This is a genomic window from Chryseobacterium camelliae, assembly GCF_030818575.1.
GTDB lineage: Bacteria > Bacteroidota > Bacteroidia > Flavobacteriales > Weeksellaceae > Chryseobacterium > Chryseobacterium camelliae_A.
This window is the reverse complement of sequence record NZ_JAUTAL010000001.1, coordinates 1-57,671: the sequence shown is the minus strand read 5'-3', so window position 1 is coordinate 57,671 and position 57,671 is coordinate 1. Positions and strand designations below refer to the sequence as shown.

The following is a 57,671-nucleotide window of genomic DNA, read 5'->3' as shown; positions in this document are numbered from 1 at the left end:
AAAGACGGACTGATCTCCCAGATTGCCAGAAACAAGAGCATCCTGGAAGAAAAATCGTATTTCGTTGAAGAAGATTCCCCGGAAGACTTTATTGCCGTGAAGCTTGATGAGGTGCTGACAAAACAGAGGTTCGACGAAATCCATGTGATTTCTGCCCTGAATCATTTCACGCTGATGCCGGAAGGGTTTACGGATCACGAAAGCGGCTTTGACCTGATTGCCTATAATGCTCCGGCAGACAGCCAGCAGGAAGAGCTGATGCTCTCCATCAACAGGAAGTTCAAGGTTCAGTTCTATTATACATTCCCGAAAAATTTTTACAGGAAAATCAAGGAGGTGGGCATTCCGGTACACTTCAATTTTTCCGGAGAGAAATTCCTGAACTCCGTGAATAATAAAAACGGCAAGGAAATCCATATCAACCTGTATCACAATCAGTGCGAGTTTTTCGCTGTCGACCATAAGCAAGTGATCCTGTATAACAACCTGGATGTTAACTCAGAGGTTGACTTCCTTTATTTCATTATGTTTACGCTCAGCAAATTAGGTTTCGGCATCAATGAAACCAACTTTTATGCTTATGGGGAAACCACGGAAAATGAAACCTTTATTTCAGAACTTCAGAAGTTTGTGAAGAACCTCAAAATCGTCTTTGACAACCTTCCGAATAAAAATTTTATCTTAAACTAAGCGGCAGAAGGCTTTCAGTACAACTACTGACCATTTATCTGCTGTTACCATACCTATTATGTACAGAATTATATCGGGCCGATGGAAGGCCAAAAAAATAGCCGCTCCGAAAAACTTTGATGTAAGGCCTACAACGGATTTCGCTAAGGAAGCCTTATTCAGCATTCTGGAGAATACTTACGATATGCAGTCGGTATCCGTGCTCGACCTTTTTGCGGGGATAGGGTCCATTACCCTGGAATTTGCTTCCAGAGGTACTCAGGACGTGACTTCAGTGGAGCTTAACCCGAAACATACTGCTTTCATCAATTCCACTGCTGCGGACCTTGACATGTCCCTACAGGTGAATGTTCAGCGTGGTGATGTTTTCGACTGGCTGAAGAAATTCAGGAATAAAAAATCCTTTGAAATTGTATTTTCCGATGCTCCTTTTGAGATGGAAGAGAAAAAATACCAGGAAATTATCTCTCTGGTACTGAATAATAAGTTCCTGAAGGAAAATGGCGTGCTGATCATTGAACATCAAAGCAGGATGAAGTTCAGCCATCCGAACCTTACAGACACCAGGAAATACGGCAATGTAAGTTTCAGTTTTTTCAAGCCGAACCAAGAAGAAAATATAGCAATAGAAACAGCAGAATAATCAGGAAGCTTTCCTGATTATTTTTTTTGACGTCTTAGCTGCCTCAATGCCCCACCGGTTAATTTCATGAAGCACCGGAAGCAGGGTCTTCCCAAAATCTGTAAGAGTATACTCCACCATCAGCGGTGGTTTTTCCGTATATACTGCCCTGTTGATTACGTTGTCCTCTTCAAGCTGCTTTAGTTGCAGGCTCAGGGTACGCTCCGTGATGGTGGGAATCAGTTTCCTGAGTTCGTTGTATCGTTTGGCACCGTCTGCAAGGTGGACAAGAATAACCGCTTTCCATTTTCCGCCGATGAACTTCATTGTCACACTGGTGCTGCAGGGATATGTTTTATTGTCGATGATATACATTTTATACTATCATTTTTTACCGTTATTGCAAATGTATAAAACTTACAATAGTTTTGCAACTATAAAAAATATAGTATATGATTATGAATTTTCTGGAACAAATGAAATCTAGGTATACCGTAAAAAAGTATGACCCTAAAGGAAACCTCAGCGAAGACACCGTTCAGCAGCTGAAAGACATATTGCACCTGAGCCCGTCATCCATCAATAGTCAGCCCTGGAATTTTGTGTTTGTCAACGATGATGAAACTAAAAGGCAACTGGCCGAAGCATCTTATTTCAATAAAGAAAAAATCCTTGACAGCAGTGTGCTGATTGTTTTCCAGGTGATCAAAACTCCTGAAGACTTTGAAAAGCAGATTGAGGAAAACCTCCCGGAAGGGTCTGTGAATTACTACAGGAATTTTGTGCAGCCCAAAGGCACTGCAGGCATCAGAGCCTGGATGGAGCACCAGGTTTATCTGTCATTAGGCATTCTTTTGTCCGCCTGCGCTGCTATGGGAATCGATTCAACCCCGATGGAAGGCATAGAGGCTGATCAGTATGATGCGATACTCAATAATACAGCTTATGAAACCCTGTTTGCCGTTACCTTGGGAAAGCGGGATGAAAATGACATCAACCATCCGAGCCATACGCCTAAAAGAAGGCTGGATATGGAGAAAGTTATTATCGGACGCTGATATATCGTACTATCACCCAAAATTAAAGCTGCTTTTCAAGAAGCAGCTTTTTATATTTTATAATACTTTTAGTTCCAGGTCTATGGTTTTACCGAAGAATTTCTTAGAAATTTTTTCGAAATTTTTAGTCAGGTCCGAAAGATAAAAATGATAGCTTGGCTTTGGATTGCTTTCATTCAACAGGTGATATTTATCCAGAATGATTTTTAAATGATTGGCTACAATATTCGGTGAATCTATTACCCGCACACGGTTGCCGTAATATTGCTTGATTTCATCAATGAGCAACGGATAATGCGTACATCCTAAGATCAGTGTTTCTATATTCTTCAGCTTGCTGTTGCTAAGGTAGTTGTAAATGATAGCATGGGTAATAGGATGATTTTTAAATCCCTCTTCGATGGCAGGAACCAGTAACGGGGTCGCCAATTCGTCTACCTTAATCCATTTGTTATGCTTGCGGATGCTTTTTTTATACAATCCGGAATTTACCGTAGCCTTAGTAGCTATAACCCCCACATTATTGTGGATTTCGTATGATACTTTTTCGGCCACGGGGTTGATCACATCAATTACGGGTACTTTTCCGGCGGCCAGCTCCATCACTTCAGTCAGCGCATTAGCTGTAGCTGTATTGCAGGCAATTACAATTGCTTTGCAGTTTTGCTCCAGCAAAAAATTGGTGATCCGCGTTGAATATCCGATGATGGCTTCCTTCGACTTGTCTCCGTACGGCAGGTGCTTGGTATCACCAAAATAAATCAGGTCTTCATTCGGTAGAAGCCTTTTAATTTCCTTGGCTACTGTTAAACCACCAACACCACTGTCGAAAATGCCGATCGGCTGCTTCGGTGAAAGGTGTGAATAATCCTGTTTCTTTGTTTTCAAATGAACTGAAATTTATGCAAAAATAAGAATTTTTATGGCATAAGGCAGACTATTATCTGCGCATACTTTCCAAAAAAATTCTAATTGGATTGGTTTGGATATGCCGGATTATTGGTCACGTTAACAATTCCTTAATATGATCAGAATAAATTTAACTGAAATTAACATATTTAAAAATCAGAGATCAGCCTCCCAGACATAAAAACGAATACAGCCTCAGCCAATGGTTGTCTCTTTTTGAAACCCTACAATAATAAGAAAAACAATATTTTCCCGATCGTGAAATCAAATCGGAATTATACTGTTAAAAATGATCATAAATCCGATGGCAACATGCTCTTAACCTGAAATTAAGATTGTGGTATTATCTGAATAAATTTAAAGTTACCACTACAAATAATTTACTGTCTCTTAACAATGGTGCAACTGCATTCACTATACATTTGTACCAAAAAAAATGAAGCAAAATCAGTCTAGTGCCCTCATTATTTTAAGCTTGCTTTTCATGGGAAATCTGGTGAAATCTCAGAAAAAAGATTCCATAAAAACAGCGGATATCAACGAAGTGGTGATTACAGCCATGGGAGTTAAAAAGGAAGTTAAAAAACTGGGTTACGATGTAACAGAAGTAAAAGGAGATGCTGTGAATAAAGTGCGTGCTGCCAACCCGCTGAATGCTCTGGCAGGAAAAGTGGCGGGACTAAACATTGGGGCAAGTACAGAGATGCTTGGACGCCCGGAAATTGTTTTGAGAGGAAGCAAGGATTTACTTTTTGTAGTAGATGGTGTTCCGATCAATTCTGATACCTGGAATCTTAGTCCGGATGATATCGAAAGCTATTCTATCCTGAAAGGTCCCAATGCAGCTGCTCTATATGGTTTCCGAGGAATTAACGGAGCAATCATCATTACCACAAAAAAGGGTACCCGAAATAAAAGAGGATGGACGGTAGATTTCAATAGCACTACGATGTACGACACCGGCTTCATTGCACTCCCCGAGAGCCAGTATGAATATGGTAGAGGTACTGGTTTTAAATACAGCTACGGAAATGTTCTCTACGATAACGGACAAAGACTACCGGAATGGGGTCCAAGGTTTGAAGGTCAGCCTATCCAGCAATATGACAGTCCCTGGGATCCTGTAACCCAAACACGTGGCAAAACACCCTGGCTGGCCAGAGGAAAGAAAAATTTTGAGAATTTTGTTCAGGCAGGGATTACTAATACCAATAATATCTCCCTTTCTACTTCCGGAGAAAATTATGATGCCAGATTATCTTACAGCCACCTTTACCAGCAGGGAATGTTTCCCAATACGAAACTCAATGCAGATAACTTCAACATTAATTTAGGATATAAACTCAATGACAAAATCCGCTTTGACGGAAATCTTAATCTTAGCCAGCAATACACTCCGAATATCCCCGATGTGAACTATGGCCCAAACAGTTACATTTATATGTTCAAAGTGTATGGTTCTTCAGATTATGATATCAATGATCTTCGCGATATCTGGAAAGGACCGCAGGGTGTTCAGGATCTTGTTCAGTATTCTTCAGAGTACGGCCGTCTGAACAGTGCCTGGTTTATGGCCAACCAATGGCTGAGATCCCACCAGAAAACCGATATTTATGGCTATCTAAAGGCAACTTATACCGTTTCGCCTGATCTGAGCATCAGCGCCAGATCGCAAATTACCACATGGAACCAGATGCGTACGGAAAAAGTTGGGCCTTCTACGAACCTTAATGATTACGTGCCCTGGTATACTTTCGGATGGTACGGGGATTACAGAGAAGATAAGCGTAACCTTCTGGAAAATAACACAGACCTGATGATTAATTTTAATAAGCAGATCAGAAACTGGAATATTTCCGCATTAGGAGGTGCCAATATGAGGTTATTCAAGTATGACTCAGACTGGGCAACTACAAAGGGTCTTGCCATTCCGCAATTGTACTCGCTTTCTAATACGAAGGCTCCCGGACTCGCGTATTCATGGGGTTCCCAGATGCAGGTATACAGTGCCTATTACTCTGTGGATTTCGGATACAAAAACTATTTCAATATCAACACGACCGGAAGGGTAGACAATCTTTCCACATTGCGTAAAGGCTATAATACGTTCTTTTATCCGTCGGCATCCATAAGTTCCGTGATTTCAGATTATATGCATTTTGGTAATGCAGTGTCTTATCTTAAGATCAGAGGTTCATTTGCAGATGTAAAAGGAGCATTAACGTCATCCACCATAGGTTCTGCATATATGGGAATTACAGGGAATACTTTAAATGCAGGATTATTGCATTATGGTTCCGAACTGTATACATCTTATGACGGACCTACCTACGCCAATCAGAACGGATATTCCAACAACAGTTATTATAACGGAACTGCTTCTGTGGATTTTTCTTCTACCATCGCCAACCAGAACCTTAATCCTTATAGGAGAATTTCATATGAGACCGGTGTAGATGTTAAGTTCTTTAAAAACCGGATCGGTATTGATGCGACCTATTTCAGAACCATTAACGGTCCGCAGATTTATGCGTTAGGAAATGCTCCGTCGGTAGGCCAGAATTACCATAATATTAACGGTATCACAACATTAAATCAAGGTTTTGAAGTCAGCCTGAATGCCAATATCATCAAGAACCAAAACGGATTCAACTGGAATATGAACGCCAACTGGAGTACGTATAAAGAAACATTGAAAGATATTACGCCCGGAAGTGACGAACTTTGGCTGAACGGGCACAATTACAAAGTGGGAGATCGTTTGGATGCTTACTATGGAAGAACTTTTGTAAGGGACGGGCAGGGAAATATTGTACATAATTCAGCAGGTTTGGTCTATCAGGCACCAAGCGGTGACAGCCAAAATGGATTCCTCGGATACCTAAACCCGAATTACTCTATCAGCATCACCAATAATCTTTCATATAGAAACTGGGCTTTGAGCTTCCAGTGGGATGCCCGTGTAGGCGGAAAGATTTACGACTTCCTGTATGCTCAGGCCATGAACGGAGGGACGGCTTATGAAAGTGCCTCAGGGGCATTTGGAGATGCCCGTTACCTAGAATGGGTTTCTTTACGGGATAATGGAAGCATTACTCCGTCGTATGTAGGCCAGGGTGTAGTGATTGTTTCCGGGACACCCAAGTTTGTCAACGGACAGATTGTCAATATGAACGAACTTACTTTTGCACCGAATACTACCGCCGTAACCACACAGAGCTATATTACCAATCTTTATAACACCACAGAGTATTTTATGGTAGACAGAACTTTTGTAAAGTTGAGAGAGGCCAGTCTCAGTTATTCTTTTCCTAAAGAATTTCTGGATCGCACATTCCTCAGATCGCTCAGCGTATCACTGGTTGGAAGAAACCTGTTGTACTTTGCCAAAAGAAAAGATATGGATATGGATTCTTATGCCGCCGGATTCAATTCTGCCGACCGTACTGCAGGTGGCGGGAAAGGAAATGTAGGTTTACAGAGTACATCCACCAGAACCATCGGATTTAATTTGAACATCGGATTTTAATTAAAATTAATACAAAAGAACAATGAAAAATAAATGGATATACAACGTTGCTATTATAATTACCGCAGGATTTATACTTAGCAGCTGCAACAGGGATGACAGCTTACTCAGCAACCCCAATTCAAGATCGGAAGACGCACTTATTCCAGCTTCCCTGATTTTAAACCATATTACCTCAAACCTTATTAAATCTGATGAAATGCCTTTTCAGCAGGCACATAAGACGAATCAGTATTATGTAAGCAATTACACCTATTATTGGGGATCTAACTCTTACAGCTGGACCACTTCCGATCACGAGTACGATACTTTTCTATACTCTATTAAAATGGAACAGCAGGCAGCCAAACTGGGTGACAATGCTAAAATTAGCTTCTACAGCGCTCTTTCTAAATTCTTTAAAGCCTATTCTTCCATATGGTTATCACAAAGAGTAGGAGACATTCCAATGACGGAAGCGGGAAATTCATCTAATCTAACGCCTAAGTATGATTCCCAGAAAGATGTGTATAAAAATTCCCTGGCTTTGCTTAATGAAGCCAATACCTTGCTGGGAAACATCAATACGACCTATCCTAATCTGAAAAATACGGTTGCCGATCCTTCAGGCGATATTTTCGGACTTACGTATTACCAGTGGCAGAAAGTGGTGAACTCTTACAGGCTTCGAGTGCTCATCAGCCTTAGCAAACGGGCAGACGACACACCGGATCTCAATATCAAAGGACAATTTGCGATGATCCTCAGTAACCCTTCCCAATATCCTGTTATGGAATCCATTTCGGATAATATGATGTACAGATTCAATACCAGCTATAATCCCTATCCTATCTATACCAGCAGGTCTTACACCTACGGTGCCAATATCGGTAAAACGATCCTTGATATTACAACAGCCACAAAAGATCCGAGAACCTTTGTATTTGCTACGCCGGCTCCGGCTAAGTACAAAGTGGCGGGAGTACCTATATCTGATTTCTCGGCTTATGTGGGTGCAAGTACCAACACTGCGCAATCTGTACTTTTCGCAGGAACGGATACTGCAGGAAACACTTCTTCGGATAAAGGTGCTTATTCGTATATTAATTACAAAAGATATTTCTCTTCACAGGATGGCTCTACAGCAGAACCTTTTGTATTAATAGGATATCCTGAAATGTGTTTTAATATCGCTGAAGCGATCAACCGTGGCTGGGCAACAGGAGATGCCGGAAGCTGGTATACAAAAGGAATCAATGCTTCTTTAAGTTTCTATGGCCTTTCCAACGGTAGCTCTTTTACAGTGGGCGACCGTTTAGGCGGCACTTTAGGAGCCGTAACCATTGATACCAATACCTTCCTTGCAAACGTAGCCTATACAGGAAACTCTACCGATGGATTAAAACAAATCCTCACACAGAAATACGTTTCATTATTCTGCAATTCCGGGTACGAGGCATTCTATAACTGGAGAAGAACCGGATATCCGGCCTTTCAGCAGGGAGGTGTAGGCATAGGAACTCCAAATAATACGATTCCTTACCGATGGATGTATCCTCAGGGTGAAATCACATACAACAGTGCCAATTACCAGAATGCAATCCAGTCCCAGTACGGAGGTTCTGATGATACAACCAAGCTGATGTGGCTTTTGAAATAGCATAGCTTAAATAATCACATTTTCGGATGTGATTATTTTTTCTATTCATATCATTTAATCCTAACAATACATTGAATTTTGAAATCGCCATAATCTGTAAATGCAAACACTTATGAAGATGATGCGATTGCATATAACCTTAAAAATATATACTTACCCATGAAAAATATGCTGTACTTATTTATAATGATGTTTCCAATGGCATTTTATTCTCAGGTTAATGACAGCCTGCAAAGAAAAATCCCCATGCAGGGCACAGATAACTTCAGGGATATCGGAGGCTACAAGACCAAAGACGGAAAGACCGTAAAGTGGGGCAAGATATACCGGTCAGCCGCCCTCAATAAGCTTACGACAAGCGATACGCTCGAACTTAAAAAGCTGGCGGTAAAAACGGTTTTCGATTTCAGGGGGCCTTATGAAATTGCCATTGCTAAAGACAATCTTCCGAAAGGGATTCAATGGATCAACCTTCCTTATGGCAGCGAAAACATCGGAAAAACAATGATTGATTTTACGAATGAAAAGAAAATGGACTCCTTACTTATCGCTGTCTACACAGATCTGCCTAACCTTACCAAACGATATAAACCTGTTTTTCAGCAAATATTATGTTCAGATGAGCCCATCGTCTATCACTGCACCGCAGGCAAAGACAGGACCGGAATGGCAACAGCCCTCTTGCTTTATGCATTGGGCGTGCCTGAAAGTACCATTATGCAGGACTATCTGGCATCTAACTATTACAGGAAGGCAGAAATTAACAAAGTGATCACCATTCCTACGAAGGATGGCATGAAAACACTGCCAAAATCCGTTCAGCAGGTAAAAAAAGAATGGCTTATGGCCACCGTTCATGCTATTATAAAACAATATGGTTCCATAGACAACTATTTACAAAAAGAAATGGGAATCGGCCCGGAAGAGATACAAATTCTGAGAAAGAAGTTACTGGAATAAAGGTTAATATTAAATAAAAATGTCATTTCGAAGGGAATGACATTTTTTATTTCCCACAAAGTACAGTTTGTACTGTATCATTACACCATAAACAAGTCTGACGCTATTCCGTCTGCCATAAACCAGTGCTCTTCGGGGATCTTAAGGTGGTTGTTTTCAGTAATCAGGATACCGTCCAGCATTTTTTGACGGATGCCTGCATTAAAATTTTCTATAAGAGCTTCAGAAAATTTTGTTTTCAGCTGATCAAGGTCTATTCCCCAGACTGTTCTGAGCCCGATCATGATCATTTCATTGAACTGATCTTTTTCAGAAAGGATTTCCTCTTCTTTGGCCAGCATCCCTGAGCTGAGTTTCTGGATATAGTGCTGATTATGGGCCACATTCCAGCTCCTTTTATCAAAACCGTTGTAAGAGTGGGCTGATGGGCCGATTCCCAGGTATTCATGATACTTCCAGTAAGCAGAGTTATGGCGGGAATAGAAGCCTGGCTTGGCGAAATTCGAAATCTCATAATGATCGAAGCCATGGTCTTTAAGGAATGATGAAAGGTAGTAAAACTCGCTGTTTTGTTCCTCTTCTTTAGGAGTGCTCACTTTTCCTTTTTCAATCCAGTTTTCGAGGGCTGTTTTCGGCTCCACTGTTAAGGCATAAGAAGAAATATGTGGTACCTCTAGGGCTATGGTCCTTTTCAGGTTCTCCTTCCACACTTCGAGGCCTGATGTTGGTGATCCGTAGATAAGGTCGATGCTTAAATTCTCAAACCCGTAATCCTGGGCCCTTTTAATGGAGCCTTCAGCTTCAGATGCATTGTGGGCACGGTTCATGAGTTTCAGATCTGCATCGAAAAAACTTTGGGTACCTATGGAAAGGCGGTTTACCGGAAACTTAGATAGAGCCTTCAGAAAATTGTTGTCAAGATCATCCGGATTGGCTTCCAGGGTAATCTCAATATCCTTTTCAAAACTAAAATATTTCAGCACCTCATCGATCAGTCCATTGATTTCATCCGGTGACAGGACAGATGGCGTGCCGCCTCCGAAATACAATGACCGAAGTGTTTTATGCTGCAGTTCGCCTTTTCTGAGGGCTATTTCCTTCTTCATGGCAGCAATCATTCCTTCCTTCAGTTGCATGGAGGTTGAAAAATGAAAGTTGCAATAGCTGCATTTCTGCTTGCAGAAAGGTATGTGGATATATATCATAAAAAAAGCCCTGAAAAAATCAGAGCTCAAATGTATTTAATTTTACTGGATTAATATCTATATCCTCTGTGATTAATGAAGTTATCGAAATTATATCCTAATCCGATCATGAAGCTGTTTCCGCCATATTCCTGGATATCGGACAATCCGATGTTGTAGGTTGCTCCTACCATAAACTTATTGAATCTTACCTTCACTACCGGTGCTATCTGCAGCTGTTGGCTGTCGAACCTGTTCTGAACAGATCTGTAGTTCACTCCGAAGGAGAATGAATTGATATCGTTGAAGAACGTAGCCATTAAGTTATAGTCAATCGTTCTTGTGGAATTCGTGTTAAGGTTAATCAATGCAGACGGTGTCACATACATATTGTCTGCGAAATGCCAGTCATATCCTAAATTCAAGAAAAATTTGATCGGCGAAGGCTCACGTCCGTTGATGATAGACTCATCATTGGTAAGGGCGATGTCATTCACGGAAACCCCGGCAAAGATATTTCTGTAGGTAGCCGCTACCCCGAAGTTGGCATATGCCATGAAAATATTGCTTTCACTTCCCTGCAATAAAGGATCGGAAGCGTCTTCAGTATTGATTTTAGAGTAATCAAAATTCATGTTGTAAAAGCTAACGCTCGTACCGAAAGAGAACTGGTCTTTTCTGTCTCCTTCACTGCTAAGAGGAATAAAATATGAAGCACCCGCTGTAATACCTCCCGCGGAAATAGGTCCATTGCTGTCCCTGAACACAGAAATACCTGCTCCCACCCTATCAAAAATATTCGCATTGATCCCTACTGACTGTACATTAGGAGATTCGCTGAACTTGGTAAATTGCTGCTGATAGTTGAGGTTGAGCTGAACGTAATCTGTTTTTCCGTATTGTGCCGGGTTGAACAGAAACTCACCATCCAAAAGATATTGTTGATAGTATGGTAATGTTTCTTGTGCTTTGTATGCATTTGACAAAAGAGCTAAACATACGATAGCATATAGTTTTCTCATAACAAATCTTGATTTCAATTCAACAAATATAAAAAAATTCTCAATATATTTTTAGTTTTCTAAATATTTTCTCCATTTTTTTACGGCATCCGCCATATCTTGAGGCATTGGACTCTCGAAATACAATTCCTTTTTGGTGGTAGGATGAATAAACCCTAAAGTATGGGCATGAAGCGCGTGCCTAGGCAGGATTTCAAATACATTTTTGATGAACTGCCTGTACTTTGGGAGATTAACACCCCGCAGCGGCGTATGGCCTTCATAACGTTCATCATTAAACAGGGTATGCCCGATATGCTTGAAGTGCGCCCTGATCTGATGGGTACGTCCCGTTTCCAGCTTGCATTCCACCCAAGTCATGTAACGGAAACGTTCCAGGACTTTATAGTGGGTAACGGCATGTTTCCCCTGGCTGCCGTCTTCATAAACGGACATCTGCATCCTGTTTTTGGGATGCCTGCCGATATGCCCTCTTATAGTACCTTCATCTTCCTGCATATTGCCCCAGACGAAAGCCCAGTATAATCTCTTGGTCGTTCGGTTGAAAAACTGCTTTGCCAGAAAGCTCAATGCATACTCATTTTTGGCAATGACCAGCAGTCCCGAAGTATCCTTATCAATCCTGTGTACAAGTCCCACTCTGTCCAGATCAGATTTTTCATTGTTTTTTTCAAAGTGAAATGCAAGTGCATTCACCAGGGTACCGTCCCAGTTCCCGAATCCTGGATGAACGACCATGCCGGCTTCTTTATCCACCACAACAAGATCATCGTCTTCATATACGATATTAATGGGAATATCCTGAGGGATGATCACATTTTCCCTAGGGGGATGTGCCAGCAGCACAGAGATCTGGTCTTCTGGCTTTACCCGGTAATTCTGCTTCACAGGATTTCCGTTCACAACCACATTTCCTGCCCGGCAGGTCTGTGATATTTTATTCCTGGAAGAATTCTGGCGGTAGATCAGCAGGAACTTATCAATCCGCAGCGGTTCCTGGTTTTTGTCTACGGTAATATTAAGATGCTCATACAGGCCTTTATTTTCTTCATCAATATCCACATATCCGGGCCCTGACAATTCCTCTTCTAAAAAATCTTCGTTATCTTCCGTCATTTTAATGGTTTTTTACGCAAAAGGCCTCAACAGAATGCAGTTGAAGCCTTTGATTAAATTTAGCCGGCAGCGTTTATTCTACAACTACTTTTTTAGGCTTTTGCTTTTGTGAAGGCTGCTGTGATGAAGAAGCCGTTTTCACTGCTGATGTATTGTTTCCGGAATTCCCTCCGGTATTCGCCGTGGTCTTTGGCCTGTTGTTCTCTGATGTTCCGGCCGGTCTCGAAGTTCCTGTTTTAGACGTTTCTGTCCTGACGGCAGGCTCATTTACTTTCGGGACCTCTTTTCTCGGAACCGGAGCCGGGGCTACAGGTTCATAAGTAGGTTCCTGATGGACTAGCATTTCTTGATATTGGATCGGCGGCAGACCCGTATCAACCTTCATTCGGTAAGTCGCGTTAAGCTGTTCAATTTTCGCACTCAATTCCGCCGGGGTTTTCTTACTTGCCCAAAGATCGATCTGCATGCCCTGGTCTCTCATATCGCCGGACGCAGGATCCTGATAGTAGATAATGTCTGATTCATCCCTGCCTCCGTCTTCATGATCCACCAGACCCACCTCAAACAGGCTCCTGGCAATAACAGATCTAGCTTCCTTCACGGTAAGGCCTACCACATTCGGAATGGAAATATTCCTCATCGGCCCGGAACCTACTACAACATCCACCACAGAAAATCTAGGTACCAGAGATCCCGGTTTAATAGGGTTTCCTTTATAAAGAATCCTCAGAACCGCATCTTTCTGAATACTTGGCTCAAAAATGGTATCCCCGATTTTCAGTCCTACCTGGTCCAGTCTCTGGAAGGCAAGTCCAGAATATTTGTTCACCACATCCGGAATAGCTACCGGAGCCCAGAATTTAGGGTTGACCATTAATTGGATGGCACGTTCATATTTAACCCGCGAACCCGCGGAGGGTGACATTTTAAGAACCTGAAGCGGTTTATACTTAGGGTCATATTTAGCGCTGTCAACTTCATATTCCAGTCCTGCATCTTCCAGGATCTGAACTGCTTCATACACAGATTTATTAACAACATTGGGAACCGGCATTTCTTCTCCGTGATTGGTATGGTACTCCAGCCAGCGGAATGTGAGCCATATCAGCCCTACAAAAACTCCGATTGCCAATAATAAGTTCAGTAAAACTTTCCAGTTGAAAAGTGATTTAAGCATACTTAAAATACTTTAATTATAGCAGCAAAGATAACCAATAATTTTATATTGCAGTTTTTCTTTGCCACATTTCATTTTTCGTCCCAAAATTTACCGGCATGCTCTATTGCATAAGGTAAAATCATTAAATTTGCTTATTGATATGATAGTATTATGAGCAAAAAAAGCGTTGCCGTAGTAATGGGAGGCCATTCTGACGAATATGTGGTTTCTCTTAAAAGCGGACAGTTGATCTACGATTCCCTAGACAGAAATCTTTACGATGTCTACAAAGTGGTTATTCTTAAAGACGAATGGTATTTTCTGGATGAGCAAGAGCAGAAACTCCCGGTGAATAAAGGGGATTTTTCAGTTACACTCAGTTCCGGGCAGCACCTGAAGTTTGATGTCTGCTTCAACATTATCCACGGTGCTCCCGGCGAAAACGGAGTTCTTCAGGCCTACTGGGATGCCATCGGACAAATATATACCGGTTGTGATTTTTACCAGAGTGCACTTACCTTCAATAAAAAAGATACACTTGCTGTACTGTCAAAATATGGCGTTCCTTCTGCAAAAAGTATTTACCTTAGAAAAGGAGAAGCCATTAATGCAGAGGCGATCATCCGCGAGCTTGGACTCCCGGTATTCGTAAAGCCTAATCAGTCCGGTTCATCGCTAGGCATTTCAAAAGTGAAAGAGTTATCTGAACTGTTGCCCGCTACTGAAGTGGCCTTTAAGGAAGACCATGAGATTCTGATCGAAAGTTTCCTGGATGGGATGGAAGTCTCTGTAGGCGTAGTCGACTTTAAAGATGAGACGGTTGTGCTCGGCATCACAGAAATCGTTCCCCAAAACGAGTTCTTCGATTATGAAGCCAAATATGAAGGCGCTTCTGAAGAAATTACCCCTGCCAGGATTGATGACGAAACGAGAAAAAGAGTGGAAGAGACTGCCAAAAAAGCCTATGATTCTCTGGGCATGAGCGGTTTTTCCCGCAGTGAATATATTTTAATGGATGGTATTCCGTACATGCTGGAAATGAATACCAATCCGGGTTTTTCCCCTGCAAGCATCCTGCCGCAGCAAGCGAGGCATTATGGGATTTCAATCACTGACCTGTGTGGAAATGAAGTTGAAAAAGCATTAAACAAGAATAAAAAATAACGTATTTAAAAAGTAAGCACAGATCATCTGTTAAATACTATCGCTGACAGACGGATTTTTTCCCTCATTATTCATAACTTGTAATTTATAAATACTGCGCATGAAAATTGCTGTTTTTTCCGGGATCGTTTGATCCTATTACTTTAGGACATTACGATATCATAGAACGGGCAGCTCCGCTTTTCGATAAGCTGATTATAGCCATCGGGCAGAATTCCCAGAAAAAATACATGTTCCCACTGGAAAAAAGAATGGAGTTCATCCAGAATTCCGTTGCTGAATTCCCCAATGTGGAAGTTGATTATTTTGAAGGGCTTACCGTTGACTACTGTTTTGAAAAGGATGCACAATATATCATTCGCGGACTGAGAAACCCTGCGGATTTTGAATTTGAAAAAGCCATTGCCCATACCAACAGAACGCTTGCCCATAAAAAACTGGAAACAGTATTCCTGCTGACATCGTCCGGGAAATCGTTTATCAGCAGCAGCATCGTCCGGGAAATCCTCAACCACGGCGGGGAATATGAACTGCTTGTTCCGGATTCGGTGAGAGTTGAAAAATGAGTAATGAGCAATAAATAATGAGTAATTTTTACCCATATGGATTTTAATCAGATATTTAGAGACCGGACGAAGAATTTTTCTCTTTCAGTTATTAAATCCATATCATCATTACCATATTCAGATGCTCTTTCAGTAATCAGAAAACAAATTATAAGATCCTCGACTTCCGTTGCTGCCAATTACAGAGCGCTCTCAAGAGCCAGATCAGAAAAAGAAAGGTTTGCTAAAGCATGTATTGTTGTTGAAGAAATAGACGAAACTCAATTTTGGTTAGAAATTATTGAGGAACTAAATTATTTAGACCCTGAAATAATTTCTTATTTAAAACAGGAATGTGAAGAATTAGTAAAAGTAATGACCTCTTATAAATTCAAATTATCTCAAAATATAAAACCATTATAACCCATTATTATTACTCATTACCCATCACTCATTACCCATACAAAATGCACGAACAGTTCAATTTCGCCATAGAAGTCCTTGGAACCATCTCCTTTTCCATGTCCGGGAGTTTTGCCGCCATGCAGAAACGGCTGGATCCGTTCGGGGTGCTGATTATTGCATTCGTGACTTCCGTGGGAGGCGGAACGGTACGGGATCTGCTGCTGGACATTCCCGTATTCTGGATGCATGACCTGTTTACCTGTGTCATTATCCTGGCGACCAGTATTTTTACCATGATCTTTAAATCCCTGGAGAAAAATTTCCAGGTTACCCTGTTTATCTTTGACAGTTTCGGGTTGGGATTATTTACGATTATTGGTGTTCAGAAGGGCCTGCATTCAGATATCCACCCATTGATCTGTATAGGGCTGGGAACCATCACCGGCTGTTTCGGGGGTATTATCCGGGATATCTTGCTCAACAGGATTCCACTGATCTTCAGGAAGGAAATTTATGCTACAGCCTGCATTGTGGGCGGATCCGCTTTTTTGCTGCTGACCAAATTCAGTACATTCACTTATACATTCATTCAGATTTTCACCATCCTCCTGATTGTGGCCATACGAACACTGGCTGTAAAATACCACTGGCAGATCCCAAAATTCTACGGGTACGACCATAACGCCGAAATGTAATTGGTTCCCAATAAAAAACACCTGTTATTCACAGGTGTTTTAGTATTTTACATTTATTTTTTACTAAAAGAATTTGCCTCTCTGCCTCATATTAGGATTATGCATATGTTTTTGCATAGACGGCATTTTCAGCTGTTCTTTCATCATCTTGATCTGGTCGGTCATCATTCCGGCACTGTCCAGCCTTTTAGCCTCATCCAGAAGCTTCTGCCCTTCCTGCTTTCTTCCTTTGGAAATAGCAGCCGCCGCAAGGTTCAATGTAGCCATTGCCCTGTCGTGCTTCATATTCAGCCCATAGTCCAGGGCTTTTCTCATCAGGGGTTCTACTTTGGTAGGATGTTCCTGTGCTAAGGTCAGTCCCTGTAAGTAATGAAAATATCCATACTGTGATTTATGAAGCTGAGCCTTATAGTTGGTGATTCCTTTCAGCCATTCTGCTGCTTTTTCCATATTCTGTTTCCTGAGTTGCCAGAAGGCCAGCAGGATATATTCGTTTTTAAAGAAAAGAAGGATCGGCACTGCAGCAAGAAGGAAAACTACGATTCCCCAGCCCAGGTTTCTGGTAAAGATCATCATGGAAAGCCCCGTAAGGATAAGAACTGCGGCAATGACGATTTTTATGTATTTGTTCATTGTTAAAATTTAGAATTGCAAAGATAAATAATTTAGTCCTTAGAAGCTAGTGCTTACCGGCCGGAATTCTACAGGTCCTCAGTTTTGATTTTTTCAAAAGTCTGAAAGCAGAAGCTGTGAGCATGCTTCTCATCTGCCTCGAAACACGATTCATCGGTCTTTGCCCATACCTTTCCGTCAATTTCCGGGAAAAAGGTATCTGCCTCGAAACTGCCGTTCACCCTGGTCACTTCAATCCTGTCGGCAATCTGCATCGTCTGCTCATAGATTTTACCGCCTCCGATGATGAATACCTCTTCATCTATTTTTTTGGCAAATTTTACCGCCTCTTTGATGCTTCCTACAATCAGTATCCCCTCTTCAAACCAGTCTTTTTTTCCGGAAACGATAATGTTGGTACGGTTCGGGAGCGGTTTACCAATGCTCTCAAAGGTCTTTCTGCCCATAATGACCGGATGGCCGGATGTTATTTCTTTAAAATGTTTTAAATCTTTGGGAAGATGCCACAGCAGCTGGTTGTTGAACCCAATCTCATTGCTGTCTCCCATTGCGACCACCATTGTTACCATTAAAATAATTTTCCGCAAAATTAGCACATAATTTGTATATTTGGTTGACACAAGGTTTTTAAAAATATAAACTATGAAAAATAAAGGCTGCCTGAGTGCAGGAACTATCGGAATTGCACTGGTTGTAATTGTTGTGATTCTTTTCTTCTGGGGTAAAAGTGGCTACAATAATTTTGTCACCAAAGAACAGAACGTGAATACCAAATGGTCTAACGTGGAAACAGTATACCAGAAAAGGGCCAACCTCATCCCGAATCTTGAAAGGACGGTTAAATCATACTCAAAATTTGAGCAGGAAACGCTGACGAAAGTGGTTGAAGCCCGTTCAAAAGCAACATCGATCAATATTGATCCTACGAATATGACGCAGCAAGATCTTGCAAAATTCCAGGCTGCACAGGGTGAGTTGTCCGGAGCTTTAAGCAGATTAATGGCTGTAGTGGAATCATATCCTAACCTGAAAGCAGATCAGCAATACATCAATTTCCAAAGGGAATATACAGCGATTGAGAACAGCATCAGGACTGAAACGGTATATTACAATGCAGCAGCCCAGGAATACAATACGGCAATCAAAACATTCCCGAATAACATCCTGGCGAACTTTACCAACTTTAAAGAGAAACCATACTTCAAAGCAGATGCAGGTGCCGAAAAAGCCCCTGAAGTCTTCTCAGAATAATGAAAAGTTTTTTAACCCATCAGCAGATAGCTTCCCTAGTGAAAGCTATTCAGTCGGCGGAAGAACATTCTACGGGAGAAATCCGGGTGCATATTGATTCCAATACCGAAACCCGTGATGCGGAAACCGCATTTGAAGTTTTCAAAAGGCTGTGTATGAATAATACGGCTGACAGGAATGCGGTTCTTTTCCATGTCAATTTTGAAAGAAAATACCTTACCATCATTGGTGATATCGGTATTCATGAAAAGGTGCGCCAATCCTACTGGGATCAGCTGCACGACTATATCACCGGAGAATTTGCCAAAGGAAACTACTACAAAGCACTGGAAAGTGCTATCCTAAAGACCGGACTTGAACTGAAGAAACATTTTCCGGTTACCGGAGAAAACCCCAATCAATTATCTAATGAGATTACGTTCTCTTAAAATAATATTTTCTTTCATACTTTTTTTCCTGTACCTCTGGGTACCGGCACAATATACCGTTCCGGCAAAACCGGCGGTACTGTATCCGGTATTCGATGAGGCCAATTTGCTCAGTCAACAGGAAAAAGATGCACTGAACAACAAGCTGATCAAATTTGCAGATTCCACTTCTACCGAGATTGAAGTAATTATTATTCCATCCACAAAAGGTGAGGACGTGAATTTCCTGGCTACGATGTTCGGGGAAAAATGGGGAATCGGACAAAAAAACGTGGATAACGGGGTTGTTTTCCTGATTGCTACGGAAGACCACACCATGTCTATCCAGCAGGGAAGAGCTGTTGAGCAGTACCTTACAGCATCAGTAGCCGGCCAGATCCTGGATTACATCGTAACCCCGAATTTTAAACAGGGTAAATGGTATGAAGGCATAGACCGTGGGACGACTTCCATTATGGAAGCAGTTCAGGGAAAATTCAAACCGATTGCTAAAACATCGTCGGGCGGAAAAAAAGACTCTGCAAGTTTAATTATCATCGCCATAGTTATTTTTATCCTTATTGCCATTATTTTCAGGAACCGCGATGGCGGAAGAGGTGGAAACGATGACGATGATGATGTGATCATTTCCAGAAGAGGCCGTAGAAATTATCCGGGTGGATTCTTTCCTTTCCCGGGAAGCTTCGGTGGAGGCGGTTTTGGCGGAGGAAGTTCCGGAGGTGGAGGATTCGGAGGCTTTGGCGGCGGCGGAAGCTTCGGAGGCGGAGGTGCCTCAGGAGGATGGTAACGAAACAATATAAGTATAATCGGTCTCAACAGGCCGATTTTTTTGTTGAAATAGTTAGGCCTACAACTTGGTTAATGTTTATATATCTGATTTCGGCAAATAGGTCTGGATTAGAAAGCGGACAGGATTTCTACAGTGCTCTAATGAGCTCGCCAATATTCAAATATTCATAAAGAGGATCTATAAAATATTTTCTTGATGTTCCTTTAAAAAGGCTTCAATATCAATGCAAATGATCACATCTTTTTATAAACTTTTAAATTTTGATTAGTAAAACGGCATTTTTTTTGACCAGTACCAGCCTAAAAAGGCTGTTTTCAGATTAAAAAATCAATAAATCAGATCGAAAACGTTATTTAATTCAATTTTTTTTCGTTATTTTTACTCAAAACAGGTTTATGAAGAAGACATTGGTAGTTTTTGCGCATCCTTATCTTGAACATTCAAATTCGAATGTAGAGCTCATCAATTTTTATGTCCGTCATCAGCATTTTACGCTTCGTGACCTGTATGAAGAATACCCTAATTTCCATATTGCAGCCTTCAGGGAGCGAAAACGCCTGAAGATTTATGACCGATTTATTTTCCAGTTTCCCATCATCTGGTTTGGTGTTCCTCCCCTTTTAAAATTATGGATTGATGAAGTGTTTGATCGTGACTGGCTGAAAGAAGGCGCTGAAAATCCCCTTGAAGGAAAGGAAGTATATATTTTGGTTACCACCGGAGGAAAGGAAAGGTCATTCAGCAAAAACGGTACCTATAAATACAGCGTGGATGAAGTGATCAGCGGACTGATTATCTGCCTGAATGTTTTTAAAGCTGAAATTAAGAACATTAAAATCGTATACGAAGCCAATAAGCTCAGCAAAAAAGAAATTATACTGCACAAGAGAGAATTTGAAGAACTTCTTAATCAATAAACGCCTATGGAACAGTCATTAGCTATGAATACCCTGCTCTTTCTGGGCGTAGCCATTATCATGGTTCCGTTGGCCAGGAAGTTCGGACTCAGCTCCGTAATAGGATATATTGCAGGAGGTATTATCATCGGACCTTATGTCCTTAGACTTACAGGAAAAGATGTAGATGACATCATGCATGCCAGTGAGTTCGGGGTTATCATGCTTCTATTTCTGGTAGGCCTTGAACTGGAACCCAGAAAATTCTGGGAAATGCGGAAAAAGATCATGGGCCTTGGGCTTACTCAGACCCTGCTTACAATATCGCTGTTATTTCTCGTGTTTATCAGTGTAGGCTGGAGCATGGATAAGGCCGTTACCATTGCGATGTGTTTCGCCCTGTCTTCAACAGCTATCGTACTGCAGACTTTACAGGAAAAAAATAACCTCAACAGTACAGCCGGCGAAGCTTCGTTTTTCAACCCTGCTGTTCCAGGATATAGCGGTGATTCCGATCCTCGCTATACTGCCTGTTATTGCTCACCATAAGGCAAGGCATCATGATAATGAGATCCAGATCATGATCCAGAATCTTCCAGAATGGATGCAGGCAGGAACCGTTATCTTAGGTGTGGTGATCCTTATTCTGCTCGGCAGGTATGTTTTTGTTCCCTTCCTCCGTTACGTTTCAAAAGCCGGAATGACGGAGCTTCTTACAGCGTCTTCCCTTTTCCTGGTTATAGGTGTATCTGAGCTGATGACTGTTATAGGCCTCTCTCCTGCTCTGGGGGCATTTCTCGCGGGGGTGATGCTGGCCAACAGTGAGTTCAGGCATGAACTGGAAGCACAGATAGATCCGTTCAAAGGGTTGCTTCTCGCTGTATTTTTTGTAAGTGTAGGATCTACCATCAATTTTAATATTATTGCAGGAGACCCTTTATTTATTTTCAGTACCGTTTTTGCTGTGCTGGCTGTAAAATTTGTCGTCCTGTATGCGATCGGGAAATTCTTCAGGATCGATACCCCGCAAAGCCTTTTCTATGCTTTTGCGCTCTCTCAGGTGGGAGAGTTTGCATTTGTATTGATCAATTATGCCTCAGGATTGTATATCCTTACCCCTGAACTGAATGCACAAATGATGGCTGTGACAGCTATTACGATGTGCATAACGCCTTTCCTTCTGATCATTAACGATACATTTATTACCCCCCGGCTCATTAAGGAGGAACCGAAGACCGGACAGGACTTTAACATCCTGGATAGACAGGTCAGCCAGAAAAAGATCATCATTGTAGGTTTTGGGCATTTCGGAAGTACCGTTGGAAGGCTGCTTAAAGCCAATAAAATCTCTGCTACCGTGCTGGACCGGGATTCTGACCGTGTCAAGCTATTGAGGAGCTATGGATTTAAAGTGTATTATGGTGACGCAACCAGAATTCCTATCCTTAGGGCTGCCGGCATAGAGGATGCCGAAAATTTTAGTGCTCTGCCTCGATGATCCGGCTGACAACAAATTTATAGCGGACCTTGTGCGCGAACATTATCCGGATATAAAGATTTTCGTGAGGGCTAAAAACAGGATTGATGCCTACGACTACATCAATAACGGCATCGATAAGATCTACCGTGAAACCCTGGGCACAGCAGTGGATATGGCGGTAGACCTCCTCCATGAAACCGGGATGAGAAAATATGCAGCCAGGCGCCTCGGGCAGCGTTTTATGGCAATCGATAAAGATTCTGTACGGAAACTGGCCAAAATAAAAGAAGAAGATGACAAAGACCTTGCTTTATTCACCACCAAAGAAATCCTCCAGCGTGAGGAGGATTTACTGGCGTATGATAATCTGAATTTTGACAGAAATGACTGGCAGGATTCTTCATTAGATGAAGATGAAAATGAATAATGGACCAGGTTACATTTATTGGATATTGATGCTTCCTCCGCTACTCTGAGACTGATTGACGGTTTTAAGGTTGCCTTTTTTAAACACATTGACACTTCCGCCTGAAGAAGCTTCCGCGTCAATCTCCGAAACGGCACTGATATCGATGCTTCCACCGCTTGAAGACTCTGCTTTCACACGATCCGCAACAACATCCTTAGCTGAAATGCTGCTTCCGGAAGACGAGCTCAGTTCTGCACGTTTGGATTTTCCGGAAATATCGATGCTGGCACCTGAAGAGGCATCAATATCGAGGTCAACCGCCCAGATCTTACCACTGAAACTGCTGCTACTTCCTGCGGAAATATCGAATGTATTTGCTTCCAGGTTACCGGAAACAGATCCTGAACTTGACAGATCAATTTTCGTCTTTTCCTGGGTAAAAGAGTCTTTTATCCTGATTTCAGCCGCCGAATTGGCCGTCAGTTTTTCAAAATCTTTGGTATAGATTTTAGCCGTCACGCGGTTATTCGTTACTCTTACCCCGGATTTATAATGGATATGCAGCTTACCGTTTCGGTTCTCTACCAACACTTCGCTGATAAGGTCCTGCGGAGCAGAAATCACCACTCTTTCCTCATCTGCCTTAATGATATCTGCTTCTATGGCCTGTGAGACCTCTATCTCATCAAACGCTCCTTTGAATTCCCTTTCCTGAAGGGACCCGCTTTCTTTGGGAAGCGTAGTTTCCACCCAGCTGTCTTTTTTTGCTCCTTTTCTGTCATCCTTGTTACAGGCACTCAGCAAGGTCAGAGCTGAAAAAATAAAAATAGTTTTTGAGGTCATATGGATCTGTTTTAATGATTAGTACAGGCTATAATTTATAACAACTAATATATTAAAAATATTACTGCCTTACCGGATATTTATTTCCTGATGTCCGGATGATCCTTTCAAAGCTAATCTGACCATTGGCTTTGCATCCGGATTGAAATCGGAGCGGTATTAATAACAAGAAGGCCAAAACCGGTTACCGAACCGGAACAGGTATAAGATTTATCCTGATACACCACTTTAAAAAGAAGCCTTTCCGGTATTCCGGGGAAGCTGTTTGGTGGTACAGATTCATAATCTTTATGTTTTACATTCGTTTAATCTAATAGTTTTAATATCTTTATCTTTTAATAACAATGCGTTTATGAAGAATATTTCATCGGTATTATTAATTTCCGCTCTGGCATTTAATTATTCCTGTACAACAATGAAGACAACCGAAACCCAACATGAAGTCCCTGTACCGGCTTCCCTTGCGTCCAATCCTTTTATGAAAAAAAGTACGTTGCAGTATGAAGCACCGGAATTTGATAAGATCAAAGATGAACATTTTAAACCTGCCTTCGATTTCGGGCTGAAGCAGCATGATGCTGAAATACTAAAAATTGCTGATAACCCGGCTGCGCCTACTTTCGAGAATACCATTGTAGCACTTGAGAGAAGCGGTGAAGTCCTGAAACGTGCGATGATTGTATTTTCCAATCTCACCAGTGCGAATACCAATCCTACCCTTCAGGCCCTGGATGAGGAATATGCCCCGATTTTCGCTGCCCATTCCGATAAAATGTACCTTAATGAAAATCTTTACAAAAGGATACAGGCTATCACAGATAAAGGTTTGGATGCCGAAAGCAAGAGGCTGCTTCAGTTCTACAAACAGAATTTTGAGATCGCAGGAGCCAACTTATCCTCTGCTGATAAGGAAAAACTGAAACAGATCAACCAGGAGCTTGCCTCACTGTCTACCCAATATTCCAACAAATTGCTGGAAGCCAGAAAACAGGGCGGCGTATTTTTCAGTGATGCAAAGGAACTTGACGGACTTTCAGCAGACGAAATTGCCGCCGCAGCAGCAGACGCTAAAAATGCCGGAAAAGAAGGACAATATCTTTTAGCCTTACAGAATACCACGCAGCAGCCCCTTTTACAAAACCTGAAAAACAGGGCTACCAGGGAAAAACTGTTTAAAGCATCCTGGACCCGGGCTGAAAAAGGAGATGCCAATGATACCCGGGAAACCATTGAAAAGCTGGCCGCACTGAGGCTGAAAAAAGCTCAGGTACTGGGCAAGAAAAGCTTTGCAGAATGGAAACTCCAGGACCAGATGGCAAAAACTCCTGAGGCGGCTACAAAACTGATGAACCAGATTGCCACGCCTGCAGTGGAAACTGCAAGACGCGAAGCCAAGGACATCCAGGATCTTATTGACCAGCAGAAAGGCGGCTTCAAAGTAGAGCCTTGGGACTGGAATTTCTATGCCGAGCAGGTAAGAAAAGCGAAATTCGACCTGGATGAAAACCAGATCAAACCATATTTTGAGATTACTACGGTTCTTGAAAAAGGTGTTTTCTTTGCCGCAGAAAAATTTTATGGGTTAACCTTCAAGAAAAGAACAGACCTTCCGGTTTACCATCCGGATGTGGTAACTTATGAAGTTTTTGACCATGACGGAAAATCCATCGCTATCTATTACCTGGATTTCTATACCCGCGATTCCAAAAACGGAGGTGCATGGATGAGTAATTTTGTGGAACAGTCTTACCTTCTTGGAACCAAGCCTGTAATTGTCAACTGCTACAACTATCAGAAACCGGCTCCGGGAAAACCGTCACTCATCAGCTTTGATGATGTATCAACGATTTTCCATGAGTTCGGGCATTCAATCCACGGTATGTTTGCCAGCCAGAAATATCCTTCCCTATCCGGAACCAATGTACCGAGGGACTTTGTGGAATTTCCTTCCCAGATTAACGAGCATTGGGCTCTGGATCCTGTGGTCCTGAAGAATTACGCCATTCATTACGAAACCAAGCAGCCGATTCCACAGGCTTTGGTAGATAAGATTAAGAAAGCAGCGACATTCAACCAGGGATACATGACGACAGAACTGGTTTCTGCAGCAGAACTGGATATGGACTGGCATACGGTTACCAACGACAGCCAGCTGATCCCGGTACTTGATTTTGAGAAACAATCTCTGGCAAAACACGGATTTACACTAGCCACTGTCCCGCCAAGATACCATACGCCTTATTTCGCCCATATCTGGGGCGGCGGATATTCCGCAGGGTATTATGCTTATCTCTGGTCTGAAACCCTGGATAATGACGCCTGGGAATGGATCATGAGCCATGGCGGGCTGACAAGGGAAAACGGTGACCGCTTCAGAAAATACATCCTGTCAGTTGGAAATTCCGTAGACCTCAGCCAGGCCTTCAGGGATTTTACAGGACACGATCCGGATATCAAACCTTTGCTTAGAAACAGAGGGTTTATTAAATAACATAAATTAAAGCATTCAGTTTTCTGGATGCTTTTTGTTTGAAGGTATGTTTAAACATCAATAATCTGCAAGTCAGAAATGAGTGATATTCAAAAACTTTTGCGAATTTTGCCGTTAAATCAGAATTATGAACTGTCCCTGCTGTTCCGGAAAATCCTATGAAGATTGCTGTAAGCCATATCATACCGGAGAAAAAAATGCCCCGACTGCCGAAGCGCTGATGCGTTCAAGGTTTTCGGCCTTTGCCATTCCAAATGCAGACTATTTGTGGGAAACCACGCTTCCCAGCAAAAGAAAATACCATAATAAAAGTGATTTACACGATTGGAGCACCGGCAATACCTGGACAAAACTTGAAATTGTGGGTAAGCCTTCAACTAATACAGTTGAATTCAAAGCTTTTTATACGGATGGCGGTGGCCGTCATGAAGTCCATCATGAATTATCAACGTTCAGGATGGTTCAGAACCGCTGGTTTTATGTAAGCGGCGAATTTATGGAGTAAGGAATATTGGCAGTTATGGGGAGCTGTTTCCGGCTATCCACTCTTACTCCTCGCACAGCCTTTAATGATTTGAAGATCATAAGGAAAGTGAACGTAATGTTGCTGACTCAGTAGCCGCAGGTTATTTTCAGAATACGTATTTTATTGGATGCTGCCTTTCTACAAAAATGTCCGGTAAAACCGGACATTATATGTATTAGTGAGCTTCGTTTCCGTCGATTCCGTGCGCATGGCCGTGGGACAACTCTTCTTCCGTGGCAGGACGGGTATTTAAAATTTCCACCTGGAAATCCAGCACTTTTCCGGCCATAGGATGATTAAGATCTGCTACAACAGCTTCCGGTGTAACTTCTACTACGAAAGCCTGAAAATTATTCCCTTGGTTATCAGACAAAGGAAGTATAGCTCCTACAGGCGGAATCCCTGATTCCTGAAACATATCCAGCGGCAATTGTGCAATAGCATCCGGCTGTCTCTCACCGTAAGCTTCTTCCGGCTGAATGGTAAAAGCAGCGGTATCACCAGCCTGCAGGCCAAGGATATTCTGTTCAAATTTAGGGATCATCATTCCTACACCATATAAAAATGTAAGCGGATTTTCTGCTGTGGTCTCTTCTACAAGGATTTTGCTTCCATCTTCCTCGATAGTGTGAAGGATGTAACGTACTGCTACAACGTGATTGTTTTCAATTGTCATATTTTTTTCTTTTTCGTGACTTTTCACGATTAACCTTACAAAGGTACTGTTTTTGAAATCATTGACCGAAGAAATACGAGGTTAAAACAGTCTCTGCAGTAATGTTTTACTTTTGTTTTCCGGCTTCACTCCGCTTCTTTTCCCGCAACATAAAAAGATAAAGGCTTTCCACCTTGGCTCGGGCCCAGTCTGTTTTTCTCAGGAATTTCAGAGAGGAATTAATGCTCGGATTATCGGTAAAACACCGGATGTTGATCTGCTCGCCCAGTTTTTCAAACCCGTTGTAATAGGCTACCAGTTCTTCGAGAATGGCATCCAGTCTTTTTCCGTGTAGGGGATCTTTCGATTGCTGTTCCATGCCGTAAAAGTAGATATAAATTGTATTTTGATAATCATCAATCCTGAAAATAAAACCAGAATCTATGGTTCCATCTTTTCCTGTTGAGATTTTTCTTTCTTATTTTTAAGAATATTTTCTGACATATTTTTAAAATCTTCCGTTTTCATAATCACGAGGTTATTGTTCGGATTCCAGATGCTTACCAATTTTTTGGAAACCGTTGTATATCCTTCCCAACCTGTAAATTTCTGATATAGCATTAATGTACAGATGTCTGTGGGCGTGATAGCCTGCCAGTTTTCAATGACATGAGAATGTACACCGCTGACCGTCTTCCCTGTTTTTTCATCATTGATATTCTGGACGATCATACTGTTATGAAGTTTTTCTACTGTTTTAATTTCGTTTTTATTCGTAAACGTAAGTAAATAATCATTCCCAAATACCACAACATTACTGATCGAAGGGCCTGTAAGCACATAGACTTTCTTTACATTGTTCCGGATGATCGGGACGATATTTAAACTGGTATTTTGGTAATGTTTGAATATGGTATCTGTTTTTGTTCTTTCCAGGGCTTTTTGCCGTATCGTAAAATAATCCTTTTCCACCGGAGTAAAATCTCTCTCCGTTATATCAAGCTTTGCATCTTTAGGATTATAGTTTGCAGGAAAAGCAATCGTCGCCAAAACCTTGTTTTCCTTGGAAAATAAAATGCATTTCGGAACCTTATTATCGATGTAGGAAAAGTAACCTCCTATGTTTTCTCGGGCTTTGTAATTAGCAATAAATACATCGGTGCCGTACCAGCTTGCCATTTCGCTTCTGTACAATTCTATTCCTTCCTCATTGATTTTCCGGGCTGTTTTTTCAAGATGCTGCGCATTAAAGAGACAGAAAAATATAAGTGACAAGATGATCAGAATGTTTTTCATAACATATTAGTTTCCTTCAAAAATAGCATTAATATTATTATTTTATCAAACTTTTCCTATTTTAGTTTAATGAAAAAGCTTTGGCCGCACCTCATCCTTATTCCCCTCCTGCTGACGATTCCCATTGTCTCTTCGCCGGATTTTGACGGGACGCTGTCGGTCTTCAGGGTTTCCCCTTTCCAGAGAGAATTTATCCGTTTTGTGCTTTTAATTGTGTTCTTCTATTTGAACCTCAATATTTTCCTCCCGAAATTATACAGCCGGAAAAAATATCTATCTTTTACCGTCTGCACGCTGATTGGTTTTGGAATGATGGTCTTCTTACCGTACTACCTTACCTCGGAGAATATTTTTACGGGAGTTTCCTCTCAGATGCAGATGGAACCGCCGGGAATGCCACCAAATGGAAATTTCCAGCCCCCGCCAATGAACGGAAGGCCTCCATTTGATTTCGGACCTAAAAGAAACGACGGATCATATAGCCAGATGATTTTTTCTTCTGTTCTTCCCTTTCTATTTTCTTTTTTATCCTCCCTTTTCATTTTTCGGAACATTGAGCAGAAAAAACTGGAACGGTCCAAAGCCAAAGCCGAATTGTTAAATTTAAAATATCAGCTGCAGCCCCACTTTTTATTCAACACTTTAAATTCCATCTATTCCCTGGCTTTACTAAAGTCCGACGATGCTCCGGAAGGAATTCTGAAGCTGTCTAACGTTATGCGGTATGTAGTCCAGGAAAGCAGCAAGGATTTTGTGGATCTCGACAAAGAAATCGAATATGTAAAGGATTATATCGCGCTTCAGCTGATCCGGACAGACAGCAGCGTGGATTTTTCCTATACTGAAACCGGGGAAATGAAAGGCTGGCAGATCGCTCCCTTTATTCTGGTCAATTTTATTGAAAATGCCTTCAAATATGGCTTTGATGCAGAAAAGAACTCAAAAATTTCAATACGGATTACGGTTCAGGGAAATGTTCTGCACTTTACGATTTCCAACAACATCGTCAATGAGAACAATACCGGTAAAAGCAGCTTTAAAGTCGGGCTGAAAAATACCCTTGAACATTTGCGTCAGGTGTATGGGAAAAATTATGATCTTACCATAACTGATGACGGAAAAACCTATGCGGTAGACTTAAAAATTAATTTAACCTGAAAAGTCATGATAAAAGCCATCGCCTTAGACGACGAAATTCTGGCTCTGAAAATTATTGAGAATTATGCCGGAAAAATTGAAAATCTTTCCCTTGAAAAGACGTTCAACATCCCGAGCGAGGCCCAGAAGCACCTTAACAAGTATCCCGTGGACCTCATCTTTTTGGATATCGAAATGCCTTCGAAAAACGGAATGGAATTATTCAAAAGTATTTCCCAGAATACCAAAGTTATTTTTACCACTGCTTATTCGGAATATGCTGTTGATGCCTTCAACATCAATGCGGTGGATTACCTGTTAAAACCTTTTTCTTTTGAGCGGTTCAGGGCTGCGGTGGACAAAGTAAAGCCCGGCCATGAATCCGACGACTTGAAATACTTGTCGATTCGCGCCGATTATAAGCTTTACAAGATCAATTTCGACGATATTCTTCTTATCGAAGGACTGGACGATTACATCCAGATCCATCTTACGGATCATTCCAGGATCACCGCCCGCTCTTCCATGAAAAACATTCTCGAAAAGCTTTCTGATAAAGACTTCGTAAGAGTCCACCGGTCTTATATTATTCCGGTTAATGCCATCAGGACAATTGTTAACCGCAATATTCATATCGGCAACTTCATTATTCCGATCGGGGAAACCTACAAAGAGGCCGTAATGAAAATAGTAAATAAATAAATCCCGGATCTGACGATTTCTATTCCGATTATGTGATTTTTTTGGGAGCTGTTTCCCGCTTTCCGTTGCAATCTTTTCTTTCAAAAAAGGATTTTCTCTGCAATCGGGGCTAAAATCGGAGCCGGTAAAAGAACAGTTTGGAGAATAAGACCATAGCCATTTCTTAATATCCGGAATCATGATCCGGAATCACCTTGTAGGCGCGTATTCTTAATATTTCTTAAAAAATCAGCCTTTACCGACACATTTCAGCTGTTTACCTCATAAATTTTATCAGCCTCTTTTTTCAAAATACATTTGGAGTAAGAAATTAAAGAACGTTGAAATGAAGATCGGTATTTCTTAGATAATTGTTAACCCTAAAAAATATCTTATGAAAACAATAGACAGAAAAGGCTTTTTGAGAACCCTCGGTTTGGCAGGAGTAACTGCTGTTGCAGCACCTCTTTTGGTACACTGCGGAAGTGACGATGAAAGTTCGACCGGCAGTACTTCGGGATCGAATTCCGGATCGGGATCATCGGCAACGGGATGTTCCGTTACCAACTCCGAAACGGAAGGCCCGTTTCCTACAAAATCACCTTCAAGCCTTGTTCAGACCAATATCGTAAGCGACAGGACAGGGGTTCCTTTTACGATCGCAATCACCGTTCAGAATGTAAATACAGGCTGTACCAATCTGCAGGGCGCTATTGTGGACATCTGGCATTGCGATAAAGATGGAAACTATTCGGAGTACGGAGGAACCGGAATGCAGTCTGCCAATTACACCTCGGTGCATTTCTTAAGAGGCCGACAGACGACCGATGCCAGCGGAAAAGTAAATTTCACCTCTATTTTCCCGGGTTGGTATAACGGAAGAGCGACCCACATCCATGTGCATATCTATAATTCTTCAGGCCAGTCGCTGCTGGTAACACAGATTGCTTTTCCTGAAGGAAATGACAGTGCAGTGGTTCAGGTAGCTGCAAGTACAGGCTACAAAGGCATGAACGGATATACCTATAATGCGAATGATAACGTGTTCGGTGACGGAACTTCCAATGAAATGTCCAGTATCTCAGGAAGTGTAAGCGGAGGTTTTGCCCTGACCCATACCATAAAAGTTTCGGCTTAAAGAAAAGAGAAAAATTGTTTAGATATCAGTTTATTAAACGTTTTCCACAGGGCGCACAGATTTACGGAATCGTGAAGTAAGATAGAATGTGTTGATCTGTGCCAGGTGGAAATAGCCTAAAATCAGAAAAATGTTAATTCAGAACCCATCAAGAATTTTTAAATCCGATCTTTCAGTCTGGAAGAAAAAAAAATCCTGTGTTGTGAAAGAAATTGTTATGGAAGATATTTCAGGGCTAAGAAGATCTACGGAGATTGTTTTTGATGAAAGCGGAACATTCGATTGGCATTCTCCCGAAAATACAACGGTTCTTGTTATTGTTTTATACGGCGAAATCCTGATTGATGATTTTGAAAATCCCGTTTCTGCAAATCAGGTTTTCAGTGTACAATCAGATAAAAGTCATTACTTATCCATCAGAAACCATTTCCCGGATGAGAAAGCAGACATTTTATTGCTTGAGCTCGAAAGTAAAATGGCCAACCGCTTTTTTGCGGTAGAAAATCTGAATATTACTGAGAAAAACACCCTCATCCGGATTTCTGAGAATGTAGGCTATCCCAATTTTATCGGATTGTATGAAGGCCGAAAAGAAGAAACATATACGCTGTATCAGCAAGGCAGGTCTATTTTCGGAATGGTGATCAACGGAGCATTTGAGTTCCAGAACCGGCTAATGGAAACCAGGGATGCTATCATGATATCCGGTATCGAAACGCTGGAGTTCGAAGCACTAAGTGAAAATGCACTGATCCTGCTTCTGGAAATCTGAATATCATTCCAATAAGAAAAGCATGACAATCCAGATCCGATCATGCCTTGAGTAATCGGATATTTTATATTAGTTTGTTTAGATCAGGGGCAGATCACGCAAAAGGCTGCCCTGACTTTTAGTGGTAAATGTATGAAGGCAAAAATTAAACTGGCATTTCGGATTGTTATCGACCGGAACTCTACACTGGCATGGGACCGGTACATTTTTGAGGATACTTATTTTGAATATAAAATCCAGCATCAGGTTTTTGATGATCCGGAAAACCCGGTGAAAAATTACTGGGAGCTGCTGGCAAAGAACCCCAACTCCGAAAAAATTCCGTTCCTATTGAGCACGGCAGTGGTAAACTATGTTTCGCAACTTAACGGAGAAATCAAAAGTCTGCCCGATGTTCTCGGCAGCACATTTTTTCCGATTGAGCATTTCAGGCTGGACCTGATCAGCTCAAACGTAGAAGATCCTTCCAAACATAAGCTCGGGCTCACATTTTATACCCCCGAACTGCTGCTGATTGATATTATTGACAACAAATACCTGTTGAGCAGAAATCTTTCAGGAGAAACGTTTGAGACCTATATGTTCGGCTTTCATCCGCAGGTAGCCATTGCTTACTATGTTCCGGTATGATGGTAAGCTGAAGAAGACCATATAAACTTTTTCAGTTCTGCTTCAAAGCTGATTGTAATTTAAATTAATTGTTTTTTAATAAACTTAACCTTCAAATGATAAACTACAGATTGATTTATTAAGGAGAAACCTCCGCTGAGTCAGCGGAGGTTTTATTTTTAAAGGTGTTCGATGACCGGTTTCACTTCTTTCCCGAACAATTCTATGGATTTCATCATGATCTCATGCGCCGGATCCCCCACATCCATGTGTCCGATAAATCTCGTAATCCCGAAGATTTCTTTCATATAGGCGATTTTATCCGCCACTTCTTTGGCAGTGCCGATGAACAGAGCTCCATTTTTGCTTCTTCCGCCTTCATACTGCATTTTGGTATACGGAGCCCAGCCACGGGAAGAACCTATCCTGTCCATCTGGGACTTGTAATTATGGAAATAACCATCAATTACCTCAGGGTCATTGCTCACAAAAGTATGCGAATGGACGGCAATCTGCATTTCATTAACATCATGGCCTGCCTTTTTGTATTCCTGCTTATAAAACTCAATCAGGTCCCTGAACTGTACAGGCATGCCTCCGATAATGGCTACAATCAGCGGCAGCCCAAGTTCAGCAGCACTCTGCACAGACTGAGGAGTACCGCCTACAGCCCTCCAGATCGGCAGTTTCCCGCCATTTTTAGCTCTCGGGTAAACGGTCTGGTTTTTCATCGGGGCACGAAGCCTTCCTGACCATGTTATATTTTCCTCAGAGTTTATTTTCAGTAATAAGCCTAGCTTTTCCTCGAAGAGTTCTTCGTAATCATTTAAAGAATATCCATACAAAGGAAAAGACTCAATAAAGCTTCCGCGTCCTACGTAAATTTCGGCACGGCCATCAGAAATCAGATCCAGTGTTGCGAAATCTTCATATACTTTTACCGGCTCGGATGAACTTAACACGGTAACACCGCTTGCCAGTTTTATATTTTTGGTGATGCTGGCCGCAGCTGCCAGAACTATTTCCGGGGAAGAAACAGCATAATCCGGACGGTGGTGTTCTCCCATAGCAAAAACATCAATTCCCACCTCATCCATGAACTTCACCTGTTCCAGGATTTCACGGATCTTTACTCCCGGATCTCTGTATTTTCCGGTAGCCTGGTCAAATGCCAGATCCCCGAACATTCCTATTCCTAATTCCATATTTTAGATTTTAGATTTTAGATTAGCCAAAATTACAACTCCCCGCGATCAAATCCATTGATCTTTGATAAGAACAGTTCAACAGCGACATCTATGAATAAATGAGTAACCAAATAACACGTTCTCTATCCATAATGGCATAAAAAAATCCGGGCCTCTCGCCCGGATCGTGTCATTTATTTTTAAGGTACAGATCAAAATAATCTGTGACCTTCTGCATCAGATGTACGCGGTCTTTACCGATAACATTATGCGGATGTCCGGGATAAACAAAATAGTCTAACTGAACCCCATTATCCACAGCCGATTTAATGAACTTTATGGAATGCTGCCAAACCACCACATCATCCTGCGCACCATGGATCATCAATAATTTTCCTTTCAGGTTCTGTACTTTATCCAGCAGGTTGGCTGTTGCATATCCCTGCGGGTTTTCCTGAGGCGTGTCCATATACCTTTCCCCATACATGATCTCATACATGCTCCAGTCAATCACCGGGCCGCCGGCAACACCTACTTTAAAGACTTCAGGATGGCGAAGCATAAAGCTCGTAGTCATGAATCCACCGAAACTCCATCCGTGGATTCCCATTCGCTCTCCGTCTACATAAGGAAGAGATTTCAGATAGTTTACCCCTTTCATCTGGTCGTTCATTTCAGTGGTTCCCAGATTCCTGAAAACAGCCTGTTCAAATTTCAGTCCGCGGTTAGAGGAACCTCTTCCGTCCATTGTAAAAATAATGTATCCGTTCTGTGCCATGTATTCATACCAAAGGTTTCCGGAGGCCGGGAAGGTATTGGTGACCAGCTGTAGGTGCGGACCATTATACAGATATACGATCACCGGATATTTTTTATTCGGATCGAAATTGGTCGGAAGGATGATCTTACCGTACAGAGGCGTCCCGTCATCAGCTTTTAATTCTACATTTTTAATTTCCGGACGCTGGTAATTTTTCAACGGATTGTCTGAGGTCAGGATATTGTCAGTTTTCAGCGTGCCGGTGTTGATGATATTAATAGTCCTAGGTGTTGTAGCATTGCTGTAGGTGTCGTACAGGTGGTTGCCGTCGCTGCTTAAAACTCCTGTATGAACCCCCGGTGCTTGGTCAAGGCGCTGCATCTTGAAGTTCGTCCAGTTGATTTTATACAGATGTTTTTCCAACGGGGTTTCTTTAGTGGAAGCGAAATAAATTTCCTTTTTCTTTTCATTAAACCCAAGAATATCAGTTACCAGCCAGTCTCCTTTTGTAATTTGGGCAACCAGGCCTTTTTCCAGGCTGTAATGGAACAGGTGATTGTATCCGGTCCTCTGGCTTTGCCAGATGAAGTCTGTATTGGAATTCGGGAAGAAAGTAAGAGGATGTTGTGGTTCCACATATTTATCACTGGTTTCCTCAAAAAGTGTCTTGATGAAATTTCCCGTCAACGCATCATACTGGTTCATTCTCAGGTGATTCTGCCCTCTGTTCAGCACACCTACAAAAATATACTTTGAATCCGGGCTCCAGGTTACTGCTGTAAGGTACTGGTCTTTTTCCCCTTCTGTTTTCAGAAATACCGTTGACTGGGTTTTGATATTGAAAACACCAAGGGTCACCTGATGGGAAGTCTGCCCTGCCATGGGGTATTTGATATTGTGGTTAACGGCAGGCGTTACAGACCAATCGATAATCGGATAATCTGCTACCATGGTCTGATCCATTCTGTAAAAAGCTACAAGTTCAGAATTGGGTGCCGGGAAAATTCCCGTATCAATCCCGAATTCATTTCTATGGACATTGGCTGCACCATTAAGGATGTTTTCATTGGTATCACGGGTAACTGCAATGGTTTTGCCGTTTTTATGAACAAATAAATTGTTCTTCACCGTAAAGGCCAATGTCTGCTGGTCTCCGAATACCTTCAGGTTGGAGGCTTCTTTATCCATGGCAACAGTATGCTTTACTTTCCATTCGCTTCCGGATTTTTCTACCCACATCATCTGATCCCCGGAACTGAAATATCCTTTAGAATTGCCCGTGAAACTGATTGGCGGAACAGCTTTTAATTTATCTGCAAGGTTCTGATTGAGTTGGGTGAGGGATATCAGGGTATCCTTCTTGTTCGTTTTCAGGTCAGTCATCAGATACCCTCCTTTAACAGCCTGAATATATGATTTACCATCTTCCGACCATGAAAATTGCGAGATATTTTTCACGGCAAGGTTGGTTCTTAAACCGTTTACGGCTTCTGCCATCGTAAATTTTTGGATCTGAGCCATTGCAGGGCCTCCCAAAGCCAGCATCAATAAAGAAAACGTATATAATTTCATTGCATAAAATTGAATCCATCAAAAATAAGAAATAAAACCCATCCGTTAAGAAATGTTAAAATAAAAGATACTGCGTGTGGTACATGTCTTGTAGTACTTATATTATGTGGAAGATGATATTGATAAACCGTAATCAATAGCCGCATTAATTTCTTATCCTAAATCAATGACCGGCATCTCCTGTATAACGTACATTTGCATCATTAACAACATAAAAAATTATACATAATGGCAACACAATGGAATTTAGACCCAACGCATAGTGAAATTACTTTCAAAGTAAAACACATGATGATCTCTAATGTAAAAGGAAATTTTACCGATTTCGATGCACAGATTGAAGCGGAAGACGATACTTTTAAAAATGCTAAAACAACAGCAACAATCAAGACAGACTCTGTTTTTACCAATAATACAGACCGTGACAATCACCTGAAATCTGGAGAATTCTTCAATGCTGAACAATATCCTACGATTACTTTTGAATCTCAGGCTCTGAGCGATGAAGTTACCGGAAACTTGACCATCAACGGAATTACAAAACCAGTGACTTTAGATGTAGATTTCGGAGGCGTAAATGTTGATCCATGGGGAAATACCAAAGCTGGATTTTCTTTTGAAGGAAAAATCAGCAGAAAAGATTTCGGACTGAACTGGAATGCAACTTTGGAAGCAGGAGGTGTTTTGGTAAGCGATGACGTAAAGATTGCAGGTGAACTGCAGTTTGTAAAACAGGCATAATTTTTTCTAACCATAATAAAAAGGTTCGGGAATTAGCCAATTCCCGAACCTTTTTTTGATCTGCTATGAACCTTAACGACCTTCAAAACATTAGTGACAACTTCCATGCAACCCAGAAGATGCCCGCACTTTTCCTGGGACACGGATCTCCAATGAATGCCATTGAAGAAAATCAGTTTGTCCGGGGATTCCGCAAAGCGGCCTCTGAAATTCCGAAGCCGAATGCCATCCTTTGTATTTCTGCTCACTGGTACACGGCGGGAACTAAAGTAACGGCTATGGATCTGCCGCAGACCATCCATGATTTCAGAGGATTTCCACAGGCATTGTTCGACGTACAGTATCCGGCTCCCGGAGATCCCGGACTTGCCAGAGAAACTGCTGACCTTTTAGCTCCCGTCCTGGTGGAAGAAGACCATCAGTGGGGACTCGACCACGGAGCATGGTCTGTGATCCGGCACATGTATCCGGATGCCGATATCCCTGTCATCCAGATGAGCATCGATTATACAAAACCTCCGCAGTATCATTTTGACCTCGCTAAAAGACTGGAAAAGCTTCGTGAAAAAGGGATCCTTATTATCGGAAGCGGGAATATCGTCCACAACCTGAGGCTGATTGACTGGCGCAACATCAATACTGTAGGGGCCGGCTGGGACTGGGCTATAGAAGCACGGGAGAAAACCAATCAATGGCTTCTGGAAGGAAATTTCAATGCAATCGTTAACTACCATCAGCAGGGAACTTCTTTGCAGTATGCGGTTCCAAGTCCGGACCATTACCTTCCGCTGATCTACAGCCTGGGCCTTAAGCAGCCTTCAGAAGACTTATCTTTGTTCAATGATGAGCTTATCGGTGGTTCGCTGAGCATGACCAGTGTAAGGATCGGGTAATATGGATAAAAAATAACCGGAAGACTGATCTCCCGGTTACTACATCAATGTATTGTTATTAAATTCTTGTAATAGCCACTACATGAGCTGTGCCATTGATCGGTTTGTAAACCTCAATAACAGCTTGCCATACTACATCTGAAGGCGGCATTGATGCCTGACTTTTGAAACGGTAGTTCATCCCGTTAACCACTTGTGTTGATACTTCCTTCGGACTATATTTTACCCCTACGAATCCCTGCATGGCTTCGTCAAATACTTTTTGATCTTCTGCTGTAAGTTCATGGAACCTGGTCCATCCTCCTACTAATTGTTCTGTTTCTGACATGGTTGTTATGTTTTTCTTCCTACTCTTATGGCTTTTCGGAATACGCCCCGTTTTTAATGGTTTCTGGTCTCCATGGTTATTAGTTGAATACTTTTAAGACAGCTGGCCACAGCTTAGACTGCTATTTTTATGGCTGTACTCAAATGTTTTATTGTGATCACATAGCAAAGCTAGTGCATAAGGCCGGCCTCTCATAGCGTAGATATACTTAATTTATACTGTGGGTATATTTACCGTTTTGATATATACTAAACTATAGAATTCGATGTGAAGGCTTTATGTACTGGAAATCAAGTTTCATTTTTTCGGTACAGATAAAAAGCGGAACAAAAGTTCCCCTTCAATTTTTCATCTGATACTTTTGCCTGTTGATCAGGAAATACAGTTCAATAGATTATTGCACAGCCTGTAAGACATTGATATTGCCATATCCGTAATCGGAATTGGGCGTCGGGTAATAGGTTGAAGACTGCCTCATCTTTGCCAGGACCTGGTCTCTTGTCCATGAAGGATTTTTCGCCCATACCAGGGCAGCAATCCCTGCTGTGGAAGCTGTAGCAACGGAAGATCCGCCTACATAATCGGTTTGCCCGTTATAATAGCTCAATACCGGGATATTGCTCCCGGATGACCTTTCCATCTGATAAGTAAAATCGATTTCTGATCCCGAATGGCATATATCGCATTTCTGGTTGGAAGTATTCTCTTTTACGCCTGTTATAGCCTGCGTTTCCGGCATCCAAGCCGGGAAAATCACCCCTGCAAAATTGGTAAAGCTGGTGGATGTCCCTCCGGCACAGAAAATCAGTTTCCCTTTTGAATAGGCGTATTTTACACCGTCCTCAATTTTACCTACCGAAAAGATATGGCCCATAGACATGGAAATGATTTTCACCTTGGTATTGTTTCCCAGTTCTGTAAAAGCAATTTTAACCCCGTTCTGTTCGTGATAACCGTCCAGCACTACATTGGAAGCAGCCCTGTACGTAACTAAGCTTGCATTATATGCCACTCCTACCGGCTGTCCCTGGTTGTTCCGCGGCGCGGCGGCGGCTGAAGCCATACTTGTCCCGTGGCCGCATTTGTCGGCAGATCCATCGTAACCACTGCTCCATGGCCAGGCAGAATCTACATACACCCCATTTTTGGTAATGGTTCTTCCTGATGAAAGCCCATTATTGAAACTGCTCCCCAAAAGGGCCTGCTCGGAAGACACGCCGCTATCTATAATCCCGATAGTGACACCGGCTCCGGTACTGTAATTCCATGCGCCTGTAATATTATGTTTTGCAAATGACCAGGGAGCTTTTGCATTAGGCGAAACCGTAGTATAATCTGAAGCACTCAGAGTCATTGATTCCAGTCCGCAGCCCGAAGATGAACTCCCGGATTTAGCCGCACCGCTGAATTTCTGTTCGTTTTCAAAATACCGATAATCTGCCGGCTCCAGATAACGGATACCTGCCATTTTGCGAAGGGCAACTATTGTTTCCTGTTTCTCTATTACCACATCCATCTGATTGAGATAAGGATCGGAAGAGAGCACTAACCTGTCGGTTTTCCCTTCGTACCGCTGAATGACTCTCAGGATTTCCTCTTCCATAGCTTTGCTGTCAGCCGCAAGGCTTCTGTCGAAAGATGAACCAAAACCAATAGATGCTATTTTGTTGCCCTGAAAAATAGCACTCCATATCAAATGGTCTGAAGACTCATTCCAGGAAAACTTTCCTTTGGTACGGATGGTCTCATTGATTTTTTCATTGATCTGCCTGGCGCTTAACGGATCCTTCTGTACCATCTCGATATTGGTTGCCGAGTTTTGCAGATCATCTCTGTTACATGCTGTAATTGCTGAGCAAAGAATAAATAAATAAAAAACGTTTTTCTTCATAATAAAATTTTGGATTAGCGGTCTAATATATCATTTTACTATGAACTACAACATATTACTATGAAAATTATTTCTTAAGTTCTCCTGTTCCTTTTAACCTATTCATATCCATTCGCTAAAGCAGCTTCTCATAACATACACTGCTTTCGATTCCAATGTATTGGCCATAGTTAGGAATTTTCCGGTATCCGCTCTTCTCATAGACAGAAATTGCCTGGTTTTGCTCAAGGGAGGTTTCCAGGACAGCTTTTGTATAGTTAAGCTCCTTGCCCCAAATTTCAAGCTCCCCGACGATCATGGTTGCCAAACCTCTTTTCCGGAAATCGGGATGGGTATACATTCTTTTAATTTCCACAGTGGTGTCATCCCATCTTTTAAAAGCACCACAGGCTGCCGGAACCTGATCTACATACATTACTATGCAGTTCCTGATCATATCAATCTTGTTGAATTGACTGAAAAAAGCATGGTCATCACCGTTCCGGATAGCCAGGTCGGCATCTAAAAGTTGGACCAAATCCTTAAAATCTGAATCGGCAGAATCTGTTCTTTGAATTTTCATCTTATACTTATGATTTATCCTTTAAAAAAGCAAAGCTCCAATTGTAAGGAGCTTTGGAAATATTGTTTATTTTATTTCTGCATTGGTGGCGGCGGTGATTGCAGATATCCCTTCTTTTCTAAATCATCATTAATGGTCTCTGTTACCTTCATTGCCCAGTCTGCTGATGCTTTTTGAATTTCACTGATCATTTCAGGTGAATTCTTAATAATCTTCTTTCCTACCTCCGATTTGTAAAAAATCAGTAATTCATCAATTTCCTTTTCACTGAATCTTTTCTCGTAAATATCTGTAACCTGTTGTATAAGTGTATCTATATTTATTTTCTTCTCAATGGGAACCCAAGCTGATTCAGGCACATGGCTGTACTTTTTTTTATAATTGGAAATCACCTGCTTTTCTACTTCTTTGGACAGCGGAAACGTTCCGTTTAAGGTAATGAGCTCTTTCACTTTATCATGCTTGGTCTGCGAATAGGTCAATGTACCTAAAGAAAACATAACAAGCAGAATAATCTTTTTTATCTCTATCATACAGATTAATTAACGATGAATTTCCGTTCATTGATCAATTCCGCAATTGCAAGCATGTCTTCACCAATCAGCCGGTCATCTTCGAGTTTGGCAACTTTTGAACGCAGGATGGCAAAGTTCTCCTCAATAATTTTTGAACACTTGGCCGGCCTCCTGAATTCAAGCCCCTGAGCGGCAAACATCAGCTCAACCGCTAAAATATTGACGAGGTTGCCCAGCACCTGATTGAATTTCCTTCCGGAAATACTTCCCATGGAAACATGGTCTTCCTGACCTAAACTTGTCGGGATAGAATCTGCCGAAGCGGGGAAACATAAGGTCTTATTTTCAGTTACCAAAGCGGCTGAAGTGTACTGCGGAATCATGAATCCCGAATTCAGTCCAGAACTTTCTGTTAATAACCTTGGTAGACCATATTTACCTTCCAGCAACAGATAGCTTCTCCGATCTGAGATATTCCCCAATTCTGCCGCTGCCAGGGTAGCATAGTCCAGGGGCAGGGCCATCAGCTGCCCGTGGAAGTTTCCTCCGGAAATAGATTCTTCGGCACTTAAAACAATAGGATTATCCGTTACAGAATTCAGTTCTGTTTCCGCCATCATTTTCAGGTGCTCAAAAGCATTCCGGCTTGCGCCGTGCACCTGTGGCACACATCTCATGGAATAAGGATCCTGAACCCTGTCGCAATACTCATGTGATTTCAGGTTTTCGGAATTTTTCAGGAATTTCAGCATCCTTGCAGCCACTTTCCTGCTGCCGTCAAAAGGACGGATCTCATGAAGCTCTTTTTTAAACGGGCTGGCTGAACCCCGGTACGCTTCAAGACTCATGGCTGCGGTAACATCGGCAAGGTCCAAAAGGTATTCAAACTTTTCCAGACCTTTGATTGCATGGGCCAGGATGAACTGCGTCCCGTTGATCAATCCCAATCCTTCTTTGGGGCCTAAAGTTAAAGGTGCTAATTGATGCTGTTCTAAAATTTCAGCAGTTTCAAAAATCTCCTGACCTACCCATACTTTTCCAAGTCCCAAAAGCGGTAAAACCAGGTGAGCAAGCGGAGCCAGATCACCGGAAGCCCCTACAGACCCCTGCTCCGGAACTACAGGGATGATATCTTTTTCCAGCATCAGGATCAGTCTCTCAATCACTTCCAGGGAAACCCCTGAAAACCCTTTAGATAAGGCATGAACTTTAGCGATCATCATGATTTTCGAAAGTTCTTTGTCAATAGGTTTTCCTACACCTACGGCATGGGAAATGATCAGGTTATACTGTAACTGTGCAGTCTCATCAGCCGAAATTTTGGTATCGCAAAGCGGTCCGAACCCGGTATTGATTCCATACACACAGCGGTCTGACTCAACGATCTGCCGGACATTTTTCTGGGATTTTAAAATCTGTTCTTTCGCTATCTTATTCAGCTTAGCTTTATTGGGCATTTTGCAGATCTCCAGCACATCATGGAAACCAAAAACATCTACACCGTATATCATTCTCAAAATTTTGTCTTAAAATTACACATTTAGGGCTAACTGGGAAAACGAATTTCAGATACCTCATTTTTTTTGATCATGAGAAGATTATTTTATTATTTTTACCGCAGATTTTTAGATAAAATTAATGAACTATGAAACTTAAAACATTTACCCTGGCCCTGTTACTGGCCGCAACATCTGCGTTCGCACAGAAAGTAAAATACTCGAAAGAGGAAATCAAGAAAATGGAACAATACCTTTTCAACGAAGGATTCAACATCCCCTCTCCGAGGAAAACATCAACAGTGATCCTTAAGGACGGAAGTACCCATAAAGGATTCTGTAATAAGATCGATACGAAGAAAGGGCAGATTTTTGAGGTGTCCCTCAAGGACAGCATCACCAAAAAGCCTGAACTATATAACGCAGACCAGATCGCTGAAATGTATGTGTATCCGGGCAATGCTGAAAAAATAGCGAAAGTAGCCCGCTACATGGGCAATATCCGGAACTATGGCACTAAAAAGCTAACCAAAAGGACTAATAATGACCGGATCTATTTTGTTAATCAGACCGTATCCCTGAAAAACAAAAAGGACGATAAAGAATTCCTGATGCAGGTAATCAATCCGGAATTTGATGATATCATTTCGGTCTATCACGATCCCAGAGCGAAAGAGACCGGTGGTATTTCAGTAGGGGGCAGCCCTCAGCTTGGCGGAGGAGTCATCAAATCCTATTACGTAAAAAAAGGAGATAAGGTGATGTGGCTTCATAAGGATGATTTTGAAGACCAGTATGATTTCCTGTTCGGTGACAATGCGGAGTTTATGAAAAAGTATCCTAAAAATTCTGTAGAATGGGACTATTTCAGTTTCCTGGTCCATGAATATACGGAGATGAGCCACGGATAACGGACAATTTTAACATAATATTGTGCAGCCATAGAATTTCTATGGCTTTTTTCTTGCTTCTAAATTATGTAATTTTGTTATATGAATCCTTTCTTAGAATTACAGCTTAAAACTTTACCCTCCGAACCCGGCGTCTACCGTTATTACGATAAGAATGACCAGCTTTTATATGTGGGAAAAGCAAAGAATCTTAAAAAAAGGGTTCTGTCCTATTTCAATAAAAACCTTCCGGGATACAGGACCAGGATTATGGTCAGTAAAATCCAGCGGCTGGAAACTACGATTGTGAACAGCGAATATGATGCCCTTTTACTGGAAAATAACCTGATCAAAGAACATCAGCCTTTCTATAATGTCATGCTGAAGGATGACAAGACGTATCCGTGGATTTGTATTAAAAATGAGCATTTCCCCAGAATTTTCCTGACGAGGACTAAGATCCGCGATGGCTCAGAATATTATGGGCCCTATGCTAAGGTACGTCCTGCAAGGATTTTGCTGGATACCATCAAACACATTTATAAGCTTAGGACCTGCAATCTTAATCTGGCACCCTCCAAAATAGAGGAATGCAAATACAAAGTATGCCTTGAGTACCACATTAAGAACTGCAACGGCCCCTGTGAAGCTCTGGAAAGCAAAGAAGAATACGATGAAAAAATAGATGCCATCCGCGGGATGATCAAAGGGGATTTTCGCAAAGCCAAAGAATACCTGACCGATAGAATGATCAGGTATGCCTCCAATCTTCAGTTTGAAGATGCTCAGATCATCAAGGAAAGGCTGGATGTCCTGGAAGATTACCAGGCTAAAAATACGGTTGTGAACCCGAATATCGATGATGTGGATGTTTTCGGAATGACCAGCGATGAAACGGCTGCCTATGTGAATTTTTTCAAGATCAGGAACGGAAATATCATCCAGAGTTTTACTACAGAAATTAAAAAGATCCTGGAGGAGAGCGATGAAGAGATCATGGAAGAGGCCCTGATTGAAATCCGGCAGAAATTTGGTTCCCATTCCAAGGAAGTGCTGCTGCCGTTTCATTTGTCCATTGAAATCCCGAATGTAAAGCTCATCGTACCAAAAGTCGGGGATAAAAAACGGATTGTGGAACTTTCTGAAAAGAATGCGAAGGAATACCGTCTGGAAAAGCTGAAACAGGTACAGATCATTGATCCGGAGCGCCATACCAACAGGATTATGGCGGAAATGCAGAAGCTGTTGAGAATGCCTGTAGAACCTAGGCATATTGAGGGATTCGATAATTCCAACATTCAGGGGACCAATCCGGTTTCAGCCTGCGTAGTTTTCAAGAACGGAAAGCCCAGCAAGGCAGATTACAGGATCTTCCACCCCAGGACCGTGGAAGGCCCCAATGACTTTGCGACCATGGAGGAAGTGATTTACCGGCGATACAGAAGAATGCTGGATGAGGGCGAAACCCTGCCACAGCTGATCCTGATTGACGGTGGAAAAGGCCAACTGTCTTCAGCCGTTAAGAGTTTGCGTCTGTTAGGGTTATACGGAAAAATTACTATTGTAGGGATTGCCAAAAGGCTGGAAGAAATTTTCTTTCCTGAGGATCCTATACCTTTATATTTAGATAAAAAATCAGAGACGCTGAAGATTCTCCAGCAGGTACGGGATGAAGCTCACCGTTTCGGCGTAAGGCACCACAGGACCCGGAGAAAGAATTCAACCATAAAGTCTGAACTGGAGGAAATCCCGGGCGTAGGCAGTAAGACCATAGAGTTGCTTCTTTCCAAACTGAAATCTGTAAAGAGGATCAAGGAATCCAACCTGGAAACCCTGGAGGAAATTTTAGGGAAGACTAAGGCTAAAGTGGTCTGGGAGTTTTTCAATAACAATTAAAATAAAAGCCGGAAAATTTCCGGCTCTATTTATTTTTGTATGAATACTTCTTTTACGACATCTCCGTTTTCCTTCGGAATCTCAATGGTGATGGTACCATTTTCAACATATCCGATCGTTGAGCTGCCATTTTGCAGCTTCACCCTGAAAACATCCGTTTTTGTTGTTGCCTTAAAGGTTGCATAAGGAATAGAGCTGTTTGGCTCAGCAAGAATGAACTGACTGTCATCAATCTGTATTTTCTGCAGGGAAATTTTGCCATTGGTATACTTCACGGTTCCTGAGCTGGCTGATGCTGTTACAGGCTCAGAAACGTTGTTTGCGGCAACAGGTTTTTCTGATTGCACATTACTCACTATATTGATCTGCTCAACAGGATTGGAGACAGCAACAGTTTTTACAGCTTGCTGTAGAGCATCAGGAAATCCTTCTTCAAATTCCTTGATCATAGAGGTCCCTTTTGATTCAAGTACGGTTTTCCCGTTGCAATCCTTAAAAGCAAGGATTACCTTATTTCTCAGTAAGCTTTTATCATTGATGACATCTGCATTGATCACCTGACATGGATTGGCTTTCAATTCTGCCGGCCAGGAATTCTGATCACCGGACAGGACTACATATTTCTTTCCTTTCAGTATTTTAGACAGTAGGCCTTCCAATCCGAAGCTGTTCTTGAAGGTCTGAAATTTCTGAGGTACTGAAACGTATCTGAAATCTGAAACTTTCTGCCCGAATGTCAGGGCAGAACATATCGTTGCTGTGATGAGTATAATCTTTTTCATATGGTTTGGCTTAATTAATCATTTCTGAATTCTCCCATATCCAGTTTCAGGGAAAAGAAATTAGAGTAAAAATTGGAACCGCCTATCCCGGAATTGGTGATGGCATAATCCAGGGTAAGGCCTCTGTAGCGGATCCCGATCCCTGCACTCGGCTGGAACGAAACTTTCCTTTTCAGATCTTCTATATCTGTGATCGACTGGAACCTGTTGACCCCAAGCCTCACAAAGATCATTTTCTGATATCCCAGTTCAGCTCCGGCATATGGTGTGATGCTGGCAAAATCTGTAGAAACCAATGCTGCTGTCCTTGCAAAGTCGATGTTTAACCCAGCTTCAGGTAGCACATAGATATTACTGCTGAAATCAAATTTTTTACTTGCTCCAACATTGAGTTTAGGCATCGTAAGTTCCATCTTGTCTTTGGGAGCAGGGTTGAACTCTTCCCCGTTAACCACTGTTGACAATTCTTTCTGGTTAATGCTCCAGAAGTTCACGGTTGTGGTGGCATCACGGAGCATCCCTCCATATCTCCATCCGTTGTCTGCTTTATAAATGGCACCTACGTCAAACCCGAATCCGTAACCACTCGCAAATTTACCTACATTCCTGTATACGATTTTAGCATTGATCCCGACATCCAGCTTTGGATTTCCTGCCGGATTAAAGGCATAAGATAGAATCGCGGCATAGTCTGACTGGGAAAATTTCGTGATCTTATCATAATCTATATTACCTTCTGTATCAATAAGCTGGGTAGTGTTCAGGATATTATCTACTCCCAGCCTTACGACTGAAACTCCGAAAACACCTGTCTCAAGGACTTTAGCATACGCAAGGTAGTCATATTTGGCAATGGATTCAAAATACTCGGCGTGCATTGCAGCTCCCTGCCAGTCCCGTTCGATTGCCATCATCCCTGCAGGGTTCCACATCGGTGAATAAACATCATCCTGGTTGGAAATTACTGCTCCCCCCATAGCTAAGCCCCTTGCGCCGGCCCCGATATTAAGGAATTCATTGGAATACTTCCTGATGATCTGGGATTGGGCCATCCCAAACAGGAGGGAAAACATAAATAGTAAATATTTTTTCATCTTAAGATTGATGCTTATGCTTAATTAATTTTCTCTGTTTCTTAGCTTTAATGAATCCGTTGGCTACAATCGCAAGGATCATGACTCCGGATGCAATATAAAATATAGAACTCATATGCTCTGATTCGCCAAAGATAAAAAAAGCTAGTATAATTCCGTAAACCGGTTCTAAATTAACTGTTAAAATTAGCGTGAATGGCGATATATACTTCATCAGGTTTACCGATTCGAGCATTGGGAAAGCTGTGAAAACACTGGCCAACAAGGCTATTAACGCAAGATCGCGGTAATTTATTTCATTGAGTTGAAAAATTTGCCCGGAAAAGGAATAAAATATCAATAATATAGCCCAACCACAGAAAATTTCGTAAAAAATAATATTCCCTGAACTCGTTTTTCCAAACATTTTACCATTGAAGACTGAAAATATAGTTCCGAAAATAGCGCAGAGCACGCCATAAAATATGCCTTCCTTATACTGGAATTCAGTTTTAAAAATCAGAAGGATGCAGGCCACAATCACAATTCCCATAACGACTTCCGAAACATCTATTTTCCTTTTAAAAATAACGGGCTCCAGAATGGATGCGAATAATGTTGATAAGGAAAGACAGCTTAAGGCAATCGATACATTAGATACCTTTATGGAATGGAAGAAGCAAAACCAGTGCACTGCCATCGCAAATCCAATAGCTGCCAGCTGAAAGAACAGCTTTTTCGTAACTTTAATACTTTCTTTCTTGTAAATCCTGATAAACGCGAACAGAAATATCGCGGCAAAGAGCATGCGGTAGAACACCAGATTTTGGGCATTGGCATGGATGAGCTTTCCCAGAATAGCAGTAAATCCCCATAAAAACACAATTAAATGCAACCTGAAAAGCGCTAATTTATGCATACATCCTCTCTTTAAATTTTAACATGCAAATTTACGAATCGCTTTTATAAATCTTTAAAAAAAGCCTAACTTTACTATAAATAAATATGCCTATGGAGTTTTTAGAGGTGTTTTCATCCGCCAATGCCTGGTTTGCGCTGCTGACACTTACTTTTCTGGAAATTGTATTGGGCATAGATAATATCGTGTTTATCTCGATTGTTTCGAACAGAATTGATCCGAAAGACCAGCGTAAAGTACGCAATACCGGTCTTTTCCTGGCCATGATTTTCAGAATCGCTTTGTTATTCGGCATCAGATGGGTGGTACAGCTCAACCAGCCTCTTGTTAATCTAGAATGGTCGTGGTTTCACGGATATATTACCGGACAGTCGATCATTATTTTCCTGGGTGGATTATTCCTGCTGTATAAATCGGTGTCTGAAATTCATCATAAGATAGAGGGCGATGAAGAAATGCACCTTTCAGCAAAAACTACTTCACTTTGGGGATCGGTGTTCCAGATAGCCCTGCTCAATATTGTCTTTTCTTTTGATAGTATCCTTACGGCAGTTGGGCTGGTCAGTTTTAAAGAATTCGGAAATACCGGAGCACTGGTGATCATGATTTTTGCGGTCATTATTTCTATTGCTATTATGATGCTCTTTTCAGGGCCGGTAAGCCGGTTCGTCAACGGGCATCCTACGATACAGATCCTCGGTCTTTCATTTCTGATTTTAATTGGTGTCATGCTTTTGGCAGAAGCTTCTCATATGGGACATTTCAGCCTTTTCGGACAGGAAGTAGGAACCATTCCTAAAGGTTATCTTTACTTTGCCATTTTCTTTTCTTTAATGGTAGAATTCTTTAATACAAAAATGAAGAAAAATGCCGGATCCTCCGGAGAGCAATAAAAAACCCTGAAAATTTGTTCAACTTTCAGGGCCTTCAAATAATAAACTATTAAAAAAATAAACTAGGAACTTAGAGTACTGCAAGAGAATCACCTCTTATTTCCTCTGATGTAAAGTTAGAAAAAAAAACATTCACTTAAAAACAATATTTTGTTAAAAATTTCACAAAATTCTGATAACCAACAAATTAAACAACTGTTTTATTTCGTCATAATTTTCTTTGAAAAATAGTATCTTTAGGCAACAAAATAGAAATTTATGGACATTGAATTTAATAAGAGAGAAGATCAGAACAGGTTAAAGCTTTCTGAAATCAACCGTCTGCTGTCCGAAATAAAAAAAGGCGGTGGCGAAAAAAGACTTCAGAAGCTTCGTGAAGAAGGAAAAATGACGGCTCGTGAAAGGGTTGAATATCTTCTTGATAAAAATTCAGATTCTATAGAGATCGGTGCCTTTGCCGGGTATGAAATGTACGAGGAGCACGGAGGCTGCCCTAGCGGCGGTGTTGTCGTAGTTATGGGCTATGTTTCCGGGAGGCAGTGCATCATTGTAGCTAACGATGCATCTGTAAAAGCCGGCGCATGGTTTCCAATTACAGGTAAGAAAAACCTGCGTGCACAGGAGATTGCCATGGAAAATAAACTGCCGATTATTTACCTGGTTGATTCAGCCGGTGTTTACCTACCTATGCAGGATGAAATCTTTCCGGATAAGGAACATTTCGGCAGAATCTTTAGGAATAATGCGAAGATGAGTTCTATGGGAATCATCCAGATCTCTGCCGTAATGGGCAGCTGTGTTGCCGGAGGAGCCTATCTTCCGATCATGAGTGATGAGGCGATGATCGTTGATAAAACGGGATCCATCTTCCTTGCAGGAAGCTACCTTGTGAAAGCGGCTATTGGTGAAAGTATTGATAACGAAACTTTAGGAGGAGCTACTACCCATTGCTCTATTTCCGGCGTTACGGATTATAAGGCTAAAGATGACCAGGATGCCCTGAACAGGATCAAGAAAATCATGAAGTCTATCGGCAGCAATGAAAAAACAGGTTTTGACCGTATTGAAAGTTTTCTCCCTAAGGAAAATCCGGAAAATATCTTCGGAATCATGCCTGTTTCCCGTGCGGAACAATATGATACTTATGATATCATCAAATGTCTTGTTGACCAGTCAGAATACGAAGAATATAAACCGGATTACGGGAAAAGCATTATCTGTGCTACGGCACGAATAGACGGATGGTCCGTTGGTATCGTTGCGAACCAAAGAAAGATGGTGAAAAACGGTAAAGGTGAGATGCAGTTCGGAGGAGTTATTTATTCCGATTCTGCTGATAAGGCAACCCGGTTTATTGCCAACTGTAACCAGAGAAAGATTCCCCTGGTTTTCCTGCAGGACGTAACAGGATTTATGGTGGGCTCCAAATCTGAACACGGAGGCATTATTAAGGACGGTGCAAAGATGGTGAATGCTGTTGCTAATTCGGTTGTTCCCAAGTTTACAGTCATTACCGGAAATTCATACGGAGCCGGAAATTATGCGATGTGTGGAAAAGCCTATGACCCACGGTTAATCGTTGCCTGGCCATGGGCAGATCTGGCTGTAATGGGTGGTGCCCAAGCCGCTAAGGTTTTGGCCCAGATCCAGGAATCTACCCTTAAAAAGCAGGGAAAAGTCATTTCTGAAGAAGAGCATAAGGAACTGGTAGACTCTATTTCTAAAAAGTATCAGAAACAGACTGAGGCTACCTACGCAGCAGCGCGTTTATGGACGGATGCGATCATCAACCCTGTAGATACCCGGAAATGGATTTCCATGGGCATAGAGGCAGCTGATCATGCTCCTATCACGGAAAAATTTAATCTGGGAGTCATCCAGGTTTAAATGATAATACTTTATTGATATTGGCCTTGCTTATTGCAGGGCTTTTTTATATGTGATTCAGAGCTTGAGTGAGATAGAGTTTGAGAGTCGGAGAGTGTTAGGGTCTTAGAGTTATTAGTTATGAGTTATGAGTAATAAGTAATGGGTAATAAGTATAGTGGGTGATTGTAGGATGTAGAAGAGGATTTTACTAACATCTTTCTATTTATTATTTATCTTTCTTAAATCATTCTTCTCAATTCAGGAAGTACAGACATCAATATCTATTTCTCCTGAATCCGGTTAACTACTATCTAACCTTCTCTTTAGATCATAGAGTAGAGTCCTGGTTCTTGACTCTTGATTCTTGTGTCTTGGCTCTTGGCTCTTTTGTCCTCCCTGACTTCAGGGCACAAAAAAACCTCACACATTGCTGTATGAGGTTTAAAAAAAACTGGCGGCGACCTACTCTCCCGCTTGTCGCAGTACCATCGGCGCTGGTGGGCTTAACTTCTGTGTTCGGAATGGGAACAGGTGAGCCCCACCGCTAAAACCACCCTAAAGGTTGTATATAGCTGTAGGCAGTAGGCTATAAGCATAAGGCTTACAGCATAAAGCATACTGCTTTTTATCGGTAAATTTCATCACAAAGGCAAAACCAGTAGCGCACTTATAAATACTTAAGCTAAGTTATGATAAGCATGATTGCTCATTACCTATTACTCATTACTTATGAATAGGCTATAAATCTACGGGTAATTAGTACTACTCGGCTATGCTGTTACCAACTTTACACCTGTAGCCTATCAACGTGGTCATCTCCCACGACCCTTAAAAGATGTCTCATCTTGAGGCGAGTTTCACACTTATATGCTTTCAGTGTTTATCTCTTCCAAACATAGCTACTCAGCGGTGCACCTGGCGGTACAACTGATACACCAGAGGTTTGTTCAATTCGGTCCTCTCGTACTAGAATCAAGCCCTCTCAAACATCTAACGCCCGCAATAGATAGAGACCGAACTGTCTCACGACGTTCTGAACCCAGCTCGCGTGCCACTTTAATGGGCGAACAGCCCAACCCTTGGGACCTTCTCCAGCCCCAGGATGTGACGAGCCGACATCGAGGTGCCGAACCTCCCCGTCGATGTGAGCTCTTGGGGGAGACTAGCCTGTTATCCCCGGAGTACCTTTTATCCTATGAGCGATGGCCCTTCCATACGGAACCACCGGATCACTATGTCCTGCTTTCGCACCTGATCGACTTGTTGGTCTCACAGTCAAGCACCCTTATGCCATTACACTCTACGCACGGTTACCAAGCGTGCTGAGGGTACCTTTGAAAGCCTCCGTTACTCTTTTGGAGGCGACCACCCCAGTCAAACTACCCACCACGCAATGTCCTTCTAAAAGAAGTTAGGCTCCAAGTAAGTAAAGGGTGGTATTTCAACGTTGGCTCCACAAACACTAGCGTGCCTGCTTCAAAGCCTCCCACCTATCCTACACATTACTTACTCAAAGTCAATACGAAGTTATAGTAAAGGTTCACAGGGTCTTTTCGTCCCATTGCGGGTAATCGGCATCTTCACCGATACTACAATTTCACCGAGCTCGTGGCTGAGACAGTGCCCAGATCGTTACACCATTCGTGCAGGTCGGAACTTACCCGACAAGGAATTTCGCTACCTTAGGACCGTTATAGTTACGGCCGCCGTTTACTGGGGCTTCAGTCAAACGCTTCGCTTACGCTAACGCCCTTCCTTAACCTTCCAGCACCGGGCAGGTGTCAGACCCTATACAGCATCTTTCGATTTAGCAGAGTCCTGTGTTTTTGATAAACAGTCGCCTGGGCCTCTTCACTGCGGCCAACATTGCTGTTGGCGTCTCTTCTTCCGAAGTTACGAGACTATTTTGCCTAGTTCCTTAGCCACGACTCACTCGAGCACCTTAGGATTCTCTCCTCGACCACCTGTGTCGGTTTTGGTACGGGTTGCTTCACTTCGGCTTTTCTTGGATCCAAGTTCACTACAGCAGCTTCGCCCGAAGGCTAGGCCTTGACTATTCCGTCAGTCTCCAGTAGCTACATTGAACCGTCCCCTTTTTAGTGTGAGCAAGTATGGGAATATTAACCCATTGTCCATCCACTACCCCTTTCGGGTTCGCGTTAGGTCCCGACTAACCCTCAGCTGATTAGCATGGCTGAGGAAACCTTAGTCTTTCGGTGAGGGGGTTTCTCGCCCCCTTTATCGTTACTTATGCCTACATTTTCTTTTCTATAAGCTCCACAATACCTCACGATACTGCTTCGGCGCCGATAGAATGCTCTCCTACCGATTAATTTAATTAATCCCATAGCTTCGGTAATATGCTTATGCCCGATTATTATCCATGCCGGACCGCTCGACTAGTGAGCTGTTACGCACTCTTTAAATGAATGGCTGCTTCCAAGCCAACATCCTAGCTGTCAATGCAGTCCAACCGCGTTGTTTCAACTTAGCATATATTTAGGGACCTTAGCTGTTGGTCTGGGTTCTTTCCCTTTCGGACATGGACCTTAGCACCCATGCCCTCACTGCCGTAGAACATTTATTAGCATTCGGAGTTTGTCAGGAATTGGTAGGCGATGAAACCCCCGCATCCAATCAGTAGCTCTACCTCTAATAAACTTATATACGACGCTGCACCTAAATGCATTTCGGAGAGTACGAGCTATCTCCCAGTTTGATTGGCCTTTCACCCCTACCCACAGGTCATCCGAAGACTTTTCAACGTCAACCGGTTCGGTCCTCCACTCTGTGTTACCAGAGCTTCAACCTGCCCATGGGTAGATCACAAGGTTTCGCGTCTAATCCTACTAACTATGCGCCCTATTCAGACTCGCTTTCGCTCCGGCTCCGGACCTTAAGTCCTTAACCTCGCTAGTAAAATTAACTCGTAGGCTCATTATGCAAAAGGCACGCCGTCACAGAATTAATCTGCTCCGACCGCTTGTAGGCGTACGGTTTCAGGTTCTATTTCACCCTTCTATTCGAAGTGCTTTTCACCTTTCCTTCACAGTACTTGTTCACTATCGGTCTTTCAGGAGTATTTAGCCTTGGAGGATGGTCCCCCCATATTCAGACAGGATTTCACGTGTCCCGCCATACTCATTTATCACTTATGTATGCCTTTCATATACGGGGCTATCACCCTCTATGGCTGTTCTTTCCAGAACATTCTATTAAACATATAAAAGCTTTTGGGCTAATCCGCTTTCGCTCGCCACTACTTACGGAATCTCTTCGATTTCTTTTCCTCCGGGTACTTAGATGTTTCAGTTCTCCGGGTTTGCTCCTCCTAAGAGGTGACATGTCTTCAACATGCCGGGTTGCCCCATTCGGACATCTCGGGATCAATTCGTGTGTGCCAATCCCCCGAGCTTTTCGCAGCTTACCACGTCCTTCTTCGCCTCTGAAAGCCTAGGCATCCGCCATACGCCCTTAACGATTTCTTTCCTATTTTTAGGTTACTCAAGCACTTATAAGTGCTCGGTTTTCTCTTTGTGATGTCTTTACCGTTAATGTCAATGATCTTTTTGCTTGTAATTAAGTAATCAAGTAATATGTATTAATGACGGCTCCGTCATTATGTAGAATACACATATCCTTTTATTACCCGCTTACATTATACTCTTGTACTCACGTACTTCGTATAATCCGTGGAGAATAAGGGAGTCGAACCCTTGACCTCCTGCGTGCAAGGCAGGCGCTCTAGCCAGCTGAGCTAATTCCCCTCTAGTAGAAATTTTAAATTCTAGATTATAAATTTTAAATCAAACTTGCGTTATATTCTAAAATCTATAATTTATAATCTATAATTCCCTATAATTAGTAGTCTCGGGCAGGCTCGAACTGCCGACCTCTACATTATCAGTGTAGCGCTCTAACCAGCTGAGCTACGAGACTCTGTTATGAGTGATGATTGATCAGTAATAATTGATATTTTCATACCGCATTACCTTCTTTCATTTCTCAATCTCTTTCCCGTTACTAATTTCTAGTGGGTTTATATTTTATATAATAGGTAATTGATGGCTGATTAGTGATGTTTTCATCACTCATCGATTATCATTCATCTATTATATATAGCAACCAATAAAAAAACTAAAGCTTGAACTTTAAGTAAGTTCTTGTGTCATTAAGACACTAATTTTGTTTATCGTCCCGAAAGACGCTCTAAAATGAGATGTTCCAGCCGCACCTTCCGGTACGGCTACCTTGTTACGACTTAGCCCTAGTTACCTGTTTTACCCTAGGCAGCTCCTTTTACGGTCACCGACTTCAGGTACCCCAGACTTCCATGGCTTGACGGGCGGTGTGTACAAGGCCCGGGAACGTATTCACCGCGCCATGGCTGATGCGCGATTACTAGCGATTCCAGCTTCATAGAGTCGAGTTGCAGACTCCAATCCGAACTGAGACAGGCTTTCGAGATTCGCATCACATCGCTGTGTAGCTGCCCTCTGTACCTGCCATTGTATTACGTGTGTGGCCCAAGGCGTAAGGGCCGTGATGATTTGACGTCATCCCCACCTTCCTCTCTACTTGCGTAGGCAGTCTTACTAGAGTCCTCAACTTAATGGTAGCAACTAGTAACAGGGGTTGCGCTCGTTGCAGGACTTAACCTAACACCTCACGGCACGAGCTGACGACAACCATGCAGCACCTTGAAAATTGCCCGAAGGAAGGTCTATTTCTAAACCGATCAATTCCCATTTAAGCCTTGGTAAGGTTCCTCGCGTATCATCGAATTAAACCACATAATCCACCGCTTGTGCGGGCCCCCGTCAATTCCTTTGAGTTTCATTCTTGCGAACGTACTCCCCAGGTGGCTAACTTATCACTTTCGCTTAGTCTCTGAATCCGAAAACCCAAAAACGAGTTAGCATCGTTTACGGCGTGGACTACCAGGGTATCTAATCCTGTTCGCTCCCCACGCTTTCGTCCATCAGCGTCAGTTAAGACATAGTGACCTGCCTTCGCAATTGGTGTTCTAAGTAATATCTATGCATTTCACCGCTACACTACTTATTCCAGCCACTTCTACCTTACTCAAGACATGCAGTATCAATGGCAGTTTCACAGTTAAGCTGTGAGATTTCACCACTGACTTACACATCCGCCTACGGACCCTTTAAACCCAATAAATCCGGATAACGCTTGCACCCTCCGTATTACCGCGGCTGCTGGCACGGAGTTAGCCGGTGCTTATTCGTACAGTACCTTCAGCTACTCTCACGAGAGTAGGTTTATCCCTGTACAAAAGAAGTTTACAACCCATAGGGCCGTCGTCCTTCACGCGGGATGGCTGGATCAGGCGCTAACCCATTGTCCAATATTCCTCACTGCTGCCTCCCGTAGGAGTCTGGTCCGTGTCTCAGTACCAGTGTGGGGGATCACCCTCTCAGGCCCCCTAAAGATCATCGACTTGGTGAGCCGTTACCTCACCAACTATCTAATCTTGCGCGTGCCCATCTCTATCCACCGGAGTTTTCAATATCAATCCATGCGAATCAATATATTATGGGGTATTAATCTCCCTTTCGAAAGGCTATCCCCCAGATAAAGGCAGGTTGCACACGTGTTCCGCACCCGTACGCCGCTCTCTCTGTCCCGAAAGACAAATACCGCTCGGCTTGCATGTGTTAGGCCTCCCGCTAGCGTTCATCCTGAGCCAGGATCAAACTCTCCATTGTATGTTTGTCTTGACTCACTCAAAGTTTTTTAACGCTTTAGTTTTTTCCTTACTTGGTTGTTATATTGTATGTCAATGATCTTCATTTCTTCCGCTTTATACAAAACTACTTCTTTCTGTCAGTGTTTCATTCCGTATTTGCGAGTGCAAAAGTAAAACTTTATTTTTTAATGACCAAATGTTTTGAAAGAAATTTTAAAGTTTTTTTTCTTAACCTTAACCCGCTCTTAACACTCTATCAACCTACTCCTGCGCTCCCCGCAATTGGGGACTGCAAAGATACAAAACTTTTTATTCCCCGCAACTTTTTTCTGAAAAAGTTTTTAAAGTATAATCCGTTATACATGCACCTCTTTAAAGTAGTCCTAATAAAATGATACCGCTTATCTAAAAGCTCTTCTGCGCTACTGATCTACTCTCGTTTTCAGTGGGGCAAAGATAGAAACTACTAACTACATCTTCCAAATTTATTTAACATAAAGTTCATATTTATTTTACACTGTGGGAAAATAGAGCCCATAGAACACTGGAATACCATTACTTACAAAGAATAACATACTTATCCACATTGAGGCACTACACAGGTAATGAGTGATAAGTTATCAGTTATGAGTTATGAAAGATAAGTGATAAGCGATGAGTGATGAGTAATAGGTTGTAAGTCATAAGTAGTGGATAAGACAATGGACAAGTATTATGCACAGGTATTATGATTAAATGCCAGCAGACAATTATTAATTACTTATGAGTATAAAATAAAGAAAAGGCAATCCAGAATATTCTTAAAAGATGGAAAGTAGTAAAACTAAGAATCAATGGAAAAATAGATCCAGGAAAATAATAACTAATCAGAAAAAAGATATATCTAATATCCTACTATATACTGTAATCTAAAGAAACTATCTGTATATCCCAGCAATAAACTCGAATCACTTATCTCTTAT

At 42.0% G+C, this 57,671-nt stretch carries 49 protein-coding genes, 2 tRNA genes, 3 rRNA genes and 1 pseudogene (1 of these 55 running past the window's edge); 28 read left to right on the top strand and 27 right to left on the bottom strand.

All coding sequences use genetic code 11. The features are described 5' to 3' along the window. A protein-coding gene (locus QE404_RS00275; protein ID WP_307445124.1) for a DUF3822 family protein crosses the window boundary here: on the top strand, positions 1-690 show its 3' portion. Its footprint begins 27 nt before the window's first position; 690 of the gene's 717 nt are visible here — the last part of the coding sequence; its start codon lies off the left edge, out of view; its stop codon occupies positions 688-690. Positions 691-748: 58 nt separating this feature from the next. Next, positions 749-1,333, top strand: a complete 585-nt coding sequence (locus tag QE404_RS00270) for an RsmD family RNA methyltransferase (protein ID WP_307445122.1) — start codon at positions 749-751, stop codon at positions 1,331-1,333. Here the strand turns inward: QE404_RS00270 and QE404_RS00265 are convergent, their stop codons facing one another. Then, the gene (locus QE404_RS00265) at positions 1,334-1,687 is read right to left on the bottom strand and encodes a winged helix-turn-helix transcriptional regulator (protein WP_307445120.1); all 354 of its coding nucleotides are present in this window, start codon (positions 1,685-1,687) and stop codon (positions 1,334-1,336) included. It lies immediately after the preceding gene. A gap of 83 nt (positions 1,688-1,770) precedes the next feature. On the opposite strand from QE404_RS00265, the gene QE404_RS00260 reads away from it, so the two are divergent. Further along, the gene (locus QE404_RS00260; RefSeq protein WP_307453304.1) at positions 1,771-2,370 is read left to right on the top strand and encodes a nitroreductase family protein; all 600 of its coding nucleotides are present in this window, start codon (positions 1,771-1,773) and stop codon (positions 2,368-2,370) included. Positions 2,371-2,427: 57 nt separating this feature from the next. On the opposite strand, the gene murI is transcribed toward QE404_RS00260, so the two are convergent. Continuing rightward, entirely contained in the window at positions 2,428-3,258 is an 831-nt protein-coding gene (gene murI / locus QE404_RS00255) for a glutamate racemase (RefSeq protein WP_307445117.1), read from the bottom strand. A gap of 457 nt (positions 3,259-3,715) precedes the next feature. Between murI and QE404_RS00250 the strand changes: the two genes are divergently transcribed. From QE404_RS00250 to QE404_RS00240, 3 genes are all read left to right on the top strand, one after another. Beyond that, a complete protein-coding gene (locus QE404_RS00250) occupies positions 3,716-6,808 on the top strand; it encodes a SusC/RagA family TonB-linked outer membrane protein (protein ID WP_307445114.1) in 3,093 nt (1,030 codons plus the stop codon). Positions 6,809-6,830: 22 nt separating this feature from the next. Continuing rightward, positions 6,831-8,447, top strand: coding sequence for a SusD/RagB family nutrient-binding outer membrane lipoprotein (locus tag QE404_RS00245; protein WP_307445111.1), 1,617 nt, complete (start codon positions 6,831-6,833; stop codon positions 8,445-8,447). Between the two features lie 198 nt (positions 8,448-8,645). Continuing rightward, on the top strand, positions 8,646-9,407 hold the full coding sequence (locus tag QE404_RS00240; RefSeq protein WP_307445107.1) for a tyrosine-protein phosphatase: 762 nt from the start codon (positions 8,646-8,648) through the stop codon (positions 9,405-9,407). Positions 9,408-9,487: 80 nt separating this feature from the next. Here QE404_RS00240 and hemW read toward each other — a convergent pair whose 3' ends face one another. The 4 genes from hemW to QE404_RS00220 form a co-directional block, all read right to left on the bottom strand. Next, positions 9,488-10,612, bottom strand: a complete 1,125-nt coding sequence (hemW, locus tag QE404_RS00235) for a radical SAM family heme chaperone HemW (protein ID WP_307445105.1) — start codon at positions 10,610-10,612, stop codon at positions 9,488-9,490. Between the two features lie 50 nt (positions 10,613-10,662). After that, the gene (locus QE404_RS00230; protein WP_307445103.1) at positions 10,663-11,613 is read right to left on the bottom strand and encodes a PorP/SprF family type IX secretion system membrane protein; all 951 of its coding nucleotides are present in this window, start codon (positions 11,611-11,613) and stop codon (positions 10,663-10,665) included. Positions 11,614-11,664: 51 nt separating this feature from the next. Next, positions 11,665-12,729 (bottom strand): RluA family pseudouridine synthase, encoded by a 1,065-nt coding sequence (locus tag QE404_RS00225; RefSeq protein WP_307445099.1) that lies wholly within the window; start codon positions 12,727-12,729, stop codon positions 11,665-11,667. A 73-nt stretch (positions 12,730-12,802) separates the two neighbouring features. Beyond that, positions 12,803-13,906, bottom strand: a complete 1,104-nt coding sequence (locus QE404_RS00220) for a PASTA domain-containing protein (RefSeq protein ID WP_307453636.1) — start codon at positions 13,904-13,906, stop codon at positions 12,803-12,805. 153 nt (positions 13,907-14,059) lie between these two features. Between QE404_RS00220 and QE404_RS00215 the strand changes: the two genes are divergently transcribed. The 4 genes from QE404_RS00215 to QE404_RS00200 all read left to right on the top strand — a co-directional run bounded on the left by QE404_RS00215 (position 14,060) and on the right by QE404_RS00200 (position 16,697). Further along, complete coding sequence (locus QE404_RS00215) at positions 14,060-15,052, top strand: D-alanine--D-alanine ligase (RefSeq protein ID WP_307445090.1); 993 nt, start codon at positions 14,060-14,062, stop codon at positions 15,050-15,052. A 107-nt stretch (positions 15,053-15,159) separates the two neighbouring features. After that, complete coding sequence (gene coaD / locus QE404_RS00210; protein ID WP_307453634.1) at positions 15,160-15,618, top strand: pantetheine-phosphate adenylyltransferase; 459 nt, start codon at positions 15,160-15,162, stop codon at positions 15,616-15,618. A 36-nt stretch (positions 15,619-15,654) separates the two neighbouring features. Further along, a complete protein-coding gene (locus QE404_RS00205; protein WP_294210243.1) occupies positions 15,655-16,020 on the top strand; it encodes a four helix bundle protein in 366 nt (121 codons plus the stop codon). A gap of 44 nt (positions 16,021-16,064) precedes the next feature. Then, positions 16,065-16,697, top strand: a complete 633-nt coding sequence (locus QE404_RS00200; RefSeq protein ID WP_307445087.1) for a trimeric intracellular cation channel family protein — start codon at positions 16,065-16,067, stop codon at positions 16,695-16,697. Between the two features lie 63 nt (positions 16,698-16,760). Here the strand turns inward: QE404_RS00200 and QE404_RS00195 are convergent, their stop codons facing one another. Together QE404_RS00195 and QE404_RS00190 are read right to left on the bottom strand one after the other, a co-directional pair. Beyond that, the gene (locus tag QE404_RS00195; protein ID WP_307445084.1) at positions 16,761-17,330 is read right to left on the bottom strand and encodes a DUF2892 domain-containing protein; all 570 of its coding nucleotides are present in this window, start codon (positions 17,328-17,330) and stop codon (positions 16,761-16,763) included. 68 nt (positions 17,331-17,398) lie between these two features. Further along, positions 17,399-17,899, bottom strand: a complete 501-nt coding sequence (locus tag QE404_RS00190) for a dihydrofolate reductase (RefSeq protein ID WP_307445081.1) — start codon at positions 17,897-17,899, stop codon at positions 17,399-17,401. 73 nt (positions 17,900-17,972) lie between these two features. Between QE404_RS00190 and QE404_RS00185 the strand changes: the two genes are divergently transcribed. The 5 genes and pseudogenes from QE404_RS00185 (at position 17,973) to QE404_RS00165 (ending at position 22,602) form a co-directional block, all read left to right on the top strand. Next, positions 17,973-18,581 (top strand): LemA family protein, encoded by a 609-nt coding sequence (locus QE404_RS00185; protein WP_307445079.1) that lies wholly within the window; start codon positions 17,973-17,975, stop codon positions 18,579-18,581. Further along, positions 18,581-19,009: a TPM domain-containing protein gene (locus QE404_RS00180; RefSeq protein ID WP_307445076.1), complete on the top strand. Its 429-nt coding sequence runs from the start codon at positions 18,581-18,583 to the stop codon at positions 19,007-19,009. Before QE404_RS00185 ends, QE404_RS00180 begins: the two co-directional genes overlap by 1 nt. Next, positions 18,990-19,796, top strand: a complete 807-nt coding sequence (locus QE404_RS00175; RefSeq protein WP_307445074.1) for a TPM domain-containing protein — start codon at positions 18,990-18,992, stop codon at positions 19,794-19,796. Before QE404_RS00180 ends, QE404_RS00175 begins: the two co-directional genes overlap by 20 nt. 398 nt (positions 19,797-20,194) lie before the next feature. Next, a complete protein-coding gene (locus QE404_RS00170; protein ID WP_307445071.1) occupies positions 20,195-20,716 on the top strand; it encodes an NAD(P)H-dependent oxidoreductase in 522 nt (173 codons plus the stop codon). A gap of 6 nt (positions 20,717-20,722) precedes the next feature. Beyond that, a pseudogene (locus tag QE404_RS00165) lies at positions 20,723-22,602 on the top strand (monovalent cation:proton antiporter-2 (CPA2) family protein). A gap of 15 nt (positions 22,603-22,617) precedes the next feature. On the opposite strand, the gene QE404_RS00160 reads toward QE404_RS00165, so the two are convergent. Next, entirely contained in the window at positions 22,618-23,427 is an 810-nt protein-coding gene (locus tag QE404_RS00160) for a GIN domain-containing protein (protein ID WP_307445064.1), read from the bottom strand. Between the two features lie 352 nt (positions 23,428-23,779). Between QE404_RS00160 and QE404_RS00155 the strand changes: the two genes are divergently transcribed. Both QE404_RS00155 and QE404_RS00150 read left to right on the top strand, forming a co-directional pair. Further along, entirely contained in the window at positions 23,780-25,918 is a 2,139-nt protein-coding gene (locus QE404_RS00155) for a M3 family metallopeptidase (protein WP_307445062.1), read from the top strand. Positions 25,919-26,045: 127 nt separating this feature from the next. Further along, entirely contained in the window at positions 26,046-26,423 is a 378-nt protein-coding gene (locus QE404_RS00150; RefSeq protein ID WP_307445060.1) for a YchJ family protein, read from the top strand. A gap of 196 nt (positions 26,424-26,619) precedes the next feature. Here the strand turns inward: QE404_RS00150 and QE404_RS00145 are convergent, their stop codons facing one another. The 3 genes from QE404_RS00145 to QE404_RS00135 all read right to left on the bottom strand — a co-directional run bounded on the left by QE404_RS00145 (position 26,620) and on the right by QE404_RS00135 (position 28,395). Beyond that, the gene (locus QE404_RS00145) at positions 26,620-27,120 is read right to left on the bottom strand and encodes an FKBP-type peptidyl-prolyl cis-trans isomerase (RefSeq protein WP_294210221.1); all 501 of its coding nucleotides are present in this window, start codon (positions 27,118-27,120) and stop codon (positions 26,620-26,622) included. A gap of 106 nt (positions 27,121-27,226) precedes the next feature. Then, the gene (locus QE404_RS00140) at positions 27,227-27,478 is read right to left on the bottom strand and encodes a VF530 family protein (RefSeq protein ID WP_294210219.1); all 252 of its coding nucleotides are present in this window, start codon (positions 27,476-27,478) and stop codon (positions 27,227-27,229) included. Positions 27,479-27,540: 62 nt separating this feature from the next. Then, entirely contained in the window at positions 27,541-28,395 is an 855-nt protein-coding gene (locus QE404_RS00135; protein WP_307453633.1) for a hypothetical protein, read from the bottom strand. A 69-nt stretch (positions 28,396-28,464) separates the two neighbouring features. Between QE404_RS00135 and QE404_RS00130 the strand changes: the two genes are divergently transcribed. The 5 genes from QE404_RS00130 (at position 28,465) to QE404_RS00110 (ending at position 32,753) form a co-directional block, all read left to right on the top strand. Then, on the top strand, positions 28,465-29,553 hold the full coding sequence (locus QE404_RS00130) for a sensor histidine kinase (RefSeq protein ID WP_307445054.1): 1,089 nt from the start codon (positions 28,465-28,467) through the stop codon (positions 29,551-29,553). Positions 29,554-29,559: 6 nt separating this feature from the next. Further along, positions 29,560-30,234, top strand: coding sequence for a LytR/AlgR family response regulator transcription factor (locus QE404_RS00125; RefSeq protein WP_307445051.1), 675 nt, complete (start codon positions 29,560-29,562; stop codon positions 30,232-30,234). A 373-nt stretch (positions 30,235-30,607) separates the two neighbouring features. Next, a complete protein-coding gene (locus tag QE404_RS00120) occupies positions 30,608-31,351 on the top strand; it encodes a dioxygenase family protein (RefSeq protein WP_307445050.1) in 744 nt (247 codons plus the stop codon). Between the two features lie 202 nt (positions 31,352-31,553). Then, on the top strand, positions 31,554-32,123 hold the full coding sequence (locus tag QE404_RS00115; RefSeq protein WP_307445048.1) for a pirin family protein: 570 nt from the start codon (positions 31,554-31,556) through the stop codon (positions 32,121-32,123). Between the two features lie 132 nt (positions 32,124-32,255). Beyond that, complete coding sequence (locus QE404_RS00110; RefSeq protein ID WP_307445045.1) at positions 32,256-32,753, top strand: hypothetical protein; 498 nt, start codon at positions 32,256-32,258, stop codon at positions 32,751-32,753. Between the two features lie 158 nt (positions 32,754-32,911). Here QE404_RS00110 and QE404_RS00105 read toward each other — a convergent pair whose 3' ends face one another. After that, positions 32,912-33,937 (bottom strand): LLM class flavin-dependent oxidoreductase, encoded by a 1,026-nt coding sequence (locus tag QE404_RS00105; RefSeq protein ID WP_307445043.1) that lies wholly within the window; start codon positions 33,935-33,937, stop codon positions 32,912-32,914. 172 nt (positions 33,938-34,109) lie between these two features. Continuing rightward, positions 34,110-36,251 (bottom strand): S9 family peptidase, encoded by a 2,142-nt coding sequence (locus tag QE404_RS00100; RefSeq protein WP_307445041.1) that lies wholly within the window; start codon positions 36,249-36,251, stop codon positions 34,110-34,112. Positions 36,252-36,479: 228 nt separating this feature from the next. On the opposite strand from QE404_RS00100, the gene QE404_RS00095 reads away from it, so the two are divergent. Beyond that, entirely contained in the window at positions 36,480-36,992 is a 513-nt protein-coding gene (locus tag QE404_RS00095; RefSeq protein WP_307445039.1) for a YceI family protein, read from the top strand. Positions 36,993-37,057: 65 nt separating this feature from the next. After that, positions 37,058-37,885, top strand: coding sequence for a 4,5-DOPA dioxygenase extradiol (gene ygiD / locus QE404_RS00090; RefSeq protein ID WP_307445037.1), 828 nt, complete (start codon positions 37,058-37,060; stop codon positions 37,883-37,885). Between the two features lie 58 nt (positions 37,886-37,943). Here ygiD and QE404_RS00085 read toward each other — a convergent pair whose 3' ends face one another. The 5 genes from QE404_RS00085 to hutH form a co-directional block, all read right to left on the bottom strand. Beyond that, positions 37,944-38,213 carry a hypothetical protein gene (locus QE404_RS00085; protein WP_307445034.1) on the bottom strand — a complete coding sequence of 90 codons (270 nt, stop codon included), beginning with the start codon at positions 38,211-38,213 and terminating at the stop codon, positions 37,944-37,946. Positions 38,214-38,607: 394 nt separating this feature from the next. Next, complete coding sequence (locus tag QE404_RS00080; RefSeq protein WP_307445032.1) at positions 38,608-40,104, bottom strand: S8 family peptidase; 1,497 nt, start codon at positions 40,102-40,104, stop codon at positions 38,608-38,610. A gap of 115 nt (positions 40,105-40,219) precedes the next feature. Next, complete coding sequence (locus QE404_RS00075; RefSeq protein ID WP_307445029.1) at positions 40,220-40,666, bottom strand: GNAT family N-acetyltransferase; 447 nt, start codon at positions 40,664-40,666, stop codon at positions 40,220-40,222. 71 nt (positions 40,667-40,737) lie between these two features. After that, positions 40,738-41,199 (bottom strand): DUF2059 domain-containing protein, encoded by a 462-nt coding sequence (locus QE404_RS00070; protein WP_307445027.1) that lies wholly within the window; start codon positions 41,197-41,199, stop codon positions 40,738-40,740. Positions 41,200-41,204: 5 nt separating this feature from the next. After that, positions 41,205-42,692: a histidine ammonia-lyase gene (gene hutH / locus QE404_RS00065; protein ID WP_307445024.1), complete on the bottom strand. Its 1,488-nt coding sequence runs from the start codon at positions 42,690-42,692 to the stop codon at positions 41,205-41,207. 134 nt (positions 42,693-42,826) lie between these two features. Here hutH and QE404_RS00060 point away from each other — a divergent pair, with 134 nt between their 5' ends. Both QE404_RS00060 and uvrC read left to right on the top strand, forming a co-directional pair. Further along, entirely contained in the window at positions 42,827-43,588 is a 762-nt protein-coding gene (locus QE404_RS00060) for a hypothetical protein (RefSeq protein ID WP_307445023.1), read from the top strand. Between the two features lie 81 nt (positions 43,589-43,669). Beyond that, positions 43,670-45,463 (top strand): excinuclease ABC subunit UvrC, encoded by a 1,794-nt coding sequence (gene uvrC, locus QE404_RS00055; protein ID WP_307445021.1) that lies wholly within the window; start codon positions 43,670-43,672, stop codon positions 45,461-45,463. 29 nt (positions 45,464-45,492) lie between these two features. On the opposite strand, the gene QE404_RS00050 is transcribed toward uvrC, so the two are convergent. Genes QE404_RS00050 through QE404_RS00040 form a run of 3 tightly spaced genes read right to left on the bottom strand, consistent with a single transcriptional unit; the run spans position 45,493 to position 48,237 of the window. After that, a complete protein-coding gene (locus QE404_RS00050; RefSeq protein ID WP_307445018.1) occupies positions 45,493-46,245 on the bottom strand; it encodes a hypothetical protein in 753 nt (250 codons plus the stop codon). A 14-nt stretch (positions 46,246-46,259) separates the two neighbouring features. Then, entirely contained in the window at positions 46,260-47,339 is a 1,080-nt protein-coding gene (locus tag QE404_RS00045; protein ID WP_307445016.1) for a putative type IX sorting system protein PorV2, read from the bottom strand. 1 nt (position 47,340) lies between these two features. Then, the gene (locus tag QE404_RS00040) at positions 47,341-48,237 is read right to left on the bottom strand and encodes a DMT family transporter (protein ID WP_307445013.1); all 897 of its coding nucleotides are present in this window, start codon (positions 48,235-48,237) and stop codon (positions 47,341-47,343) included. Between the two features lie 92 nt (positions 48,238-48,329). Between QE404_RS00040 and QE404_RS00035 the strand changes: the two genes are divergently transcribed. Continuing rightward, complete coding sequence (locus QE404_RS00035; RefSeq protein WP_307445011.1) at positions 48,330-49,130, top strand: TerC family protein; 801 nt, start codon at positions 48,330-48,332, stop codon at positions 49,128-49,130. A gap of 258 nt (positions 49,131-49,388) precedes the next feature. Beyond that, positions 49,389-51,017 carry an acyl-CoA carboxylase subunit beta gene (locus tag QE404_RS00030; RefSeq protein WP_307445009.1) on the top strand — a complete coding sequence of 543 codons (1,629 nt, stop codon included), beginning with the start codon at positions 49,389-49,391 and terminating at the stop codon, positions 51,015-51,017. Between the two features lie 431 nt (positions 51,018-51,448). Here the strand turns inward: QE404_RS00030 and rrf are convergent. The 5 genes from rrf to QE404_RS00005 form a co-directional block, all read right to left on the bottom strand. Beyond that, positions 51,449-51,557: ribosomal RNA gene (rrf, locus tag QE404_RS00025) — 5S ribosomal RNA — on the bottom strand. A gap of 178 nt (positions 51,558-51,735) precedes the next feature. After that, positions 51,736-54,487 (bottom strand): 23S ribosomal RNA (locus tag QE404_RS00020). 205 nt (positions 54,488-54,692) lie between these two features. Continuing rightward, a tRNA-Ala gene (locus QE404_RS00015) sits at positions 54,693-54,766 on the bottom strand. A gap of 98 nt (positions 54,767-54,864) precedes the next feature. Next, positions 54,865-54,938: transfer RNA gene (locus QE404_RS00010), tRNA-Ile, on the bottom strand. A 273-nt stretch (positions 54,939-55,211) separates the two neighbouring features. After that, positions 55,212-56,728 (bottom strand): 16S ribosomal RNA (locus tag QE404_RS00005). Together the 16S, 23S and 5S rRNA genes with 2 tRNA genes alongside form the textbook arrangement of a ribosomal RNA operon. Positions 56,729-57,671: the final 943 nt, after the last annotated feature.

Coding starts and splice junctions, on each gene's coding strand:
- QE404_RS00270 (WP_307445122.1), top strand. CDS start 749: ATGTACAGAATTATATCGGGCCGATGGAAGGCCAAAAAAATAGCCGCT.
- QE404_RS00265 (WP_307445120.1), bottom strand. CDS start 1,687: ATGTATATCATCGACAATAAAACATATCCCTGCAGCACCAGTGTGACA.
- QE404_RS00260 (WP_307453304.1), top strand. CDS start 1,771: ATGAATTTTCTGGAACAAATGAAATCTAGGTATACCGTAAAAAAGTAT.
- QE404_RS00250 (WP_307445114.1), top strand. CDS start 3,716: ATGAAGCAAAATCAGTCTAGTGCCCTCATTATTTTAAGCTTGCTTTTC.
- QE404_RS00245 (WP_307445111.1), top strand. CDS start 6,831: ATGAAAAATAAATGGATATACAACGTTGCTATTATAATTACCGCAGGA.
- QE404_RS00240 (WP_307445107.1), top strand. CDS start 8,646: ATGGCATTTTATTCTCAGGTTAATGACAGCCTGCAAAGAAAAATCCCC.
- hemW (WP_307445105.1), bottom strand. CDS start 10,612: ATGATATATATCCACATACCTTTCTGCAAGCAGAAATGCAGCTATTGC.
- QE404_RS00230 (WP_307445103.1), bottom strand. CDS start 11,613: ATGAGAAAACTATATGCTATCGTATGTTTAGCTCTTTTGTCAAATGCA.
- QE404_RS00225 (WP_307445099.1), bottom strand. CDS start 12,729: ATGACGGAAGATAACGAAGATTTTTTAGAAGAGGAATTGTCAGGGCCC.
- QE404_RS00220 (WP_307453636.1), bottom strand. CDS start 13,906: ATGCTTAAATCACTTTTCAACTGGAAAGTTTTACTGAACTTATTATTG.
- QE404_RS00215 (WP_307445090.1), top strand. CDS start 14,060: ATGAGCAAAAAAAGCGTTGCCGTAGTAATGGGAGGCCATTCTGACGAA.
- QE404_RS00205 (WP_294210243.1), top strand. CDS start 15,655: ATGGATTTTAATCAGATATTTAGAGACCGGACGAAGAATTTTTCTCTT.
- QE404_RS00200 (WP_307445087.1), top strand. CDS start 16,065: ATGCACGAACAGTTCAATTTCGCCATAGAAGTCCTTGGAACCATCTCC.
- QE404_RS00195 (WP_307445084.1), bottom strand. CDS start 17,330: ATGAACAAATACATAAAAATCGTCATTGCCGCAGTTCTTATCCTTACG.
- QE404_RS00190 (WP_307445081.1), bottom strand. CDS start 17,899: ATGGTAACAATGGTGGTCGCAATGGGAGACAGCAATGAGATTGGGTTC.
- QE404_RS00185 (WP_307445079.1), top strand. CDS start 17,973: ATGAAAAATAAAGGCTGCCTGAGTGCAGGAACTATCGGAATTGCACTG.
- QE404_RS00180 (WP_307445076.1), top strand. CDS start 18,581: ATGAAAAGTTTTTTAACCCATCAGCAGATAGCTTCCCTAGTGAAAGCT.
- QE404_RS00175 (WP_307445074.1), top strand. CDS start 18,990: ATGAGATTACGTTCTCTTAAAATAATATTTTCTTTCATACTTTTTTTC.
- QE404_RS00170 (WP_307445071.1), top strand. CDS start 20,195: ATGAAGAAGACATTGGTAGTTTTTGCGCATCCTTATCTTGAACATTCA.
- QE404_RS00160 (WP_307445064.1), bottom strand. CDS start 23,427: ATGACCTCAAAAACTATTTTTATTTTTTCAGCTCTGACCTTGCTGAGT.
- QE404_RS00155 (WP_307445062.1), top strand. CDS start 23,780: ATGAAGAATATTTCATCGGTATTATTAATTTCCGCTCTGGCATTTAAT.
- QE404_RS00150 (WP_307445060.1), top strand. CDS start 26,046: ATGAACTGTCCCTGCTGTTCCGGAAAATCCTATGAAGATTGCTGTAAG.
- QE404_RS00145 (WP_294210221.1), bottom strand. CDS start 27,120: ATGACAATTGAAAACAATCACGTTGTAGCAGTACGTTACATCCTTCAC.
- QE404_RS00140 (WP_294210219.1), bottom strand. CDS start 27,478: ATGGAACAGCAATCGAAAGATCCCCTACACGGAAAAAGACTGGATGCC.
- QE404_RS00135 (WP_307453633.1), bottom strand. CDS start 28,395: ATGAAAAACATTCTGATCATCTTGTCACTTATATTTTTCTGTCTCTTT.
- QE404_RS00130 (WP_307445054.1), top strand. CDS start 28,465: ATGAAAAAGCTTTGGCCGCACCTCATCCTTATTCCCCTCCTGCTGACG.
- QE404_RS00125 (WP_307445051.1), top strand. CDS start 29,560: ATGATAAAAGCCATCGCCTTAGACGACGAAATTCTGGCTCTGAAAATT.
- QE404_RS00120 (WP_307445050.1), top strand. CDS start 30,608: ATGAAAACAATAGACAGAAAAGGCTTTTTGAGAACCCTCGGTTTGGCA.
- QE404_RS00110 (WP_307445045.1), top strand. CDS start 32,256: ATGAAGGCAAAAATTAAACTGGCATTTCGGATTGTTATCGACCGGAAC.
- QE404_RS00105 (WP_307445043.1), bottom strand. CDS start 33,937: ATGGAATTAGGAATAGGAATGTTCGGGGATCTGGCATTTGACCAGGCT.
- QE404_RS00100 (WP_307445041.1), bottom strand. CDS start 36,251: ATGAAATTATATACGTTTTCTTTATTGATGCTGGCTTTGGGAGGCCCT.
- QE404_RS00095 (WP_307445039.1), top strand. CDS start 36,480: ATGGCAACACAATGGAATTTAGACCCAACGCATAGTGAAATTACTTTC.
- ygiD (WP_307445037.1), top strand. CDS start 37,058: ATGAACCTTAACGACCTTCAAAACATTAGTGACAACTTCCATGCAACC.
- QE404_RS00085 (WP_307445034.1), bottom strand. CDS start 38,213: ATGTCAGAAACAGAACAATTAGTAGGAGGATGGACCAGGTTCCATGAA.
- QE404_RS00080 (WP_307445032.1), bottom strand. CDS start 40,104: ATGAAGAAAAACGTTTTTTATTTATTTATTCTTTGCTCAGCAATTACA.
- QE404_RS00075 (WP_307445029.1), bottom strand. CDS start 40,666: ATGAAAATTCAAAGAACAGATTCTGCCGATTCAGATTTTAAGGATTTG.
- QE404_RS00070 (WP_307445027.1), bottom strand. CDS start 41,199: ATGATAGAGATAAAAAAGATTATTCTGCTTGTTATGTTTTCTTTAGGT.
- hutH (WP_307445024.1), bottom strand. CDS start 42,692: ATGATATACGGTGTAGATGTTTTTGGTTTCCATGATGTGCTGGAGATC.
- QE404_RS00060 (WP_307445023.1), top strand. CDS start 42,827: ATGAAACTTAAAACATTTACCCTGGCCCTGTTACTGGCCGCAACATCT.
- uvrC (WP_307445021.1), top strand. CDS start 43,670: ATGAATCCTTTCTTAGAATTACAGCTTAAAACTTTACCCTCCGAACCC.
- QE404_RS00050 (WP_307445018.1), bottom strand. CDS start 46,245: ATGAAAAAGATTATACTCATCACAGCAACGATATGTTCTGCCCTGACA.
- QE404_RS00045 (WP_307445016.1), bottom strand. CDS start 47,339: ATGAAAAAATATTTACTATTTATGTTTTCCCTCCTGTTTGGGATGGCC.
- QE404_RS00040 (WP_307445013.1), bottom strand. CDS start 48,237: ATGCATAAATTAGCGCTTTTCAGGTTGCATTTAATTGTGTTTTTATGG.
- QE404_RS00035 (WP_307445011.1), top strand. CDS start 48,330: ATGGAGTTTTTAGAGGTGTTTTCATCCGCCAATGCCTGGTTTGCGCTG.
- QE404_RS00030 (WP_307445009.1), top strand. CDS start 49,389: ATGGACATTGAATTTAATAAGAGAGAAGATCAGAACAGGTTAAAGCTT.